The sequence below is a fragment of the Sphingobium sp. LSP13-1-1.1 genome (genome assembly GCF_040676415.1).
In the GTDB taxonomy this organism is placed as follows: Bacteria; Pseudomonadota; Alphaproteobacteria; order Sphingomonadales; family Sphingomonadaceae; genus Sphingobium.
Genome location: NZ_JBEGHU010000013.1, coordinates 1 through 53,623 on the forward strand (window position 1 = coordinate 1; position 53,623 = coordinate 53,623).

The following is a 53,623-nucleotide window of genomic DNA, read 5'->3' on the forward strand; positions in this document are numbered from 1 at the left end:
AGGCCGGCGAGGTCGATTTCAACCATGTCGTCATCGAAACCTCCGGCCTGGCCGAGGCGGGCCCCATCCTCCAGGCTTTCCTGTCCGAACCCACGCTTGAGGGGCTCTTCCGGATGGGCGCGGTCGTTGCGACCGTCGATGCGGTGAACGCAGAGGCGACCCTGGCGGATCATCCCGTTTCCGTGCGGCAGGTCGCGCTGGCGGACAGCATTCTCCTGACCAAGACGGACCTGCTGGAACCTGCGGAGCGGGCGGCGCGCAAGGCGGCGCTGATCGCCCGCCTGGGCCAGATCAACCGCACCGCCCCTGTGCTGGAAAGCGATGACCTGGCGGCCGATCCGGTGGGCGTGATGCGCAAGCTGATGGCCGATCCGAGAGAGGATCCACAAGCCGCGAAGAGCTGGATGGAGGCCGCCCTTGGCGCGGCTCCCACCCATGAAGCGGCGGATGCGGAGCATGGCCATGAAGCGCATGCGCATGACAGTGGCATCGCGTCGTTCAACCTGATCCGGGACGAGCCGCTCCCGCGCGAGGCTCTGAACCTGCTGCTGACGTCCCTGGAAAAGCATCTCGGCGCCAATCTGCTCCGGGTGAAGGGGCTGGTGAATGTCAGGGAGGAACCCGGCCAGCCCGCCGTCATCCAGGGCGCGCAGCATCTGCTGCACAACCTGACCTGGCTGCCCGAATGGCCCGACGAGGATCAGCGCACGCGCATCGTCTTCATCACCCAGGATCTGCCCGCCGGCGAACTGGAAGAAATGGTGACATTGCTCGATCGCGTCGCACACCGAACCGCCCTCGCACGCATGAACGCAGGCGGAGCAGAACCCGCAAGGCCCATCTGAATATGTCTCATGCTGTTTTCCGGCTTCCTTCCAGAAGAGAAGATGATCGAATGCCTTTGAAAGGCAAATTTGCCCTTTCTGCAGTGGACACCATCGCCACGCCGGAGGGGGCTGGCGAGCGGCAAACGGCGACATTGACCCAGTCCGTCTATGCGCAGTTGCGCGCCGACATTCTCAGCGGGCGGATGCGTCCTGGCGAGAAGATCCGTGCCGAAGCCCTGCGCAAGCGATTCAACACGGCCAGCAGCCCCGTTCGGGAAGCTCTCAACCGGCTCCTTTCAGAAGGCTTCGTCGCGCTCGAGGAGCAGAAAGGCTTTCGTGTCGCGCCGGTGAGCGCCGAGGAGCTGAAGGAACTCGTCAAGACGCGCTGCTGGATCGATGGCCTGGCCATTCGTGAATCGATCGATCGGTTCGACCTGGCATGGGAGGAGAATCTCATACTCGCGCTCCATCATCTGTCGCGAACCCATCGCGGGGAGACGGGCCAGGGCGAAAGTTCCGAATGGGAAAGCCGGCACAAGGACTTCCACCTTGCTCTCATCGGCGGGTGCGGCAGCCGGTGGATCAAGCGGATCAGCGGCCAGTTGTTCGACGCCGCGGAACGCTATCGCCTTCTCGCGCTGGAGCAGGTCCTGGAGCGCAATGAGCTGCAGGAACATCGCGATCTGGTCGATGCATGCATCAATCGCGACGCCGATCGCGCGATCACCCTGCTCCAGCATCACTACGCCCAGACCTTCGAAGCGATTACCAACAAGCCCTAAGTCGCGGATCAGACCGAAAGCAAAACAGACGAAAACCTGTCCAAAATGGCGGGACCACCTCACATGCTCTGCTCGCCGATACATTGACGCGGCGGGGTGGATTGTCGTTGCGCAAATCGAACCCGAAGCTCTCCAACGGCACAACAGTGCATGATCGGTCGATCGATACATCCTGTCCTCTCCGGAGAGGCGCGCGCAAGGTCAGCCCCTGGCAATCATCTATGCGCCAGACCGTCAGCCGCAATCGCGCGGTTCAGGATGGCAACGTCGTCGATGTGATCGGGATGGAAGTCGCTGCGGAAAAAGGCCCAGTAGTGGCGCCAATTGCCACGGATCAGCCCGCCCTTGCCAAACAGGAACCTTGCAGCCTGCACCAATGTCCGACCCAGGGGAGGGCGATCGCGCCGATACATGTGCCACAGGCTGCGCGTCTGGAAACGTACCAGGAACTCGAAGCTCATCAAAACCATGGCCTTTCGCAGCATTGCGTGGGTGCCGCCCGCAGCCAGATAGACATCGAAGGCCACACTCTTGTGCTCGATCTCTTCGATCGCATGCCAACGCCACATTTTGGCTATCCCGGCATCGGCGCCGTCAAGCCAGTTTGTCCGGCCCAGAATGCCGCCCGCGATCGTTGCGGTCAGATGCTCATATGCGACAGTCGTCGCCAGCCAGAACAGTGGGTCGAGGTCTTGCAATTCCTCGGAATCGCTCCGGATCGCAGCTTCCAGCCAGTCAAGGCTATAACCCCGCGCGACGCACAATTCTTCGTTGAAGTGCTGATGCTCTCGGCGGTGGACATATTCCTGCGCCATGAAACCCCGCACCGCAGCCTTCAGGGCTGGGCTTGTCGCTGCCTTCTCGTTGGCGCGAACGCTGTCGATGAACGACTTCTCGCCATAGGGAAACAGGATCGACATCGCATTGAAGAAGGCGGTGCGGAACCAGTCCGACCCATTCCAGTCGGAGCTCAGGGCGGAATCAAGCGGGAATCGAATATCGCGAGGCTTAATCATGGGAACACCAGACCGTTGAACAGAATATAATAGCTATCACTACTATTTCTAATTGTCAAGGCGCCGGTCGGAGCGCTTCTCCTACGCCTTCCAATTCACACTCCGGACCCGGCGCTGCATCTGCGGCGCCAGGACATGGCGGGCGGAAGGTCGATCAGGCGTGGCGGATGAAGGAGCTGGGGCCTGGCAATGCCCCGCTGAAGCGGCTTGTCGCGGCCCTCGCGCCGGACAAGGCGATTCTGCAGGGGGCGTCGAAGCTGGCAGATTATTCGCGTACGGCAATCACACCGCCGCATCGACGAACAATATCGCTGCGGCCCGCGCGAAGCGCTTGTCGGGGCGCATATGAGTATCGTCGCCAAAGGTCGTGTTACCCTGACGCGCCTCCTTGCCCGCCGCCCTTCAGCTTCACCTTCACGCCGTTCGCTCGATTTTGGGGATGTTGCGCCTCGGTCGATGATAACGGACACAGTTTCGCTGGAGCAGACACCCGGTGCATTTGAAGGATAGAGGGCCAGGCCCCGTCATGCTGATCGCACCCTGCTGTTGACGAGCGCCGGACTGGTTTACGCCTCTCCCTGCGCCAGCCCCCGGATCGCCGCTGAAAGGAAAAGCCGCAACGCGGCGAGTTGAGCGTCCTGCTGCGGTTCGGAACATTCCATCGCGAACATCAGATTGATTGCAACCGTTTCAAGAATCACGATCGCCAGAGCTTCCGCCACCTGTCCAGACACGCCCGGATCAAGAGCAGTCAGAAAGGGAGCGAGATTGCGGGCATTTTCGATCGTGTCGGCGCGGTCGAGCAGGCGCAGTTCCGGGTTGGAACGAAGCGCATTCCAAATCGCGGGCGCGGCCTTTGCCTCGGCCAGATAGGCCGCCAGATCGGAAACGATATGCCCCGCGAGCGATTGGATGCCGATGTTTGATTTTACCAGCTCCTCTCCTGTGGAAAGGCGATGCTCGACCAGGGCGCCCAGACGCGCCAACTGCCGGGTGGCCAGTTCCCGAACCATTGCCGGCGCCGACGGGAAATAATGATAGACTGATGCAATGGGCAGACCAGCGCGCCTGCCCACCTCTCGCATCGACAGCCCGTCAAGCCCGGCCTCTGCGATCATCTCCTCTGCTGCGTCCAGCAGGGCCTGTTGCCTTTGCCGGCTACGTTCCTGTTTCAATGCCGACCGTGGTGCGACACGGTCGGCCAGATTATCCTGTTCCATCATGCCTTGTCCTGATCCTTCCCTTCGTCTCGTCGCCGTTCTTCCTTCCGGGAAATTCAGGCAAAGGCATCCACGGCATAACGTCCCTCGTCAACCAGAAGGCGATAGGCTTGCTCCGGATCCCTATCGAGCGCCCGGCCAGCAATTTCAACGATCAGCCTCTCAACCTCAGGCACCAGCGTCATGGCGTCTCCACAAACATAGATATGGGCGCCTCTGCCAATCAGCGTGGCAATATCCGCTGCGTCCGAAACCAGACGGCCTTGCACATAACGGTGGCCGTCCTGGGGTGCGCGGGAGAATGCAGGGCGCACGTCAACCACAGAATCGGCTTGCCATGCGGCGAACTCATCACGGTAGAGCCAGTCCTTGTCTGGGTGGCGACAGCCGAAGAAGAGCAGCGCCGGCCCGGTGGTTTCCCCGGCACCACGCCGCAGCGCCCGTTCCTCCACAAAGCCGCGGAACGGCGCGATGCCACTTCCCGCTGCGATCATGATGATCGGTGTGGCCGGGTCATCAGGTAACCGGAAATGGCGCGGCCCCGGGTGCAGAGCGACTGCCAACTGCGCACCATCCTCCAGACGCGCCAGGAAATTGGATGCAACGCCGAGATGACGGCCTTTGCCCGATCGAGCCGGGGCATCGACGATCGATACCGTCAGCGCGCATCGTCCGGCGTCAGCGAGCGGGGACGAGGCGATGGAATAGCGGCGGGGCGCCATGGGCGGCAGGACTGCAAGCAGGGCTGCCAGATCAACGCTGCAGGACGGCAGGCTTTCCAGAAGCGACAATGTTCCCAGCCGGCATTCGGTGACTTCCCGTTCGAAAACGGCCGGGTCCAGCATGGCCTGTGCCCGCGCGCGTTCGGGGGGACATTGGGTTGACTGCGCAAAGAGACGAAGCTGCGGCATCGTCGCGGGCTGTTCCAGTTCCACAAAATCCGATAGCAGTTCCCGCACACTGACCGCTTCGCTGGCGGGCAAAGGCAGGGTCAGCCCCGCATCGTCACGAACGACCACGCGCATGTCCGGGTCCAGTCCGAGCCGGTGCAACGCCCTGTTCACTGTCTCCACGGGGTTGCTTGCCAACACCGACAAGTGATCGCCCGGCTGGTAGCTCAGCCCTGGCGGCAGGGCGATCTCGAAATGTCGCTTGTCGCTGGCGGCCTCCAGCATTCCCCCCCGTGTCAGCGGAACATTGCGCAGGCACTTGCCGGGCCGGAAACCGCCCAGCGAACGCCCCCGCAACGGGGGCAGCATTTCGATTGTCGGCTCCACAGACCGCAGGCATTCCCCGCCACCAAAGGCTTCGGCAAGGGCAGGCCATAATCCTGCCATCCACGCTTCCGCCGCTTCCACGAAATTGCCCGCGGCATCCGCGACTCCGCGTTCGACAAGACGGCTTGCGCCTGCCCTTTCCAACGCGTCATCGACCCGTGAGGGGATCGCCTGATAGGTACGCGCCCATTGCCTGTTGCCACAGCCCAATACCGCGAAGCGCCCACCCGTCAGCATGCCCGGGTCCATCTGATCGAGCCATGCCACGAACTGCCTGGCATTGTCGGGCGGCAATCCTTCATAGGATGCCGTCACGATCACGACAGCGCCATCCTTGGGCAGGTCGGCGACCGCTTCATCCATCGCGGCCAGACGGGGCCGGTAGCCGCGCGCTGCGCCATCGGTCACGATCTGACGGGCGAAGGCCAGGCTCGATCCGGAATTGCCGCCATATAATATCAGCAGCGGTGTATCCGTCCCGTCCATACCGGGATATTGCCGCGCCTGGGCAGCGGTGCTGGTTTCGGAGGGCGTTCGCAGCACGGGCACGATGCCTGAGGGCTGGCGCCGGCGCGCGCGGATGCGCAATCCTTCCGGCTTCATGGTTAGCGTTTCTGCCACCTTGAGCCGGTAATTCGGATCGGCACGGGTTATGTCGAACCGCTGCAACATCATCGACAGGACCAGCAGGGCTTCCTGCATCGCGAAACCGCGGCCGATGCAGGCGCGCTGCCCATTGCCGAAAGGCTTCCAGCTATTGGGCGGCAGGCGTTCTGCCATACCATCCGCAAAGCGTTCCGGCCGGAACAGCGCCGCATCCTCTCCCCATATTGCCGGATCGCGGTGCAGCGCGGGCAGCAATATCAGCAGTTCATCTCCCGGCTTGAGCGGATAGAGACCGGCGAGCATGGTGGGCGCATGCGGTGTGACGGCGAATGCGGGTGCCGTGGGCCACAGGCGCAGCGATTCCATCAATATCTGCTCGATGAACTTCAAATCCGCCAGATCATCGAGATTTGGATCACGATCACCCAGAACGGAATCCACCAGTTGCTGCGCTTTTTCCAGAATATCCGGATTTTCCAGCAGCAAATGGGTTGCGAACGACAGAAGGCCGCTGGTCGTTTCATGCCCTGCGATCAGAAAGGTCACAAGCTGGTGGCGGATATTTTCATCAGCCAAGCGTCCACCGGTCACCGGATCGATACCGGTCAACATCGAATCCAGCAGATCGCCGCGCTGCCCGACCCGACCTTCTTTCCGCCGCGTGGCCATCAGCGCATCCGCCATGTCGTGCATCACAGCAATATCGCGTTCGAACCGGCGGCGTTTGCCGAGCATGGCTCGGGTAACGAATTCCGGGCGGCGATCCCGCGCGGAAGCCTCCAGCAGCGTATCGACCATCGCGTCGATGAATGGATGCATGTCTTCCCGATAGAAGCTGTTGAACCGGACATCGAACGCGCACAAGGCCAGCGTATCGAGCGTCAGCCGCGTCATCGCGTCAGCAACGTCGATTTCCGCATCCTGTCCAAAACGCTCCCAACGATCGAACATCTGGTGCGCGATGTCGAGCATCTTGCCCACCATATCCCTGATCCCCAGCGGACCGAAGGCTGGCATCAGGATGCGATGCGCGAGTGCCCAATTGGGTTCATCGCCATAAGCCGTGAACAGGCCGTCGCCTACTGCGGGACGAAGGCTGACAAGGGCACTGTGCACATGCTTGCCGAAGCGGCTCTCGTCGCACAGTTCATTCACATATTTCTGGGCGCTGACGACGATAGTAGATTGGCCCAGCACGGATAGTCGGAAAATCGGACCATGCTTGGCGCAAAGTTGCGTCAGGCTTTGCAATGGCGTCTGGCCATCCAGTTCGAAAAGATGCCCGACAAAAGGAAAGCTGGGCGGTGAAGGTAGGGGATTTGATGCCATGAAAGCGAACCTTTCCGATCAATGATCGAGTTTATATATCGATCATTGATCGGCTTTTCAAACCTGCAAGGAATTTGTAATTCCCTTGGGATCATATGAACTCGGCCAGCAGGGGCTGAACCGCGTCCCATGAGCCGCCACGGGCGCAACATCGCTGCGCCCGTGACAAGAATTGCAATGCCTGGGTGACTGAATTCAGGGATGCGCAGCCTGACGTGACCGTGCGGTCCGGATGCTGGACGCTATTTCCCGTCGGCTAGTGCCGGAAGCTCGCGCGCCAGAATCCGGTCCCGGACCCGGACCGGCAGCATCAGGGCCAACCGGGTAAGCGCGGCAGTGCGCCAGGGGAACGGATAATGGATATGTCCCTTCCTGATCGCATGTAGAATGTGATCGACAGCCTTCTCTTCGGAGATTTCCATGGGGGAGGGCATGCCATCGCCGACGGTCGCTTCGGTCGCGACAAATCCCGGATAGACGGTTAGAAAGCGGATGCCATATTGGGCGAATTCGATGCGGCAAGTATCGATCAGAAGCTTTGCACCGCCTTTCGCTGCTGAATATGGCCCTTGCAACGGAACGCCGATCAGTCCGGCCAGCGAATTGGTGTGTACGACCAGACCGCCCATTTGCGTGCGCATCTGATCCAGAACGGGAAAGAGGTAGTTGACGACTACATCATAGTTGGACCGCATGTAGGCTTTGACCTCGGCGGCATTCATCCGCCGCATGTCAATCGCGGGGGCGCCCCCAGCATTGAGCACGACCACGTCGATCCGGCCAAAACGGGACACGACGTCACGCACAACCTGGGCGGCGGCCTCTTCATCCTGCGCATCGGCCGGGAAGACGGCGCATGTGCCGCCGCCTGCAGTGATTTCCTGCACTAGCGTTTCGAGTTTTCCAGCGCGGCGCGCGGTGGCGGCCACCAGGGCTTTCTCTGCTGCGATCCGCCTCGCAAAGATTCGACCCATGCCCGACGACGCGCCGACGATCAGGACCACCTTACCGGCGAAAAACTGCCGCAGATCAGTCATGGGTCACTCCTGAAGACAGTATTGCAGCGAACATGCTCCGACCACGGACGTTCAACGTTGGCCGTATCGGGAAAAGGCGTCCAATATTCTGTCCATTTCATCCTGTTCCAGGAGGACAGGGCCGCCAATGGCCAGTGTGCCCCAATATATGGCTGCCTGTTCCTCAATCTCTTCCGCTATCGCGAAGGCGTAAGACAGGTTCGGACCGACGGCGATCAGCCCATGATTGGCCATCAGGCAGGCCCGCCGCCCATCCAGAGCGGTCACCACATTTTTCGCCAGATCGTCGCTGCCGAAAGTGGCATAGGGAGCAACCGGCACGGATGCCTTTCCACCCACCGCCACCATATAGTGTAACGGCGGTATCTCTCGTCCGGCGCAAGCCAGGATGGTCGAGTGGCGGGCGTGACAATGGACAACGGCTTGGGCGTCAGGCCGCCTTTCATAGACGCCCATATGCATGCGCCATTCGCTCGACGGACGCGGTCCTTCGGGTGCAGTCCATCCGTCTTCTCTGACAAATGTGATGGTGTCAGGCGTCAGTTCATCCGGGACGACACCGGAGGGTGTGACCAGCATGCCATCCCGCCAGCGCGCCGACACATTACCCGAAGTGCCGCGATTGAGGCCTCGCGCGTCCATTTTCCGCATCACCGCGACGATAGTCTTGCGCAGTTCCAGTTCTTTGCTCACGCTGCAATCCCCTGCCGCAATGGTGCCGTCCGGGCGAAATCCCATGTCGTATCGAAGCCTTGCAACGCGCCAGTGGTCCCGACCGCCTGCGCCACTTGCGCCGCGGTTGCACTGGCAAAACGGAGGCAATCCTCAAGCGGCAAGTCCCGGCCGCGGGCGGCGTGAAAGCCGGCGCAAAAGGAATCTCCGCAACTGGTCGTATCGACAGGAACGATATTGAACCCGGGCACCGCGATCTTCTGTTCCCTGGTAATCAGCAAGGCGCCTTGCGCCCCCATCTTGAACACGCACCCTCCGGCACCGAGATTCATGAAAAAGGCTGCTGCCTCGTTCGGATCTTCGGTCCCGGCAAGATAGCTGATCTCCGAAAGGCTCGGCATGAACAGATCGACAAAGGGTAGTAATCGGGCAAGATCCTGCATCGACTCTTCGGACGGTACGATCAGATCACATGTGATGAACGCCCCTGCCGTCCGTGCCGCTCGTAGAAAATCTGCTCCGCTGTCCTTTACGCCAGGGAAGCCCACTGCCCCCCAATGAACGCCCTTTGCCTGATTGGCCGCTGCCCATGCGCCGGCCGGGATGTCGGCCATGACGCTGGCGCCTATCATGTGGAAAATGGGTCGCGCGCCATCGGACCGGACCGGCAGGACGGTCGTCGATGTCGGCATTGCATCACTGGTTTCCAGCATGGCCGTGTCGACGCCGCCTTCTTCCAGCATGGAGCGGACAATGCGGCCCTGCGGATCAGATCCCACAGCAGACACGATAGTGGCGGACAATCCCAGTTTTGCCGCGACATAGGCTGTCCCGGCGGCCGTCCCTGCTGGTGCAAGGCAGATACGCTCCACCAACTGTCCGCCGTCCGGTTCGGGCAAGGCGTCAACGGGATAGACCGTCACGTCCAGGGTCGTCAGGCCGACCGCCATCAGGTCACAGCGGTTCGTCATGTCCTCTCTCCCCTCACGCCGCTTCTGCGCCTTCGGTCTCGGCCATCGCCATCAATAGGGGATGTGGCTGAAGCGAGGACAGGCGTGACGCGATGACGGCAAATGCTTCGTCGGCGACGGCAACGGTCATGGCGATATCCGCCTCCGTCATGGCAGCGCACAGGAACATATTATGCCAGGGGTGCATGTAGACACCCCGCTTCAGCATTTCTTCCGTCCAAGCATAGCCGATGCGGCAATCCGGATCATCGGTGAACATGATAAGCGGCATCTGGACCGGACCGGTCTGCCGCAAGGTGAAACCGTGACGAGCTGCAACGGCATCCAGCCCTTCGCGCAACTGCGTGCCCAGCTTTATCCCCTGTTCGAGATAGTCGCTGTCCCGGATGAGCTTCAGCGTCTCCAGCGCAGCCGCCATGGGCACCGCCGAGAACCAGAACGATCCGGTAACGTAGATGGAACCCGCACCCTCACGGCAGCGGTCGGACCCAAGAAGCGCGGAGATTGGAAGACCGTTTGCGAGCGATTTCCCCCAGCAACTGAGGTCCGGCTTGACGTCCACCAGTGCCCAGCTGCAATCGCGGGCCAGCCGGAATCCCGCACGCACTTCATCGATGATCAGCATGGCGCCCGTCGCATCGCAAAGTTCCCTGGCGCGGTGCGCATAAGCCCGGTCCGGCAATTCCTGATCCGCGAACACGTCATGCTTGAACGGTGAGGCAAAGATCGCAGCCAGATCATCGCCAGCAGCCTCCACCGCCGCGTTCAGGCTTTCGACATCGTTGTAGATATAGCTGCGGTGGAACGCGCGATCCTCAGGCAGTGTCCCAGCGGGGACCGGCGTACACCAGGGCGCGGCTCCATGATAGGCACCCTGCGCGACCAGCACGATCCTTTTACCCGTCTGCGCGCGCGCCGACATCATGGCCATGGTGGTTGCGTCAGTGCCGTTCTTGCAGAACATGGCCCAGTCAGCATGGCTGACCATCGACACCATCGTTTCGGCCAGTTCCACCATTAGGGGCGACGGTCCGGTCAGCGTATCGCCCCGTGACATCTGATCGATCGCCACATCATTGATGCACTTGACGCCGTAGCCGAACAGGCTTGGGCCATAGGCACACATGAAATCCAGATAACGGTTTCCATCCTCGTCCCAGATATAGGCCCCCTCGGCACGCTCAAAAAATTGCGGGAAGCTTTCCGGCAGAAGCCGGGTCGACTCATGCCCGTACATTCCGTTGGGAATCACTTTCAACGCGCGCGCTTTCAGCGCCTGATCTGCCTGTCGCTTCATGAGCCAAGTCTCCTGTTCATCGTTGCCGGTAAACAGCGCGACATCCCATCTGTTGTCAAGAAAAATATAATGATGACTATCTTTTGTGCCGCCTAGTGTCGCTTTCCCAGCGGCTGGGGCCAGTTGTTGCAGCGTCAGACGACAAGGCGCATGGCTGTGCGGCGCCACAGGATGACGTCGTGGAAGGTTTCGGGATCAAAGGGAGTAGTCGACAGGCATGGCTGGCCGGGCCGAATATAGTGGCCCGGTTGCGCCGACAATCATGGCGTTCCGGCAGTAATGATCTGCCTTAATTCTCGCCGATAAGGTCGCGATAATAAAGGGCCATCATTCGTGCGACCTCTGTTGCGACATGCCCTTCCAGTGCCGGATTATCGATCATCAACTCATTCGCGGCGGTCGTCAGACTGGTGCTCAAAACGGTCGCAGCCCGTAGTCTCTCTTCGTCCAGGTCGGGACGGACGGGCCGCAGCCGTTGATACAGGGCGTCGGCAACGGCATCGATCGATTCGGCCCGCACTTCGCGCAGGATCGGAACGGCGCGCATCACCCGGAGAATCCACGCGCCGCCCGGTTGATCCTGCGCGATTTTCCTGACACGGCGCAGCAACTCGACATTGCGTTGCACATCCTCTTCCAGGGTGATCGGGCGCTCGGCATTGCCCGCCGCCAGCCATTCGAACACGACTTCATCCTCGGCCGCGAGCAGCCGTCGCCCCATTTCCCGCAATATGGCGTATTTGTTGGGGAAATAGCGATAGAGTGCGGGCGGCGTCAGCCCGGCCCTTTGCGCCACCATGTTGGTCGATAGCCGTTCGATCCCGACTTCTCCCAGCAGTTCGCCGGTTACTTCAAGGATCAGTTCGAATGTCGCCTTCGCGCGATCCTGCGAAGGTTCCATTTTCGTATTCAGGGATATCTGGTCGGCCGCGCTCTTCCCGGCGGGAGATTTTCCTTTCGACGCTCTTGGCGCTTTCGGCTTCTCTCTGGTCATAAACGTCCCCGAATCACCTTTCTAAATCTAACCTGCGTTACCCCTTTGCGACGTCGTCACCCTCGTTCTCGACGGGGGCTCCCCCCGGCCTGGTCGCGCTTTTTCGGCACGTTACTGGCACAGGTAATCGCCGGAGATCAGGGCAGAAAGCGCGCTTAACAGCATCTGGCGAAAAACGATATAAAAAATAGTCTTGTCTATATGGTAATCTTCACTATCTTTTTGGAACCTTGTCACGGCATCAGGAAGCGGATCTCGGTTGATCGAGGCGCCAACGACAAATCAAGACATCAAAAGGGGGAAAGCATGATACGAAATTACCTCTTGGCCAGTTCAGCCCTGTCCCTTCTGCTTCTCGCCGTTCCGGCCGCAGCGCAGACAGGCCCTGCCAGCGATCGCGGCCCTGGTGCCGGAGAACCTGCCGATATCGTCGTGACCGCCAACAAACGCAGCGAACGGTTGCAGGACGTTCCTATCGCCATTTCAGCGCTCGCGGACAAAGACGTCCAGAACCGCCATATAACCAGCGCGCTTGATCTCAACAATATCGTGCCGGGCCTTCGGCTCACCACATCGGATGCGGCCGCCAATCCCAAAATCTTCATCCGAGGCGTGGGGCTTTCCGACTTCAATCCAGGTTCGGCAAGCGGCGTCGGGATTTATGTCGACGGCGTCTATGTCGGTTCTCCCCTCGCGCAGCTCGCCGGCTTCTATGACATTGATCGGATTGAAGTGCTGCGCGGTCCGCAAGGCACTTTATATGGGCGGAATACCACTGGCGGGGCGATCAATGTCATCACGAAACGTCCGACCTGGAAATATGCCGGCGACGCGTCGGTCGACTATGGCGAGTATAGCAGCGTCACATTGAATGCGGGCGTCGGCGGTCCGATAATCGCGGACAAGCTGGCTTTCCGCGTTTCCGGCCAAAGGGTCAGCAGCGATGGCTTTGCTGACAATCGTCAGACGCGCCGTGAGGCCGGAGCCGCGGACCGCTGGGCGGTGCGCGGCCAGTTGCTGTTCACGCCGGCCAGCAATGTGGAAATTCTTGCCCAGGCGAGCTTTTTCCGGAACCGCGGCGACGCGATTCAGGTCAAGCATCGTTCCCTGTTCCCCACTGCACCGCAATTTGCCGGTTCCGACGGGCTATGCGCGCCCGCATATTACAATTCATCCGGCTGTACGGACCTGTTGGGCTATAGCGATACCGATCCGCGTCCCCGATCGCTGGAAGATAATGTGGACGGCAAGGACAAGGTGGATGTCACCACCGCAAACCTATCCGCCACCATCGAAATGGGCGCAGTCGATCTGATTGCCATTACTGCCTATCAGAATGCCTGGCGCGACGACCGGGAAAATACCGACGCCAGCCCGCTGCAGATGATCGAAGGGCATTTCCATACCAAGCAGCGTCAGTTCAGCCAAGAATTGCGCCTGCAATCCCACGGGCAGACGCGCCTCAGGTGGGTGGCGGGCGTTTATTACATGCACGATCATCTAAATGACGACAGTTCGTTCGACACCCTGCGGGATTTACGCCCGATGTTCATTACGGACAACAATCCGACAGGTCTCAGCATCGAAAATTCGGTGGGGGTCTTTGGTTGGCCTAACATCCAGAAGGTCGACAGCTATGCGGTGTTCGGCCAGGCTGATTACGATGTTTCAGATCGTCTGACATTAACGGGCGGTCTACGCTGGTCGGCAGACCGGAAATCCCTGAATTATACCAGCCAGGTTGATAATGGCCTGGCTGTCCTGTTGCATTTCAACGGTCGGAAGACCTTCAGCGACTGGTCTGGCCGCACCGGCATCAATTACCGACTGGGGACTGATGCGCGCATCTACGCCACTTACAATCGCGGTTACAAGTCCGGCGGTTTCTTTGGGGGATTGGCCAGCAGTGTTGCGCAGATCGAACCTTATGACAACGAAATCCTGAACGCTTATGAGGTCGGTCTGAAGACAAATTTGTTCGGTCGTAAGATCCGCGCAAACTTGTCCGCTTTCTATTATGATTACCAGAACCAGCAGGTTTTCTCGCAGGCCTTGCGCAACGGCCTGACCATGCAAATACTCGATAATGCCGCCAGTTCCCGCTCCTATGGCGGCGAAGCGGAACTGGCAGGCGAAATATCCCGCAATCTGAGCTTCTCCTTCTCGGTCGCCTATCTTGACAGCAAGATTCTGAAATATGTGTCGGACGGACAGGATTTCTCCGGTAATGTCCTGCAAAACTCGCCCAAATGGTCGATCGGGGGCTCCATCAGCTATAACATGCCCCTGGCAGATGGCAGCGCGATCGTGTCGAGCATCGACGCCAACTGGCGCAGCCGGGTCTTTTTCGACAACACGCAGCGGAACCGACTGTCCGACGGTCCCGCAACGGTCGTCAACGGTCAGATCGGCTGGCGTTCATCCAACAGCAAGATTGAGATGGGTGTGTTCGCCAAGAACCTCTTCAACAAGACCTATCTGCTCTATATTTCGCCCATCGACAGTTTGGGCGTCGATGAATTGAGCTATGCTCCGCCACGGGTCGCAGGCGCATACGCAAGGATCAATTTCTGATGCACGATGCGAACCGACTGGGACACGGCCATATTCCGGTCTGTCTGGCAGCCGGTTCCATCGGCTTGCTTGTCCTTGGAGTCGAGCCAATTCTGTTGGGCGCCCTGACGGTCGAAGGTCGCCTGTCCGAAGGAGGGGTCGGTCCTTTGGCGATGTGCGAACTGACAATGATCGCGCTGGGGTCGCTCGGCGGGCTCCGGTTGTTGCGGTTCATGCAAACGCAGGCTGTCCTCGCCGGAGGCAGCATATTGTTGGTGCTGGCCAACTTGCTGCTCGTCGGCCGATCTGGGTTGCCGTGGCTGGCCATGGGGCGCGGCATGGCAGGAGTAGGGGAAGGCACTCTGCTGGCGTTGGCCGGATCCGCGATAGCGACAAGCGTAAACCCGGAGCGTCTGTCGGCCTTCTTCCTTGCGGCGCAGACAATCCTGCAACTTGTCGTCGCCCAGTTCATGCCTTCCGTCCTCTGGCGGGGTTCGGCAACCGACGGAGCCTTGCTGATCCTGTCCCTGTCGGGCGTGGCGAGCCTGATGATGGTTCCATGGGCGCCCCGCCGCCTTCGTCCTCCTCCGCCCGATCCGGCGGGGGGTGGCATACCCAGGAACGGCATAGTCCTGTTGGCAACGGCGGGTCTCTATATTGGCGGCATCATCGCCACATGGAGTTATCTCGGCGTCGTTCTTGGGCATTTCGGCTATAGTTCAGGCCAGCGGGGATCGCTTGTCGCATTGTGCCTTGGCAGCCAGGTCATCGGCGCCTTCGCCGCCGCGCGGTGGGGAGAATATCTGGCGGATCGTGCCGTCATCCTGGCTGCTGCCATGATCCAACCGGTGCTGGTGGCGGTACTCGCATTGGCGGGAGCGGTGGCGTGGGTGCCGTGGGTCTTTGTCGCGGGTTATGGATTTTTGTGGCTGTTCGGCCAACCATTCTACACCGGCATGCTGATCTCGGTGGATCGCCGGCGGCGTGCAGTACTCTATCTGCCGGTCAGCCAACTGGCCGGGTCAGCGCTGGTGCCTTTCATGGCCAGCATCATTGTCGATCATTTCGGGGCTATTGGCGCCTTGTGGTTCAGTGTCGGAACATTCCTGTCCGGCGGGGTCCTGATACTGCTCGTTACATGGCAGGCTTCGCCGGAAGGCGTAACAATGCCGGATGACCCGATCGTGCCGGAAAACGGAAGATGAGGGACTGAATGCAGTCCTTGGCGGGGCCGGAACGGTCTTCCCTCCACTTCCATCAACAGAACAGATTTCAAGGAGATACCCATGCGTGTGTATGACAGGCATTTCATCGGCGGTTCGTGGATCGAAAGCGCGGGCCGCGAAACCAGGACGGTCATCAATCCGGCTACGGAGGAAGCGGTCGCATGGCTGACCCTGGGCAATGCGCAGGATGTCGATACCGCGGTGACCGCAGCGCGAGATGCCTTTGAACGCTATGGTGCAAGGCCGGTCGCCGATCGCATCCAGCTTCTGGAACGGATTGTCGGGGAATATCAAGCGCGGGCAGGCGATCTGGCCAAGGCGGTCAGCGAGGAAATGGGCGCGCCGATATCCTTTGCGCAGGCCGCGCAGGTCGCCGCTGGCCTGGGCCAGATCATGGGAACACTGGCGGCGCTTCGCGATTTCCCGTTTGAGGAACAGGTGGACGGCGCCCGCATTCTGCACGAACCGATCGGTGTCGTGGGCTTGATTACGCCATGGAACTGGCCGCTCAACCAGATTTGCGCAAAGATCGCGCCGGCGCTTGCCGCTGGCAACACGATCATCCTCAAGCCGTCCGAAGAAACCCCTGGATGCGCCGTGATCCTGGCCGAGATTCTCGAAAAGGCGGGCGTACCAGCCGGAGTCTTCAATCTGGTCCATGGCGATGGGCCGGGGGTCGGCTCCGCCATGTCCCGCCATGCCGGCGTCGACATGATCAGTTTCACAGGATCGACGCAGGCGGGCATTCTCGTCGCCCAAGCCGCGGCTCCGACCGTCAAGCGCGTCCATCAGGAACTGGGTGGGAAGGCAGCCAATCTGGTGCTTCCCGGCGCCGATCTGGCGTCCATATTGCCGCTGACCGTGCAGGGAGTGCTCGCCAATTCAGGGCAAAGCTGCATCGCGCCCACCCGGATATTGGTTCATGAAGCGGAGTTGGAAGCCGCTACGGCCATCATTGCCGCCATCATGCAGGCTGTGGACGTGGGTTCTCCGGACCAGCCGGGTCTTCACATCGGTCCGGTCGTCAACAAGGCGCAGTTCGAGAAGATCCAGCACCTGATCGATTCCGCCATTGATGAAGGCGCGACACTCGTCGTCGGCGGCCCGGGCCGGCCAGAGGGACTGGACAGGGGCTATTTCGTGCGCCCCACGCTTCTTGCCGGAGTTCATCCCGGCATGCGGATTTTCCGTGAGGAGACATTCGGTCCCGTTGCCACCATCACCAGCTATCGTGACCTGGATGAAGCTGTCCGCCTGGCCAACGATACGGTTTACGGGCTGTCGGCGGTCATTTCGGGAGATCCTGCCAAGGCTGCGGCCGTAGCGCCACGGATTCGGGCGGGGATCGTCACCATCAACATGTGGGCCAGTGGCATGACCACGCCCTTCGGTGGCTACAAACAGTCAGGCAATGGCCGGGAAGGCGGCAAATATGGCTTGGCCGATTTCATGGAAGTGAAGGCCGTCCTGGGCGCCGCCTGAAGGTCGAAACAACAGAATAATTGGGAGCGGATTCATGGATTTCACGCAGACGGATCGCGAGCTGGACTTTCAGCGACGGGTACGCGATTTCATGCAGGACGAGGTCAGGCCGTCGGCCGGTGACTATGCGCGCGAACTGGCGAGCGGAGATCGCTGGTCGGCATTGCCGGTGATCGAGCGGCTGAAAGCGAAAGCCAAGGCGGCCGGGCTCTGGAACCTTTTCATGCCGCCGGCCCATGAGGCGTTGGTTGACGACAGCTTCCTGTTTTCCGGCGAACGCCTCACGAACCTCGAATATGCGCTGTGCGCCGAGGAAATGGGACGCATCGCCTGGGCGTCGGAACTGTTCAACTGCTCCGCGCCCGACACGGGCAACATGGAAGTGCTGCACCGCTATGGAACGCGTGCACAGAAGGACCGTTGGCTGAAGCCGTTGATGGATGGAGAGATTCGCTCTGCCTTCCTGATGACCGAACCGGAGGTTGCCTCGTCTGACGCGACCAATATCCGCACCTCCATCCAGCGGGCGGGTGATCACTATGTCATTAACGGCCGCAAGTGGTGGTCGTCCGGTGCGGGCGACCCGCGATGCAAGGTCGCCATCGTCATGGGCAAGACCAATCCGGATGGCGACAGACATCGCCAGCAGGCCATGATCCTGGTCGATCTCGACACGCCCGGCGTGAAGATAGAGCGAACCCTGTCGGTTTACGGCTATGACCACGCACCCCATGGCCATGCCCAGATCGCGCTCGACAATGTTCGCGTTCCTGCTGCAAACCTGATCCTGGGGGAGGGGCGTGGGTTCGAGATCGCGCAGGGCCGCCTGGGGCCGGGGCGCATTCATCACTGCATGAGGACTATTGGCGCCGCCGAGGAGGCGTTGGAAGCCATGGCCCGTCGGCTGCTCAGTCGGACGGCATTCGGCAAGCGCATCGGTGACCATTCGGTCTGGGAGGAACGGATCGCCCGTGCCCGCACCGAAATAGAAATGACGCGCCTGCTCTGCCTGAAAGCTGCCGACATGATGGACCGCGCCGGGAACAAGGCAGCGCGCGACGAAATCGCGATGATCAAGTTACAGGCGCCGCAAATGGCCTTGCGGATTATCGATGATGCTGTCCAGGCGCATGGTGGCGCCGGGGTTTCGGACGATTTTTCCCTGGCGGCGGACTGGGCACACATCCGCACGTTGCGTCTTGCCGACGGTCCGGATGAAGTTCACGCCCGCGCCATCGCCCGGTCGGAATTTGCTCGCTATCCGGAAGTCAGGGCATGACCGATATCGATGCAGCCAGCCTGTCCCGATGGCTGGTGCAAGCCGCAGCCCGCCATGCACCCGTCCTGCGCATCGAAAAATTCGCAGGCGGCCAGTCCAATCCCACCTACCGGGTTGGCACGGCCGACGGCGATATCGTGTTGCGGCGCAAACCCTTTGGCCCGCTTTTGCCCTCCGCCCATGCGATTGAGCGCGAATATCGCCTGCTCAGCGCGCTCCAACCCACGGGCTTCCCTATCCCGCGCCCCATCGCCCTGTGCCAGGACAGCGCGGTTATCGGCGCGCCCTTCTACCTGATGGAGATGGTGAAAGGGGCCAATCATTTTGACGGCGCCCTGCCCGAAGTGCCGAGGCGGGAACGGCGGCGCGTCTATGAAACGATGATCGATACCCTGGCTGCGTTGCACAAAATCGATTATGCCGCGCTGGGCCTTGAGGATTTTGGCCGCCCCGGCAATTATTTCACCCGGCAGGTGGGTCGCTGGACCACACAATATCGCGCCGCCCAGACCGAGGAAATCGCTGAGGTCGAAAGGCTGATCGACTGGCTGCCCCGCACTGTACCCCTGCAGACCGCGACGTCCATCATCCATGGCGACTATCGAATCGACAATTTGATCTTCGCGCCGGATTATCGCCAGGTCAGGGCCGTAATCGACTGGGAACTGGCGACCATCGGCGATCCGATAGCCGACTTTGCCTATCTGGCCATGAACTGGGCATTGCCCAGGGACGGTCGTGCTGGATTGGCGGGCATCGATCTGGACCGCGAGGGCATACCCACGCTGGATGAGGCCGTTCAGCGCTACTGTACGCTGACAGGGCGTGAGAGCTTGCCTGATCTGCACTGGTACTTCGCCTATAATCTGTTCCGCCTCATCGGCATCCTTCAAGGCGTCAAGAAGAGGCTGGCCGACGGCAATGCCTCCAGCACCCAGGCCGCGACGGCGGTGGAACAAATAGGCACACTGGCCCACGCCGCGTGGGATCAGGCGCAAAGGGCCGGAGCCGGTCGTTAATCACGCGGGAAGAAAGCCGCCGGAGCTCTGGAGAGGAAATCCATGGAACTGTTCAACCTGACCGGGAAGGTCGCGATTATCACCGGATCCACGCGCGGGATCGGCCGAGCGATTGCCGAAGCCTATGCGGCGGCGGGTGCCCGCGTGGTGATCTCCAGCCGCAGGCAGGCCGCCTGTGAGGAAGTCGCCGCCGCGATCAACGCTTGCCATGGTGAAGAACGCGCGATCGCCATTGCCGCCAGCATCTCCGACAAGGCGGCACTGGAGGCGATGGTCACCGAAACGCGAAAACGGCTGGGCGGCATCGACCTGCTGGTCTGCAATGCCGCAACCAATCCCTACTACGGCCCGATGGCCGGGATCAGCGATGAGCAGTTCCGCAAGATCTTCGACAACAATGTCCTCGCCAACCACTGGCTGATTTCCATGATCGCACCTGAAATGGTCGCGCGCCGGGACGGTGCGATCATCCTGATCTCCTCTATTGGCGGGCTGGTCGGATCTGACGTGATCGGCGCCTATAACATCTCCAAGGCGGCTGATTTCCAGCTCGTGCGCAATCTGGCGGTGGAACTCGGACCCCATAATGTCCGGATCAACGCCATCGCGCCCGGTGTGATGCGCACCGATTTCGCCCGCGCGCTGTGGGAGGATCCCAAGGCTGAGGCCGCCCTGCAAAAGGCGACGCCGCTCGGCCGCATCGGTGAGCCGGAGGAGATTGCCGGCGCCGCCCTGTTCCTGGCGGCAAAGGCGGCGACGTACATGACTGGACAAACGATCGTGGTGGACGGCGGCGCTACGGCCAGGGGCGTCCTGTGACCGGGCGCTTCTCCTCCCGCAATGTCGTGGTGACCGGCGCCGGATCGGGGATCGGCCGGGCAGCGGCAATAGCCTTCGCGCGGGAGGGTGCGCATGTGCTGGCCTTTGACATCACCGATGCGGTCGAGGATGTCGCGGCAAGCCATCCGTCCATCACTGCCATGCGCGGCGACGCGGGCAGCGACGCCGATGTGGCGGCGTTGGTCGCGGCGGCGGCGGGTCGTCAGGGAGGACTCGGCATTATCGTGGCCAATGCAGGTGTCAGCGGCGGCATGGCGGGCCTGCTGGACCAGAGCGCTGAAGATTGGGCCGCGTTGCTGAGGGTCAACCTGATCGGTCCGTTCCTGGCGATCAAGCATGGTGCGCGCGCGATGCTGGCCGCTGGCGGGACGGGCGCCATCATTTGCACAGCCTCCGTGGCGGGCCTGCGCGCAGGAGCGGGTGGTCCTGCCTATTCCGCATCCAAGGCAGGTGTCATCAATCTGGTGCAGACTGCAGCGCAACAGCTCACCGGATCGAATATCCGCGTGAATGCGGTCTGCCCCGGCCTGATCGAAACCGGCATGACCCAGCCGCTTTACGACAATGCCCGCACCCGTGGCCGCGAGCATCAGATTGGCCAGCTCAATCCGCTGCGCAGAGGCGGTCAGGCGGAAGAAATCGCGCAGGCCATCGCATTCCTCGCTTCCGACGACGCCAGCTACGTCAACGGCCAGGCTCTGGTCGTCGATGGCGGGCTGTCCTCATCCCATCCCTTCCCTCGCCGCAGGCAACTGGGCGAAACCACATTTTGAAACACAGAGGCATCATGATCGAGACTCAGCTCCACGACGATATTCTGGAAATCGCGATGGCCAACGCGCCGGTAAACGCCCTCGGCACGGCTGTGCGGCGAGGGCTGGCGAACGCCATCAGCAATGCGCAGGCCGACAATGCCGTCAGGGCAATCGTGATCCGGGGTGCGGGCCGCATGTTCTCGGGCGGCGCCGACGTCACCGAATTCGACCAGCCGCTTGCCGATCCATCCCTGCCCGTCGTGATCGACGCCATAGAGGCAAGCGGCAAGCCGGTCATCGCGGCGATCCATGGCATGGCGCTGGGCGGAGGTCTGGAAGTGGCGCTCGGCTGCCATTACCGTATCGCGACGCCGTCAGCGAAACTGGGGCTTCCGGAGGTCAAGCTGGGCCTGCTGCCCGGTGCGGGCGGCACCCAGCGCCTGCCTCGCCTCACGGGTGCCGAGGCCGCGCTCCAGATGATCGTCTCGGGTGATCCGATCCATGCCCCACAGGGCGTCGACATCGGCCTTGTCGACCGTCTGGCCGATGAGGCAACGCTGATGCAGGACGCCATCGCCTATGCCCGTTCGCTGGGCAGCGTGCGGCGGACGAGCGAACTGCCGGTCAGGGCCGACGCATCGTTGTTCGAACATTTTGTGGCCGACCAGGCCCCCAGGATTCAGGGGCTGGATGCCCCCCAGGCCTGTGTCAGTGCGGTGAAGGCAGCAGCGAACATGTCTTTCCGCGAAGGCCTGGCCAAGGAAAGCGCGCTGTTCGCGGCGCTGATGGAAGGCAATCAGTCGAAGGCGCTGCGGCATGTCTTCTTTGCCGAGCGCGCGGCAGCCCGGATCGATGGGCTGCCCACCGACGTCGCCCTGCGCCCCATCCGCAAGGTCGGCGTGATCGGCGCGGGGACGATGGGCGGCGGCATATCCATGAACTTCCTGTCCTCTGGCATCCCCGTGACGATTGTCGAAATGACGCAGGACGCGCTGGATCGCGGCGTGGGCATCATACGCCGCAATTATGAAGCAACCGCCGCCAAGGGACGGCTGACCGGCGAACAGGTTGAAAGTGCCATGGGCCTGCTGACCCCCAGCCTCGATTTCGCGGCTCTGGGCGACTGCGATCTGGTGATCGAAGCGGTCTATGAGAATATGGACGTGAAGAAGGAAATCTTCGCGCGGCTGGATGCCGTCGCGAAGCCGGGCGCAATGCTCGCGTCAAACACCTCCTATCTCAGCATTGATGATATCGCCTCCGCGACGAGGCGGCCCCAGGACGTGCTGGGCCTGCACTTCTTCTCACCCGCAAATGTCATGAAGCTGGTCGAAGTGGTGCGTGGCGCCCGAACGGCGCCCGATGCATTGGCGACCGGCATGGACCTTGCCCGGCGGATCGGCAAGGTGCCGGTGGTCTCACGCGTCTGTTACGGCTTCATTGGTAACCGCATGCTCATTCCGCGCCAGGACAATGCGACGCAGCTGCTGCTGGAAGGCGCGACGCCCGAACAGATCGACCGCGTGCATACCGCCTTCGGCATGCCCATGGGGCCTTTCCAGATGGCTGATCTTGCCGGAGTGGACATTGGCTGGCATCGCGATCCCGATCGCATCGAAACGATCCAGGATGCGCTTTGCGCAGAGGGCCGTTGGGGCCAGAAGACCGGCGCGGGCTATTATGACTATGGCGAAGGCCGCAAGCCGAAGCCGTCGTCCGTCGTTACCCGGATCGTCGATGCCTTCCGCGCAAAGGCAGGCGTCACGCCCCGCACCATTTCCGATGAGGAGATCGAGGTTCGTACCCTCTATTCGATGATCAACGAAGGCGCGAAGATTCTGGAGGAAGGAATCGCCCAGCGGGCCTCTGACATCGATGTGGTCTGGATCTACGGCTATGGCTGGCCGCGTCACAAGGGAGGCCCGATGTTCTGGGCCGGGCAGACCGGACTTGCCGCGATCGTCGCGGGCCTGGAACGGTATGGCGACCGACTCGGTCCGAATTTCGCCATTTCGCCGCTGCTGAAGGCCCGCGCTGCGACCGGTGGCACGTTGTAAGGCCCCAAAGGAGGGACCTTCAGCCGTAAACTATAACAGGAGAGGATCATGCCCCTTCGTTTTCCCGCCGCCGCGCCGGAAGCCTATCATTTCCCGCTCACGATCGGCCATCTGCTCGACAGCGTCATGCTGTCGGCGGCCGATCAGGAAATCATCTATCGCGACAAGCATCGCTACACCTATCGCGGCTTTCATGAGCGCATCGGGCGGCTGGCGTCGTTGCTCTCCGGGCTGGGCGCCGAGGAAGGCTCGACCGTCGCGATGCTCGACTGGGACAGCCATCGCTATCTGGAGGCCTATTTCGCCGTTCCGATGATGGGTGCTGTGCTGATGACCGCCAATGTCCGCCTCCCGTCGGAACAGCTATGCTACACTCTCAATCATAGCGGCGCCGAAATCCTGATCGTGCACCGCGACTTCTTCCCGCTGGTGGAGACCGTCCTGCCCCAACTTCCGGCGGTGAAGGCGGTGGTCGCGATCATGGATGGGGCGGAAGGCCCGCTGCCGACCTGGGCAACCGGGGAATATGAGGCGCTGTCCGCCGCCGCGAGCGCGGATTTCCCATTCCGCGATTTCGATGAAAATGCACTGGCGACGACATTCTACACGACCGGCACGACCGGCAATCCAAAGGGCGTCTGCTTTACCCACCGCCAGCTCGTGCTCCACGCCTTGGTAGCCAGGGCTCCCTTCGGCGTCAGCGCGCTCAGCCCCAGTTTCGGCGCGGAATCGGTCTATATGCCCTTGACCCCCATGTTCCATGTCCATGCATGGGGCATGCCCTATGTGGCGACGATGCTGGGACTGAAACAGGTCTATCCCGGCCCCTACGAGCCAGAAATGATCTGTCGGCTCCGGGCCGAACATGGCGTCACATACTCCCATTGCGTCCCGACGATCCTGAAGATGATATTGGATGCGGCAGACCGGACGGGGGCCGATCTCGAAGGTTGGACCATGACGATCGGCGGCGCGGCCCTAACGCAGGCGCTGTGCGCCGAAGGTCGGCGGCGCGGCATGAACCTGGTGGCGGGCTACGGCATGTCGGAAACCGCGCCCATCATTGCGATCGCACGGCGGCGGCGGGACGACGACGGCCAGGAAGCCGCCATTGTCGAGGCGTTTTGCACCAGCGGTATTGCCGTCCCTCTCGTCTCCGCCCGGATCGTGGACGAGGACATGAACGTCCTGCCCGCCGACGGCACCACGCGCGGAGAGCTGGTGCTGCGCGCGCCATGGCTGACGCCCTGCTATGCAGGCGATGAGCGGGCGTCAGCGACGCTCTGGCGCGGTGGCTGGATGCATACGCAGGACATCGCGACCCTGGACGAACGGGGCAATATAATGATCCGCGACAGGCTGAAGGACGTCATCAAGACCGGCGGGGAATGGATCGATTCCATCATGCTGGAGGAACTGATCTGCACCGTCGAAGGCATCGCCGAGGCCGCCGTCATAGCCCTGCCCGACCTGCAATGGGGCGAACGTCCGATGGCCGTGGTCGTGCCGCAGCCCGGATTCACGCCAACGCTGCACGCGATCAATGCTCCCATTCTAGCCGCGATACAGCGCGGCGAAGTCACCCGCTACGCGAAGATCGGGCATTTCGCGACCCTCGACGCCCTGCCGAAGACCAGCGTGGGCAAGATCGACAAGAAACTGCTCCGCACGCAATTCCCACAAGGACCTGCCCAATGAACCTGGACTTCACCGCGGAGGAGGAATCCTTCCGCGCCACCGTTCGCGAATTCCTGCGCGACAATCTGCCAACGGTTCTCTCCGAAAAGGTAAGAACCGGCAAACGGCTGACCAAGCAGGACATGGAGCAGTGGCATGCGATACTGAACCGCCGCGGCTGGCTGGCGAACCATTGGCCTGTCGAACATGGCGGCACGGGCTGGACCTTTGCCCAGTCCTATATTTTCGACCTGGAATGCGCGCTCGCACACGCGCCGCGCATCATTCCCTTCGGCCTGTCGATGCTGGGGCCCGTCCTCATCAAATTCGGGTCAGAAGAACAAAAGGCCTATTGGCTGCCCCGCATTCTGGACGGCACGGACTGGTGGTGCCAGGGCTATTCGGAACCGGGCGCGGGATCGGATCTCGCCAGCCTGAAGACCAGCGCGGTGCGCGGCAGGGATGCCGGGGGCGACCATTATATCGTCAACGGTCAGAAAACCTGGACCACCCTTGGCCAACATGCCGACAAGATCTTCTGCCTCGTCCGCACGTCGAGCGAGGGCAAGAAGCAGGAGGGCATTTCATTCCTGCTGATCGACATGGCGACACCGGGCGTGGAAGTACGTCCCATCACCCTGCTCGACGGCGAGCAGGAAGTGAACGAAGTCTTCTTCTCCGATGTTCGGGTGCCGATCGAAAATCTGGTGGGCGAGGAGAATAAGGGCTGGACCTATGCCAAATACCTCCTGACCTACGAGCGCACCAACATAGCGGGCGTTGGCGCTTCGATGGCGGCCTTCGATCATTTGCGGCACATCGTCGCAGCGCAGATCAAAAATGGCCGGCCCCTTGCCGAAAACCCCTTCTTCGCTGCCCGGATGGCGAAGCTCGAAATCGATCTTGAGAATATGAAGACCACCAATTTGCGCGTTCTGGCCGCAGCCGGGCACGGGGTGGCGCCGGTTGCGGAAAGTTCGATGCTCAAGATTCGCGGAACCGAAATCCGGCAGGAGATCACAAGCCTCACCCGGCGCGCGCTGGGAAGCTATGCGCATCCTTTCGTATCGGAAGCGCTGGACGAGGACTTTAACGGCACTCCCGTCGGCCCTTCCTACGCAGCGCCTGTCGCGGCCGATTATTTCAACAATCGAAAACTGTCGATCTTTGGCGGCTCGAACGAAGTCCAGCGCGAGATCATTACCAAAGCCATATTGGAGCTTTGACATGGATTTTCATCATGATGAGGACCGGCGGATGCTGGCCGACATGCTCGGCCGCTACCTGCAGCAGAAATATCCCGTTGGCCAGCGCCACGCGATCAGCGCGTCGGAGCGCGGACGGTCCGCCGAACATTGGGCGGCGATGGCCGAACTCGGCATCATCGGCGCGCTCTTTTCCCAGGAAACAGGTGGTTTCGGCGGCAAGGGCTTCGACATCGCCGTGATTTTCGAACAGCTTGGCAGGGGACTGGTCGTAGAACCTTTTCTCGGCACGCTGATGGCCGGCCGCGCGCTTGCCCGATCTGGCACACAGGCGGACCTGCTGGCCGAAGTGATTGCGGGAACAAAGCTTCTCGCCTTTGCCCAGGGCGAGGCACATAGCGGTGATGACCTGACCCGGATCGCAACGCAGGCGCATCAGGCAGGCGATGGATGGCTGCTCAACGGCGGCAAGGCGGTCGTCCCGCAGGTCGAGGAGGCCGACCACATCCTTGTTGGTGCGCGCTTTTCCGGCGCAGCGGGCAACGAAGCGGGCGTGGGCCTGTTTCTCGTCGATAAGGGCGCGCCGGGTCTCAGGGTCCATGGCTATCCGCTGATCGATGGAGGCCGTGGTGGGGATCTGATGCTAACGGACACGCCGGCCAAGCGGGTTTCGGAAAATGGCCATGCCCTGATCGAAGATGCCATTGCCGCCGGCATCGTTGCCCTCAGCTGGGAAGCGGTGGGGGCCATGGACATGCTCAAGGCCGCGACCCTCGACTATCTTCGGACGCGCAGGCAATTCGGCATGCCGATCGGCAAATTTCAGGCGCTCCAGCATCGCATGGCAACCGTCGCCCTGGAAATAGAACAGGCGCGATCCGCTGCCATTAATGCCGCAGCCGCGCTCGAAGGGCCACGTACAACACGGGAACGCGCCGCTTCTGCCGCCAAATACACGATCGGCCGGGTTGGCGCGCTGGCCGCCGAAGAAGCGATCCAGATGCACGGCGGCATCGGGATGACCTGGGAACTGCCGCTGTCCCATTATGCGAAGCGGCTTGTCATGATCGATCACCAATTGGGCGATGAAGATCATCATCTGGAACGATTCATCGCACTGGGCAGCGCCGCATGAAGAGTCCGGACGACTTTCTGCCTTCGCGAGAGATGCTCGGATTCCAGTTGTTCGACTGGCTGGATGCGGGTGCCCTGACGGATCGGGACGTGCTGTCCGCGATCATGGATGCCGCCCGGCAACTCGCCGTTGATGTCTTCATGCCGCATTACCGGCAGGCCGATATCGAGGAACCCCGGCTGGAAGATGGCAGGGTACGCCTGTGCCCTGCGATCCATGTCGCCCTGCGCGCCTATGCCGAGCTCGGCCTGTCGGGCGTGAGCTTCCCCGAAAAATTGGGCGGCCTGGGTTTGCCCTACACCGCCTCGCTCGCCCTGCACAGCATCTTCGCAGCCGCCAATATCTCGACGATCGGCTACGCGATGCTGACAGCAGCCAATGCCCGCCTGATTTCCACGTTCGGCACATCGCTTCAGGTCGAGCGGTTCGCATATCCTCAGATCAAGGGCCGCTGGTTCGGAACCATGTGTCTGTCCGAACCGCAGGCCGGTTCCAGCCTGGGCGACATCAGGACCCGCGCCGTTTGCGAGGGAGAGGATGAACTCGGCTTCCGCTATCGGCTGACCGGCAATAAAATGTGGATTTCAGGCGGCGACCAGGATGTGAGCGAGAATATCGTGCATCTCGTGCTGGCCAAGGTGGCGCGTCCCGACGGCAGTCTGCCGGAGGGATCGAAGGGCATTTCGCTTTTCATTGTGCCTCGGATACTCCCGGACGATACGGTCAACGACGTCAGCGTCGCCGGTCTCAACCACAAGATGGGCAATCGCGGCACTTCGAATTGCCTGCTCAATTTCGGCGAAGCCGATGGTGCCATAGGCTGGCGTGTCGGCGCGGAGGGAGAAGGGCTGGCCCAGATGTTCATGATGATGAACGAGGCCCGAATCTCGGTTGGCATGGGGGCTGCAGCATTGGCCTATCGCGGCTATCGCCACGCCCTGCGCTATGCGCGGGAACGCGTGCAAGGTCGCGTGGCCGGAATGCAGGGCGGCGCTGCCATCCCCATCATCGACCATCCCGATGTACGGCGCATGCTGCTGCAACAAAAAATTTATGCCGAGGGAGCGTTCGCCCTGTGCCTTTATTGCGCGCGGCTGATCGATACCGACGGGGAAGAGGCGGAAAGCCTGCTATCTCTGCTCACGCCGGTGGCCAAAAGCTGGCCGTCCGAATTCGGCCTGATCGCCAATGATCTCGCGATCCAGGTTCATGGCGGCTATGGTTATACGCGCGATTTCGAGGTGGAACAGCTTTGGCGCGACAACCGGCTCAATCCGATCCACGAAGGCACGACCGGCATTCAGGCCATCGACCTGCTCCGCCGCAAGATATTGACGTCCGATGGCCGATCGCTCGCCCTCCTGCGGCATCGGATCGCCGCAACCGCCGATCAGGCGCACAAGGCAGCGGAATGGTCTTCGCTGGGCTCTGCCTTGCTGGCTTATTGGGACAAGGTTGAGGAGGTTGTCGATGGCCTGCGGCTGCGCGTCATGCCCGAAGCGCTGGATGACGCGACCCTGTTCCTGCGTGCCTTCGGGCATGGCATCCTGGGCTGGCTCTGGCTCGATATGGCGCTCAAGGGCGTATCGCTCGCCAACGACACGCTTCGGGCGGGGCTCAGTTACGCCTGCCGCTTCTTCTTTGACACTGAACTGCCGCAGGCCCTCGCCTGGTTGTCAGTTGTCGAAAGACATGGCGATCTTGCCCGCGCCATGCCGGAGGACGCGTTCGCGTGACTACGCTGCCAGAGGCTTTGCGGGCCGAGATCGGCATCGTGCGTCATTCGGATTGGATCGTGGTGGATCAGGCGATGATCGACCGCTTCGCCGACGCCACCTGCGATCATCAGTTCATCCATGTCGATCCCGTCCGCGCGGCCACCACGCCCTTCGGCGGCACCATTGCGCACGGCTTCCTCACCTTGTCGCTGTTGCCCCACCTCCAGAACTCGATATCGCGCCCGGCCGCGCCCGCCGCCAGCATCGAGGTGAACTATGGGTTGGACCAGGTGCGCTTCATCCATCCCGTACGTTCGGGCAGCCGTATCAGAGCCGCCTCGACACTTGTTTCAGTCGTGGAAAAGACGCCCGGATCTTTTCAGCAGACGCTGAAGATGACCGTCGAGATCGAAGGGGCGGACAAGCCTGCTCTGGTCGCGCTTTGGCACATCCGCTTCATGATCTGACGCCCTCTTCTGACAGGAGTTTCCTATGCGCGACGCCGTTATCGTTTCCACCGCCCGCACCCCGATCGGCCGGGCCTATAGAGGCGCATTCAACGCCACCCCTTCCCCCACGCTGGCCGCGCACGCTATCCGCGGGGCGGTCGAGCGATCGGGTGTCGATCCAGCCGAAATCGACGATGTGATCCTTGGCGCGGCACTTCCACAGGGCGTGCAGCAAACGATCGGCCGTACCGCCGCGCTACGCGCCGGTCTCCCGGTCACGGTGGCGGGCATGACGATGGACCGGCAATGCTCGTCCGGTCTCATGGCGATCGCCACCGCTGCCAAACAGGTGATCGTCGACCGTATGGATGTGGTCGTCGCCGGCGGTGTCGAGTCCGTCTCGATGGTTCAGACACCCGAACTGCGCGTCAGCCCGGATTTCGAATTGCTCAAGATGGTGCCGGACATCTACATGCCGATGCTGCAGACCGCCGAAGTGGTCGCCGGGCGCTACGGCATCTCGCGGGAACGGCAAGACGTCTATGCCCTGCGTTCCCAGCAACTTACTGCCCAGGCGCAGGCCACCGGCGCCTTCGACGAGGAAATCATCCCCGTCACCGCGACAATGTCCGTCACCGACAAGGCGACCGGCGAAACCTCCGCGAAAGAGGTGACGCTGACCAAAGACGAGAGCAACCGGCCAGATAGTTCGGCCGACGGGCTGGCGGCGCTGAAGCCTGTGGTCGCAGGTGGCGTGATCACCGCCGGCAACGCGTCACAACTCTCCGACGGTGCTTCGGCTTGCGTCGTGATGGATGGCGCCCTGGCGGCAAAGCGAGGTCTTGCGCCTCTGGGCCGCTATGTCGGCATGGCGGTGGCGGGTACCGAGCCCGACGAAATGGGCATCGGCCCTGTCTTCGCCGTACCTCGCCTGCTCGAACGCTTCGGGCTTGCGGTAGACGATATCGGCCTGTGGGAGCTCAACGAAGCCTTCGCGGTGCAGGTGCTCTATTGCCAGGACCGCCTCGGCATCCCTGACGAACGGCTCAACGTCAACGGCGGCGCGATATCGATCGGCCATCCTTATGGCATGTCGGGCGCGCGCATGGTTGGCCATGCGCTGATCGAGGGCAAGAAGCGCGGCGCGCGCCATGTCGTCGTGACGATGTGCATCGGCGGAGGCATGGGCGCGGCCGGCCTGTTCGAGGTGCTGTGATGAAGGCGCTGCTTTCCCTCCGGGCGGGCGGCCCCGAGACGCTGCAGCTTAGCGAACTGCCCACGCCCGAGCCCGGTGCGGGCGAACTGCGCGTGGCCACGATCGGCTCGGATGCGATGACTGCATAGGTCACATCGGGCTGGGGCTCGACGCGGGAGAAGCCAAGGTCGATCTCGCCACGCTGCAGCGCCTTGGCAACGGCGGGCGAAAAGTCGCTCGAGACGCGGAAATCGATCTCCTTTAGCTGGTCGCGCAGGATTTGCGTGACATGAGGGAGGCACTCCACTTCTTGTCCGGTCAGGAAACCGACCGAGAAGCTGGCCTTGGCCGGGCGGGCGGCGACGGCCTCGGCAGCCTGAGACAGTGCCAAACAACGCCATTCGTCGAGTCGGGCACGTGTCGCCTGCGTTATCAAACAGCTATCCTCGCCATCGCCCCCAAGGCACCGCTTTTCATTCTGCCCCACGCTCGGATCGCGCCAGTCGCCGGCCGGTGGCCAAAGTCTGAATGACGAAAAGGAGAATGAGGATAAATCCGACTGTCCCAACAAACAGGTCGAAGCCTGACAGACGTCCGAAATATCCTGGACCAGAACCCAGAGCCATCATCATCAACGTCAGCGCGATGAGGATCAATCGCAATTCGGTCGGGCCCGCTGCGAGATAAGACAGCTTGAACTCTCCCAACACGCGCGCGGAAAGGTAGGCGTGGATCGAGAGTAGCAGATATCCAGCAAGCGCCACCATCGCGACGTCCATGGTGACGAACGGACTAAGGCCAATACCGGTAAGGATGAACAGTGTCGCAAGCCCATCGCAGCTATGATCGATGAAATAGCCATAGGACGGACGTTCGATGCGGCGAAAGCGAGCGATGCTCCCATCCATCGAATCCCCAAACCATTGGACGACATAACCGGCGATGGCGAGCAACAGCCAGGATGAATGTAGATTGCTCCCCACGTAGCCTAGAAAAATCATGCATGCGCCGAACATGCCCAAGGCCGTCAGGCGATCAGGCGTGACGTACGGCGGCATTTGAGCGCACAGCCAGTTCAGTAATTTCCGCTCTTTCGCGGCAAGCCAATTTTCTTGAATACGGAAAAGGGCGGCTGAATTCTGTAAAGGAATTGTCATAGTCCCTTATGAAGCCGTCAGTCTCGATAGGCAATGTGGGAATGGTATTGCCTCCAATTGCTTCCAAGGCATTTCTGACGACCAGAAGCGGTCGGCAGATTGGCTTGCCGGCGGGCCTGTTACTCGACACTATAATCCGTAGTTCAGGCAGAAATCAGGAGCTCCTTTTTGGCCATCCGCCCATTGCATATTCTGCCCGTCGTCATCGCATTTAGCAGCTGTTCACCAAGTCGGCCAAGTGCAATGAACGTCCAATCTGAACTCGAAATCTGCTACAGAGATTATATCTATAAGGGCGAGGATAGATGGAGCGCCATTATCCGTTGTCCGACGATAAAAAATTACGCGTGGAATGGTGATGACAAAACATGGATAGCGCGATTTCAGTTATCCGAATCAACGGAGAAGTCTGGAGGTAATTCAGAAATCTTCGAAGTTGGCATGAAATACGGGAGTCGCGGCTGATATATTCCTCGCGAAGCTGGTCTCCAATTTCTCCAGTGTGATGTTGCCATGGCTGTCACGACGGATACGCAAGCGATCACCAATGCCCATTGATGAGGATGACAGGCAGCTTTTTCGATGACATTCGCGGAAACCTGCCAGTCCGCTACCCACCCCCGCCAGCCGTAAGCGGTCTAGATTCGTGCAAGGGTCGTTCCATTGGCGACCGTCCGGTTCGCAACGGGTATGCTGCCCGGCGGGACGCGACCAAAGCTGCGGTTTCCGGGGAGATCGTGACGGTATTCGCGCCGGGCGAGGCCAAACTGCCGCGGCGCCCCGCCGGTTCCGCGCAGGATCGCGAGGCCCAGCTCGTTGCCTTGCTCCAGTTATTGACAGGGGAGGGTGCCGCTCTCGACGCGCTAGCCTTCCGCAAGGGCCTCGAGGCGCGAGCCCCCGCCAGCATCAAGGCGCTCGCGGTCGATTGCGACTGCTATGCGCGCTTCTCGGCGAAACAGGGCGGGATCGGTCTACCCGCCAGCGAAGCGCGGCTCGTGGCCTATGTCGACTATTGCGAGGCGCGGCGGCTCAAACCCGCGACCGTGTCGCGGCGCCTGTCCTCGCTGGCGGTGGCGCACCAGCTGCTCGGGGTTGCCAGCCCCGTGGGCGGGGCGGTGGTGCGCGACGCGCTGCGCGGGCATCGGCGGCGGGTCGGGGTGCGGCAGCGCCAGGCCGGCCCGTTGCGCTTCGGCGAGGGCATCGGCCGCGAGGCGGTCAAGGGATTCACGCTGTCGGTCCTGCTCGAAGCCTGCGGCGGTGATGTCGTGGGGCTGCGCGATGCGGCGCTGCTGTCGCTGGGCTATGATGCGGGTCTGCGCGTCTCGGAGCTGGCGGCCGTGGAACTCGACCGGATCGAGCTCCAGGAGGCTCTGGCCGAGGCGATCGACGCGCTCAGCACCCATTCGCTGCGGGTCGGCCTGACCCAGGATCTGTTCGCCAGCGGTGAGGATGCGGGACCGATTGCGCAGGCGCTGCGCTGGACCTCCACTGCGACCGCGCTCCGCTATGGTCGCAAGCTTGCGCCCTCCGCCAACGCCGCGGCGCGCATGCTGAAAGGCGTCAGAAAATGATGCAGTTGCAGCAAAGTCAGTCCGTCAATCAAAATGGCTATGGGGCACCGGGCGCGGTCTCTTTGTCCGTTCACCGGGTCGGGATCTCCAACAACCTGTTCGCGGCCGGCGAGGACATCGCCAGCGTCATGGATGCACTGCACTGGAAGCCGCCGAGAATGGCGCTTCGCTATAATCGCAACCTGGCCGGCGACAATGGCGCGGCGGGACATCTGCTCTTCAAGATGAAATGGGTTGCGAGCCACCTCGCCTGAGCTTTCGTTCGCTTCGAACGGAAATCTTCGATCTTTAGAAGAGGCGCCATGGATTAAACTGCCCGCGCCGACCGTTTCCCGCCGGAAGCATCAAGCGTGGGGAACAAGTCGTGCGTCATGTCATATCGGCCGCAATCGCAACTCTGGCGATCGTCTCGACCGCAGAGGCGGCGGACCAAATCGGAGAGCAATCCACCATAACCCGGCGGACACCCATGGGCGCGGGCGCCGAGCTTTCGACGGGAATCGAATATCAGGACGGGACCTTTGGTACAGCGCAAAAGGTTGAAACCACGTCCATTCCCACGAGTTTGCGCATCGCAACAGGCCGGTTCCAATTCACCGTGACGCTGCCTTATCTAATCATTGACGCCCCGGGGAATGTCGTGGGCGGCGGCGGGGGACTGTTTGGGCTTCCTATCATCGTTGATCCAAGCCAGCCGGCGACCCGCGTGCGCCGCGAGGGGCTGGGGGATTTGCGACTGGGCGCATCCTATCTCGTGCCGCTTTCCGGCATCGGACTGACGGTGATGGGGCAGGTGAAAGTGCCGACGGCGTTGCAGCGCAAGAAGTTGGGAACGGGCAAGCCAGATTATATGATGGGAGCCGAGTTGGCGAAAAGCTTCGGCCGCATCACACCCTTTGCTGATCTCTCCTATACCATTGCCGGCGACCCGCAGGGTTTTGACCTGCGTAATGCTATCTCGGCTCGGGCCGGCGTCGCCGGGCAGATTGCTGCTGGTTTGCGGGGACATATTTCCTACGATTATGCTCAGAACCTCAGCCGGCTCGCGCCCGATCAGGAGCAAATCTCGACCGGAATCAACGCGGGTCTGACGAACCGGCTATCACTCGGATTATACGGCAGCGCCGGACTATCGCAGGGCGCACCGGATCTGGGCGCTGGGCTTCAACTGGGCGTGAGGTTATTCTGAAGACATCTGCTTCTTCATCACTCGAGTGCGCGGGTCGCTGCCGTGCCGTTTAATGCCGGGCGGATATTTGCGGAGAAGTCAGCTTGAGCCCCCTCGAATGCGCGGCGCGCGCCATATATGAAGGCAATCATGGCGCCTGCCTATTGGACGAGGCGTTAGCAGTCGTTCGGTGACGGCGTAATGGCCTCAGTGCATTATAGGGACACAGATATACGGTAGCATCTGCCGGTATATTGGCAACTCTCCCAACGGTAGTTCATAGCACCCCTGAATTGACTGGCATGCGAAGCTTAAGGCGGGTTCGGGGCTCGGCACAAGCGTCCCTGCTCGGTTATGGTTCGCAAAGCCCCCGAAATGGCGCAAAATGTCCCGCGCGAAACCGAATCCAAGTAGGCGCGGACCTCCGCGAAGAAATATGCTGACGAGAACAAGATATTGACTTTCAAGGAAATTGTGCACCCGACAGGGTTCGAAGTCGCCTTTGCCTTCGCGGACAGCGCTCTAGGTGAGCAAACGATGTCTCCTTTCCTAGCGCTCGCGATTCAGACCAGACATTCCGCTGACGGCCATCCCGGGCACCCATGATCGAAAAGCGGACCTGCCGCACCTGGCAATCAAAATTTGGGCGCTGAACGGCTGACATGGGTCGTCTGCGGTGCGGCAGGTTTCTCGGCGTTGGGAGCGGCAGCTTTGCCGAGGTCGCCTGCCGCCAACCCTCATTCTGGGATCGACCAAAGAGCATTCCATCTATGAAGCCGGCGCTCAGAAGATCGATTGCATCATGTCCCAACTCCTTCAAATTCTTCGCCTCTCCGCTCCACGATGAGGCGGGATAACAGCCTTCGCGCAAGTTCGGCGATCACCCAGCTTTCCCCGCAAATTGACAACGCAATGGCGCAAAGCGATTGCGTCGCTGCAGCTCTTAAGGAGGCTATAAAAAGGCCTGCTTGATAAAGGGGTTACGCCGATGCGGGGTGGAGGGCGGCGCGAAGCGATTGCGCAATCGGTATCAAAAGTAGGACGATTGGCGAGCGACAGTATCGCGGCGCTGGTCGTGAGTGGATTGATGGTGCTGCCTGATAGTGCGGAAGCGCAACCGGCGCTGCGCTTTTGGGATGGCAGCGATCCGGCAGAGCGTGAGAATGGCGTCATCGACGGGGGTTCGGGCGTCTGGAGCGCCACCGACCCGAGCTGGACCGACAGCAGCGGCGCGGTGAATGGTCCGATGCGGCCTGTGCCCGCCTTTACCGTTTTTCAGGGGCAGGCCGGCACGGTAACGATCGACGACAGGAGCGGCGCACCGGCTGTCACTGGCATGCATTTTCTGACGGACGGCTATCGCCTCGTCGGCGAGCAACTGAAACTCGATGGCGGCGCCTACACCTCGGTTCGTTCAACGGCGGGGGCGACCACGCGGATCGACGCCGAACTGAGCGGCAACGGAGGCGTGTTCTTCAATGATTTCGGCACGGTCATCCTGACCGGCGCAAACAGCTATCAAGGCAATACGCGCGTCGATGGCGGCACGCTGGTCGGCAACACGGATTCGATCCGCGGCAATCTGGAAAATGGCGGCACCGTCATCTTCGATCAGAATATGGACGGAATCTTTGCTGGGGGCGTGAGCGGCCTGTTCAGCTTCTGGGGCTTCATGATCAAACGGGGTGAGGGCACGCTTACCCTTGGAAGCAGAAATAATCTGGATTGGCGCTTGGAAGAAGGCGCTCTCGTGGCTCGCGCGGCCGGCTTTGGCGGCAATGTCGAGATAGGTGCGGCGGGACAGCTGACCTTCGACGCGGGCGAGGGGGCGGAGACGGAAACCGTCTATCCCTACGCTCTTTCGGGTAATGGCCGTTTCGACATCAAGGGAGCTGACATGCTCGTCCTGACCGGCCAGTCCACATTCTCCGGCCGGACGGAGGTTGCCGACAGCGCGCTGCGGGTCGATGGCGCACTGGGCGGTACGCTCCATGTCGGCGCGAATGGCATGTTGAGCGGCGATGGGCAGGTCGGCGCCGTGGAGATTTCTACTGGCGGGCGCCTGACGGGCAGGGCCGGCGCGACGCTTCATATGGGAAGTCTTGTACTTGGCGCCGGTTCGATCACGCAGGCCACTTTCGGGACGACGCAAGATCCGGCGTTGTTCGATGTGGCGGGCGATGTGACGCTGGACGGCACGCTGCATGTTTCCAACGGGGCGCCATTGGGTGAAGGGCTTTATCGGCTCATCAGCTATGGCGGCAAGCTCACCGATGGAGGGCTGGAGATCGGTGTACTGCCGCCCGGTCAAGCTGCCCACGGTCTTTCGATCCAGACCGCGACGATGGGACAGGTGAATCTTCTTTCCGGCACGGCGGCGCGGCCCTTGCAATTCTGGGACGGCGGCGACCCGACCCGCTATGGAAACGGCCGGGTGGACGGCGGCCCCGGCGTCTGGCGCAACGGAGCGCTCAGTTGGACTGGGCAGGACGGAATCGTCAACGAAGCTGGAAAGGCCAATGGCTTTGCGATCTTCACCGGCGATAGCGGGCAGGTCCTGATCGACAATAGCGCCGGGGCGGTAAAAACCGGCGGATTGCAGTTCGCGACCGGCGGCTATGTCCTGTCGGGAGGCACCCTGACATTGGCGGGAGGGAATCGCACGGTCATCCGCGTTGGCGCGGGCAGCGTGTGGGATTCCAGCCTGAGCGCCGAAATCGCCGCGCCCCTGTCCGGAACCACGACCGTGGTCAAGCGCGATGCGGGCACGCTCATCCTGTCCGGCGCCAACAGCTACACGGGCGATACCGAAGTCGAGGCGGGCACGCTGATCGGCAACATCCGCGCGCTTCGCGGCAATGTCCGCAATGCGGCGACGCTGGTGTTCGATCAGCGGGATAATGGCAGTTTCTCCGGCGCGATCGGGGCGCTCGATGGAAACGCCGGGACGATGGTGAAAAGGGGTAGCGGCGTGCTGACGCTCACTGGCCCCAGCACGCTCGACTGGCGATTGGAAGAGGGACGGCTGGCGGCCGCCGCGAGCCGCTTTACCGGCAATGCCGACTTGCGGCCGGGCGCGGAACTCCAGTTCGCGGAGACCAGCGCCAGCCGCTATTCCGGCCGGATCGGCGGCAGCGGGCGGTTGATCAAGGCGGGCGACGGCGCGTTGACCCTCAGCGGCGATTCCTCCGGCTTCACCGGCAGCACCCAGCTTCAGTTCGGACGCCTGATCGTCGACGGAAAGCTGGGCGGTCAGATAGCGGTGGAAGCGAACACACTGCTGGCCGGCCGTGGGACATTGGGGTCCGTCCGGGTCGCTCCAGGCGGCAAGATCGCGCCCGGCCCAGGGATCGCAACTCTTCACGTCGAGGGAAATCTGACCTTCGCGCCGGGAAGCCGCTATGAGGTGGAGGTCGATCCCTACGGCACGTCGGCGGATGCGATCATTGTGAGCGGCGTTGCGACGCTGGGCGGCACAGTTGCCCATATCGGCGCCAGCGGCATTTACCGGCCCAGTTCTACCTATGTCATTCTTCTCGCAGAGGGCGGAGTGCAGGGCCGGTTCGACGCGGTCACGTCCACCTATGCCTTCCTGACGCCTCGGCTCCGCTACGGCCATGACAGTGTGAGGCTGAGGCTGGATCGCAATGATGTCCGGTTCAGCGATGTCGCCACATCCTTGAACCAGCAGGCGACCGGCGCGGCGCTGGAGAGGATGGCGGCGGGCAACAAAGTACAGGATGCCGTGTTGATGAGCGACGCCGAGACGGCGCGCAAAGCCTTCGATCAACTGTCCGGTGAATTTCATGCCTCCCTGCGTGCAGCGTTGATCGAGAACAGCAGCCTGTCACGCGATGCGGCGCTAGACCGATTGCGCGGGACGGTTTCGGACCGTCCGGGGCTCACCTATTGGGGACAGGCGCTGGACGCCTGGAGCCATTGGCGCAGCGACGGCAATGCCGCGCGATTCGACCAAAGTTCGTCGGGCGGTCTGATGGGCATTGAGGCTCAGGCACCCGGCAGCAGCTTTCGCCTTGGCATGATCGGCGGTCACAACCGCGATCGCATGAGGGGAGAGGGGCAGGCGGATGTGGACAGTTATCACGCCGGACTCTACGGCGGCGGGACGCTGGGCCGGGTGGCGCTGCGCGGCGGGTTGGCCTTCGCCTGGCAGAATGTGGCGGTCCAGCGTTCCGTGCGCTTTTCCGGTTTTGCAGATGGTGTCGTCACGCAGTATCGCGCGACGACCGCGCAGATGTTTGGGGAGACCGCTTATCGCATCGAGACTGCGGCAGGATCAATCGAGCCCTTCGTCAGCATCGCACATGTGCGGCTGGATGTCGGTCGCGGGCAGGAAAGCGGCGCGGCGGCGGCGTTGCAACTGGAAGCGGATTCCCTGCGCACCAGCTACGCGACCGCGGGCACGCGCGGCGACCTCGATTTGGCTGTAGGAAGCGCTCGGCTCGCGGTGCGCGCATCGGCGGGCTGGCAGCATGTTTTCGGAGATCAACTACCTGTGGTTCAGGCTGCCCTTGACGGCCAGCGTTTTGCGGTCAGCGGCCTGCCGATTGCACGCGACAGTCTGGTCAGCGAATTGCGGTTGCATGGTGCGATCCGCGACCAGTTGCAGATCAACCTCGGTTATCAGGGCGCGATTGCCCGTAGTGGGCAAAATCATCAGCTTCAGGCCGGCCTGAACTGGCAATTTTGATCTTGCAGGAGAATAGAAGGCAGCTTTCCCGAATCGCTTGCCGCTGACGGTCGTTCGGAAATCGGCCAATTCTAGGCTCTAAAAAATGTGAAAGCGGACCGACCGGACCTCGGAGCAGAAAATTCGCTCTTGAGCGTCCTATAAGGGTCGTCATCTTAAGTCGTTCACCACCGACCATTCTAAGTCGAACCGTGCCAGATATTTTCGCAAGCGATCCGCATCATTCGAGCTGCTGCGGCGCGCGCGCGAGGCGCTGAAGAGGGTTCGCCCTGCTTCCGAAAGCGAACGGCTAGCGCGACATACCCGGATTGTCTCGGCGAGTTGGACGCGATCGAACAGGTCGAGTTCGACAATCTGCTCGTCGCTCAATATCTCGGGCAGAATGTCTACGGCGTTATCAGCCTGACCTGACCATAGCCGCCGCAGCCGCTCGATTTCTTTGTCGACGCAGTTCACATCAATTCGTCCTTTCGGGCTGAGCGTCGCCATTCGCGTCACGCTAGCGGCAAGGTCACGGAAATTGCCCGGCCAGCTTGCCTCTCCGGACGTCGCGAAGGCCAGATAGCGCTGGCGTGCTTCCTTGTTGAAACTGGCCTGATCGCCTTCGCGCTCGGCGAACCGATCCAATTCATAGTCGAGATTGGGCTCGATATCCTCGCGCCGCTCAGAGAGGCCGGGCAGGCGAAAAGTCCACAGGTTGAGACGTGCGTACAGATCGTCGCGGAAGGCACCCGATGCCACTGCTTCGCCCAGATCACGGTTGGTGCCGGCGATCAGCTGGAAGTCCGACGCGACCTCCTTGTCCGCACCGACGGGGAGGAAGCGCTTGTCCTCGATGGCGCGCAGGATCATCGCCTGCTCGTCGAGGCCCAGTTCGCCGATCTCGTCGAGGAACAACATGCCCTTGTCGGCAGAGCGAAGCAGGCCCGGCCGGTCGGCGACTGCGCCGGTGAAGGCACCCTTGCGGTGGCCAAACAGTGCCGACATCGCGCTATCGCCCTTCAGCGTCGCGCAGTTCACTTCCACGAACGAGCCGGCGATCTGGTGCTTGGCCTTCTTCAGCTCATAGATCCGCCGCGCAAGCTGGCTCTTGCCCGCGCCCGTCGGCCCCATGAGCAGTACGGGCGCGCGGGACCGCAGCGCGACCTGCTCGATCTCGTCGATCATGCAGTTGAAGGCGGCGTTGCGCGTATCGATGCCGGATTTGAGGAATGAGGTACTCTCCGCGCTCGCAACGGCAAAACGGGTGGCGATGCTGTCATAGCGCGACAGGTCGAGGTCGATGATGCTCCAGCGGCCGGGCGCTCCGCCATCCTCGGCGCGCTTGGCCGGTTGGGTCTGGAGCAGGCGCCCCGGCAAATAGCGGGCCTCGGTCAGCAGGAAGAGGCAGATCTGTGCGACATGGGTGCCAGTGGTGATGTGGAGGAGATAGTCCTGCTCGTCCGGGTCGAACGGCTCCGCGCGTGCGAAGTCGAGCAGCTTTCCATAGACTTCCTCAAAATCCCACGGATCGCGGAAGTCGAGCACGCGCATGTCAACCTGGGTCTCCGGTGAGACCGAGGCGACATCCTCCGCAACATATTCGGCAAGGCGCCGGTGAGCGGTGCCGTGGAGCAGCACCAACCGATCGACCCGCAAATCTTCGTGCATCGTGAGCGCGACCGTCGGTCGCCACTTGTTCCAGCGTGAAGGCCCGAATTTGCTTGCATCGAGCGTCGAGCCCAGGAATCCGATGACGGTGAGAGGTTTCATTCTTATACTATAGGATAAAAATATATCCTTTGCGATATGAAATTTGATCGCCGTCAAGCGAGGCGTATCGCCAGGCCGGAAAATAAATTACTATATATCAATGGTATGTCATTTTCCTTCGTCTCAATCTGCGGATTGGCACACCTCCTGCAATCTGGATTTGTGTCGGCAGAGGCGGATTACTCGGTCGGCAGGCGGAACTGGGGCGGTCGGAATGGGCTGGCCGCCCCAAGGATCGGAAATTCACAGGGCGTAGCTCAGTCTGCGCAGAGCGCCTGCCTTGGGAGCAGGAGGCCGCAGGTTCAAATCCTGCCGCCCTGACCAGATGAGGAGTTGGACGATGGCCAACAAGGGACTTTTTGCGAGCGCCGTGGCGAAGCTGTTGCCGCGCACCGACGCGCTGAACCGGGAGGGCGCGCCGGCCTACGCCTATGGGCCGAAGGCGAAGCTCGCCCAGTTGGCAACGACCGGTACACTGGCCGACAATTTCTACGGTGCGGCGGAGACGCAGCTTGCCGATGTGCTGGATGCGGCCCGCGCGGTCGATCCGACTTTCGTGGCGCAGGCCGCGATCTATGCCCGCACGTCCAGTGCGATGAAGGACATGCCGGCCTTGCTGGCGGCCTATCTGACGGTTGCGGATCCTGACCTCGCGGTCCGGGTCTTTGGCAAGGTCGTGAACAACGGCCGCATGTTGCGCAGCTTCGTGCAGATCATGCGCTCGGGGCAGGTCGGGCGGACGTCGCTCGGCACGCGGCCGAAGCGGCTGGTCCAGCGGTGGCTGGAGCAGGCGTCGATCCGCGACCTGATGCAGGCTGCGACCGGCAGTGCGCCGAGCCTGGCGGACATCGTCAAGATGGTCCACCCGCGCCCCGCGGATGCGGAGCGCAAGGCTTTCTATGGCTGGCTGATCGGCCGTCCCTATGACGTTGCCGCTCTACCCGCCGAGATCGCCGCGTTCGAAGCCTGGAAGCAGGATCGCACGCTGCCGCTGCCGCAGGTGCCGTTCGAGTGGCTGACCGCTTATCCGCTGAGCGCGGAACAGTGGACGGCGCTTGCCGGCCGCATGGGCTGGCAGGCGCTGCGGATGAATCTCAACACGCTGGCGCGCAATGGTGCGTTCGGTGTGGAGGGGCTCACCGATCAGGTAGTGGCCCGGCTCACCGACCGCGACGCGCTCCGCGCCGTGCGGCCCATGCCCTATCAGCTGATGATGGCGCTGGGCCAGGTCGGTGACGGCGTGCCGCTCAAGGTGCAGGCGGCGCTGGAGGAGGCGCTGGAGCTGTCGCTCCGAGGCGTGCCAACGGTGCCGGGTCGCGTGGTCGTCTGCCCCGACGTGTCGGGGTCGATGCAATCGCCGGTGACGGGCTACCGCAAGGGTGCGTCGTCCAAGGTGCGCTGCATCGATGTCGCCGCCCTGGTCGCGGCGGCGATGCTGCGCTCCAACCGTGAAGCGCGGGTCATCCCGTTCGAGCAGGCGGTCGTGCCAGTGACGCTGAAGGCCTCCGACCGGGTCGCGGCGAATGCCGCGAAGCTGGCGGCGGTCGGTGGTGGCGGAACGAACGTCTCGGCGCCGCTCGCTCTCCTCAACAAGGAGAAGGCGGCGGTCGATCTGGTCGTCATCGTCTCGGACAATGAGTCCTGGGTCGATGCGACGCGGAACGGCTCGACGGCGACGATGCAGGAGTGGACGAAACTGGTGAAGCGTAATCCGCAGGCCAAGCTCGTCTGCATCGACATCTCGCCCTACGGCACCACGCAGGCAACCGGGCGACCGGAAATCCTGAATGTCGGGGGCTTCTCCGACGCGGTGTTCGACACGATTGCGCGCTTTGTCTCCGGCGAAACGCGCGACTGGGTGAGCATCGTCGAACAAGTCGAGGTCTGAACGAACAGGGTCGTGGCGAATGCTGGCAGGACTACATGTCTCCAAACCACGAGGCCCGACGAGTAAAGCACCCGGAAGGCAGTTGTGCCGAAGGGAGATGCGGGTTCGAACCCCGCCGCCGATACGTAGCTTAAGGGCCGCGTCTTGCCGAACCTCGTCGTCACGACCCGCTTTGAATTATCACGGCGAATGCCGAGAAGGACTACATTGGTAATGTGGTTGTCGCGGGTTCAAGTCCCGCCGGACCGCCCAATCGGTCCGTAGTGTAACGGTAGCACAGGGACCGTCCGCAAGGACGGAGAGAAGTCTGTCAAAACCTCGTCGCCATGGCACCGAAATTTGAGCTGGCGAATGCCGGCGGGACTACACGGGTAAGGCCGAAAGGCCGAGCGGTTCGAATCTGCTCCGGAGCAATCCGGCCAGGATGCTCCGGGATGTCTCGCCAAAACTCGTCGCCGGCACCATGAATAGATAAGGGAGGTCGAAATGACCGAGAGCAGGACTTACGATATTCAGCATGTCGAAGGCGGTAAGCCGGTCAAGCTGTGGACGCGCGGCGTGCCGGTCGACGAGAAGGCGCATGAGCAGCTCCGCAAAGCGGCGCGAATGCCCTTCCTGTTCAAGCATGTGGCGGTCATGCCGGACGTACATGTCGGCATCGGCGCGACCGTTGGTTCGGTGATCCCGACCAAGGGCGCGGTGATCCCGGCGGCCGTGGGTGTGGACATTGGCTGCGGCATGATGGCGGCGCGCACGTCGCTGATGGCGAGCGACCTGCCGGACAATCTGGAGGGCATCCGTTCGGCCATCGAGCAGGCGGTGCCGCACGGCCGTTCGGTCGGTCGCGGCCAGCGCGATCATGGCTCGTGGGGCGCACCGCCGGTTGAGATCGTGGACGCCTGGGCGACGCTCGTGGAACGGTTCGACCGGATCACGGCGAAATATCCGCGGTTCAAGAACACGAACCAGCTTACCCACCTGGGCACGCTGGGGACCGGCAACCACTTCATCGAGCTGTGCCTCGATACCGAGCAGCGCGTGTGGATCATGCTCCATTCGGGTTCGCGCGGCGTGGGGAATGCGATCGGCACGTTCTTCATCGAACTGGCCAGGCAGGACATGCGTAAGTGGTTCATCAACCTGCCCGACGAGGATCTGGCCTACTTCCCGGAAGGGACCGACCATTTCGACGACTATGTCGAGGCGGTCGAGTGGGCGCAGGACTTCGCGGCGCTGAACCGCAGGATGATGATGACCAATGTGATCCGGGCGCTTCGCGGCCAGATCGCCAAGCCTTTCGACGCCGAGCTCGAAGCGGTGAACTGCCATCACAACTATGTGACGCGGGAGAACCATTTCGGCCAGAATGTGCTCGTGACCCGCAAGGGTGCGGTGCGCGCGGCGAGGGGCACGATGGGCATCATCCCGGGCTCGATGGGCGCGAAATCGTTTATCGTGCGTGGTCTCGGCAATGCGGAATCGTTCGAGAGCTGCAGCCATGGCGCGGGACGCGTGATGTCCCGGACCCAGGCCAAAAAGTTGGTCTCGCTCGACGAGCATATCGCCGATACCGCGGGCGTCGAGTGCCGCAAGGATGAGAGCGTCATCGACGAAACGCCCAAGGCCTACAAGCCGATCGAAGCCGTGATGGCCGCCCAGGCCGATCTGGTGGAGATCGTCCATACGTTGAAACAGGTGGTGTGCGTCAAAGGCTGAACCTTTGGCGCGCACTGCTTCCAAATGAGAATCATCATGCAGACCGTCACCAATCAGAGCATTGCCCTGGCCGTTCGGCGCGAGATCGAGACGCGGCTGACCGCCATTGAAGAGGCGCATGATGTGCGGATCTTGCTGGCGGTCGAGTCCGGTTCACGCGCATGGGGCTTCCCCTCGCCCGACAGCGATTATGACGTGCGCTTCATCTATGTGCGGCCGCGCGCATGGTATCTTTCGCTGAAACCGGGACGTGATGTGATCGAGACGCCGATCGAGGACGACATCGATCTGAACGGATGGGACATACGCAAGGCGCTGGGTCTCCTTCTCAAGTCGAACGCGGTGGTCAGCGAATGGATTGAAAGCCCGATCCGCTATCGACCCGTTCATTCGGCCGTGGCCCCGCTGGCCGCGTTGGCGGACCAACTGTTGGATGCGCCGGGTCTTGCCCATCATTATGCCAACCTTGGCCGCAATGCGGCTGAACGCTGGCTGGAGGATCACGGAGACGTGCCGGTGAAGCGGTATTTCTATGCCCTTCGTCCAGCACTCGCGATCCGTTGCATGAGGCTCAATGGGAATGTGCGTCCGCCGATGAATCTTCAGGCTCTTGTCGAATTGAGCGCACTGCCTGACTGCATGCGGGATGAAGTGGCGAAGCTGGTCGAGGCCAAACGGCAGAGCAATGAACTGAGCAATGCAACCCGTGTGCCTGCTCTGGACGACTTGATCCGCGAAGAACTAGCGCGTGCGGGCGAGTTGCCAGAGAGGGGGCTGGATATCGACGGCGTCACAGCAGCCGATCACCTCTTTCTCGAACTGGTAGACACATGATCACGATTGACGGATCGGAAGGCGAAGGGGGCGGGCAGGTCGTGCGCAATGCGTGCGCGCTTTCGCTCGTTATCGGCAAGGCCGTCCGCATCGAGAATGTCCGCGCCAAACGGTCGAAACCGGGGCTCATGCGCCAGCATGTGACTGCGGTGGAAGCCGCGTGCGTCATCGGCAATGCCGAATGCGAGGGGCTTCATGTCGGTTCGTCCGCGCTCAGCTTCACGCCCGGCCGCGTCGTGCCGGGCGAATATCATTTTGCTGTCGGCACGGCAGGATCGACGGGACTTGTCTTGCAGACGGTGCTGATGCCGTTGCTGCTCGCCGATGCGCCGTCGCGGCTGGTGCTGGAGGGCGGCACGCACAACATGCTGGCGCCGCCGTTCGACTTCATCGCGAAATGCTTCCTGCCGATCATCAATCGCATGGGGCCGAAGGTGGAGGCTCGGCTTGTCCGTCACGGCTTCTACCCGCGCGGTGGCGGCCGGATCGAGGTCGACATCAGCCCGGCGCCGCTGCGGCCGATCGACTGCCTAGAGCGCGGAGCCCTGATGGGCGTCAGCGGCCAGGCGTTGTTTGCTGGCCTACCGTTCGAGATTGCAGAGCGCGAAATCAATGTCGTGCGCCGCGACCTCGGCTGGTCGGAGCGGGAAGCATGTGCTCGCGAGCTTCCGGACGATCAGGGCCCCGGCAATATCCTGTTGCTTGAAGCGCAGTTCGAGCATGGGACCGAGATCGTTAGCGGATTCGGCCAGTTGGGCGTGCCGGCCGAACGCGTGGCAAAGAAGGCGGTCGGGCGAATGCTTGGCTTCCTGGAATCCAGTGCATTTGCCGGCCCCTATCTGGCGGATCAGTTACTCCTTCCCTTTGCCCTTGCGGGCGGGGGCAGCTTTACCACGGTCAAGCCGAGCCAGCACAGCCTGACGGCCATTGACGTGATCGGGCGCTTTCTGGATCGGCGACTTGGGTTCGCCCAGCAACATGGTGGGACGCATCTGCTGGCCGTCCGATAACGTGCAGCCAAGTTCCGTGTCAGGCGGAGCATGGCTGGCCGCGCATATTGTCGCGTTGCCAAGTCATGATGAATCGACTATTGAGCCCGCAGCCGATCCCGGCCGGTCCTGAGTGTAGAAAGGAGAATGACATGCGAGCAGCACCTGCAAGCCAGCCAGAAATTCTTCTTATCCAGAATGTTCAGGATGATATTGCATGGGCAATTTCCCTGCAGGTGACTTCGCTCACCTGACGCATATTGCTGACCCGCGCCGCGCGGGCCAGATCAACTTCAATCATTTCGACATCAGCGTTTCCGCTTCCTTGCCCAACGGGAAGGAGGTCGATCATGCGCGCTGACATGTTCAAGACCATCGTGGAGCGACCGCGCTGGGGGGCGAGTCACGCACGTTCCGCAAAGCTGAAAGGAAAAGCCTCCCGGGGCATCAAGCAGATAGGCTTAAAGCGCCATGCCAAGATCGGGACACCTTACACCAAGAGCCTCAACGAGAATCTTGCGCCGCTTGTTCGTTTCCTGCGCAGCAGGCGTGGCAAGCCTTGGGATATGGTCTTCAGCGAGATTTGCGCGGGCCTCGATACCGGTAGCACGGTGAAGATGCATGTCCGCCAGCATCTGGAGGATTATGTCCTCACCCGCATCTCCATTGGTCGTCATGGCGAATGGATGTTCGAGGGAGAGGTGCTCGAACGGGAAGGGCGCTGGTTCCGGCGCCGCGCGTTCTTCGTGGACCCTGAAGATGGGCTTTTGAAGGACTATGTCCAGCTTCGGCATAGGCTACCGCCCGCCAATCGCGCGTGCCAAACCAATGCTCCATTGAAGGGAGGTGCATGATGCAACAGTCCTGCATTACCCTCATTGCGAATGATCCTGCTCGCCTCGATCCTCTCGCCGTTGATCAACTCCATGCCACGGCGAAGCTGGACGGCATCCGGCGCGTGGTTGGCCTGCCTGACCTCCATGCCGGCAACGGTATTGCGGTCGGCGCAGCCTTCTGGTCGGAAACCCATATCTATCCGCATCTGGTCGGCAGCGACATTGGATGCGGCATGGCCTTATGGGAAACCGACCTAGCCCTGCGCAAGTTCAAGCTGGGAGTGGCGGAACGGAAGCTGCATGATCTCGACACGCCTTGGGAGGGGGATAGCGAAGGAGCGCTCATTGCGGCCGATTTGCCAGCGACCATGGCCGATCCATCGCTGGGTACCATCGGCGGCGGCAACCATTTCGTCGAGTTGCAACGGATCGAGGATGTCGCTGACTCCGCGCGCTTTGACGAACTAGGGCTTGGTCGCGACCGGTTGTGGATGATGGTTCACAGCGGATCTCGTGGGCTGGGGCATGCGATCCTGACCACGCATGCGGCCAGGAATGGGAGTGCCGGATTGAAAGCCAATCAGCCGGACGGTCTCGCCTATCTCGTCCGGCATGATCAGGCCCTAAACTGGGCCATGCTCAACCGGCGGATCATCGCCGGGCGTTTCGCGGAAAAGCTGGGGTTCGAGGGGCGTTGCGTCCTCGATATCTGCCACAACAGCGTCACGCCCCATCAGGGCGGATGGCTGCATCGCAAGGGTGCCGCACCGGCCGATCGGGACCTCGTCGCGATCCCCGGTTCGCGCGGGGATTTCAGTTATTTGGTCGAGCCGTTGGCTGATCGCGCCGATGTTGCGCTCCATTCCCTTGCCCATGGTGCGGGGCGCAAATGGAGCCGCAAGGATGCCCATGCCCGCCTGTCCCGTCGCTATCGACCGGCTGAACTGGAGCGGACGGACCTTGGCAGTCGGGTGATCTGCGAAGATCGGCGACTGATCTTCGAGGAGGCACCTCAGGCGTACAAGGATATAGGCGGCGTGATTGGCGATCTGCACGATGCGGGCCTGATCCGAGTGATCGCGCTTCTGCGTCCCTTGCTCAGTTATAAAACGAGGCGCCCATGAGCGACATCATCCTTCATCTGACCTCCGGCAGTGGGCCGGAGGAGTGCCGCTGGGTCGTCTCCCAGTTGGCCATGGCTTTCGCGCGGGAAGCAAAGGAGGCTGGCGTTGCCTGCGAACTGGTCGAAAGCCATGATGGCCTGCCGTCTTCGCTCCTGCTTCGAATATCGGGCGAAGGCGCAGGCGCCTTCGCATCCAGGCGTGTAGGCACGATCTTGTGGAAGGGGGAAAGCCGATTCCGCACTCATCACAAGCGTCGCAACTGGTTCGTCGGCGTGAGCGTCGCGCCAGAAGCCGATGCGATTGCCGATTTGCGAGAGGAGGATATCGACTATCAAGCGATGCGGGCCAGTGGCCCGGGCGGCCAGCATGTGAACAAGACCGACAGCGCTGTGCGTGCAACGCATCGCCCCACGGGCCTCGTCGCCACCGCCCAGGAACAACGATCCCAGCACGCCAATCGGAAACTGGCGAAACTGAAGCTGGCGATGTTGATCGAGGATCAGCGGGCCCATTCGCAAGCCAAAGGGCGACAGGCAGAATGGGCTGTTCACAAACAACTGGAGCGCGGCAATCCTGTGCGCGTCTATTCTGGTCCGCAATTTATTTCAAAACGCACGTCATAGACGATTGGGGAGGCTGGTGTCGCAGAAGCGGCATCAGTCTTCTTCTGATTCGCAAATCAGATTTCGAGGGAAAGCGTTGAGTCTATATCGGCCGCGGAGGATTGGCCTATTTTGAATCGTTATGCCTGCCATCATGGCCCTAGGAGACGTGTCATGGGATTATCAGAATTTGATCCCGCCGCCCGGGAGCGAATATCTTGGAACGCCGGACGCAAGGTCGGCGCGAAGCGGGCGTTGAAGCCCCGTCAGATTTGGGCGATCCGCTTCTTTCTCGACCAGCATGGGCGCATTCGGGATCGAGCCCTCTTCGATCTAGCTATCGATAGCAAATTGCGCGGCTGCGATCTGGCGAAAATCAGGATCAGCGATATCGTTTGCGATCGGAAAATTCGAACGCGTGCTACAGTCGTTCAGCAAAAGACCGGAAGACCAGTCCAGTTTGAACTGATGGACGATGCTCGCGCAAGCCTGCTGAAATGGCTCGAACTGCGGTGTGGATCCCTGGAGGACTTTGCATTCCCCAGCCGCACTGATCACGTAACCCTCATCAGCACAAGGCAATATGCCCGCCTGGTCGATGAATGGGTCACGGGAATTGGCTTGCCCAGCGAGGACTATGGTACCCACTCTCTACGGCGGACCAAGGCATCGATCATCTACAAGGCGACTGGATATCTCCGCGCGGTCCAGATTCTGCTTGGGCACACGAAGATCGAAAGCACGTCCGATACCTCGGAGTTGATGTGGAGGATGCTTTAACTCTCGCAGAGGGCACAGAAATCTAAGCTCGCCTAGCTCCTTGTCGCTGCGAGGAGCCAGTCGGTCACGGGGATCGTCGTCGTGTTGATGAGCTGAAGCATCCGCTGATGGTCGCTCACGCCCGGCGTCTGCGCGGTGTGCCGGGGACCCAGCACAGCCTGCTGCGCGGCGATGGCAGGCAAGGTCGGGAAGAGGAATGCCGCCAGCCCGTCGGGATTGACGCGCGAGATGACGGTTCCCGTGCCATGCTCGCGGTTCTCGCTGAAGTTCAAGATGAAGAGGTTCTCGATCCCGCCGCCGGGCTTGAAGAGAAGTGAGACGCGGCCCGCAGTGGCGTTGATATTGTCATAGTCGCGGCCGGTCGCGGTTTCCCGGGTGAAGCCGTCGCGGGTGCGGTGTCAGATGCCGGCACGGAGCAGTAGCTTGTCGTCCATCAGCGGGACGTTGGCGACCGCCTCCTGCTGGAAATTGCTGTAATTTCCATATCCCACGCGAGCATAGCCGCCCGGTTCGTTGGTCGGGCGGGCAGGCGAAAAGAGGATGGCGCCGCCCACCGAGTTGCGGCCGAACAGGGTGCCCTGCGGACCGTTCAGTACCTGGACGCTGCCCATGTCGAACAGCGCACCGTTGCCGTTGCCGGGCACCGGCACCTCCGCGAAATAGGCCACAACGGAGGGATCGGTGCCGTAGGTCGTGCCTTGACCGCGCAGCGTGTAGTTGTTGGAACTGCGCGCAGTGTTGGTGCTGACGTTGAGCGACGGCGCAAGATACTGGACATCCTGCACGCTCGTCAGGTTCTGCCGCCGGATCACGTCCGAGCTGACGACGCTGACCGAGACCGGAACCTTGTCGATCCGCTCTTCCTTGCGGCGCGCGGTGACGACAATATCGTCCACCGGCATGGCGGCGCTCTTTCCGTCCGTCTGCGGCGCCGCAGCGGCGCCGCCGGCGCCCAGGCCCGTGGTCGCGAGCAAGACGGCGATCCCGCCGAAGCCATATGAAATTCCCTTTTGAAGCGGCTTGACCACATGTCCCTCCCATCAAGATCTGTTCCGGCGCTTAGATGGCCTTTCCAGCGGTCGCGGCGCATACCCCGAACAAACTAGACGGGCATCGACGCGATGACATGCAAAATGGTCCTGCCGAACACGCAAGTTCCGTCATAGTTGATTTTGACGATGTACGCCTTTCTCTCCGTCCATATCCAAGGGGAACACCGGGCAAATGCCCGAATAAGGAGAGCTCCATGGCGTCCCGGTTCGATGTGCAGGATATCATTGTCGATGAACAGGAGATCGTGGCGCGCGCGCGCGCGCTGATCCCGCTGTTGCGCGAACGTGCGGTGGAGGGCGAGGCGAACCGTGTTGTCAATTCCGATACCGTTCGCAGAATGAAGGAGGCGGGCCTGTTCCGCGTCCTCCAGCCCAAGCGCTGGGGCGGATACGAGTTGGGCCAGCGCGCCCTGGCCGAAGTGCAGATCGCTCTGGCGGAGGGCGATATGTCCGTCGCCTGGATTTATGGGATCCTGAGCGTCCACAGCCTTCATATCGGGTTGATGGAGGATCGCGCCGCGCAGGACGTATGGGGACAGGACACGTCCGTGCTCGTCGCTTCGCCCTACATGCCCGGCGGCAAGGCGACACCGGTCGAAGGCGGCTACGAGTTCTCTGGCCGCTGGTCCTATTCGAGCGGCTGCGACCATTGCGACTGGACGTTCCTCGGCGGCTTCGTCAACGGCGATCCGAGCGACTATCGCTCCTTCCTGCTGCCGCGCAAGGACGCCAAGATCGACGATAGCTGGCGCACCACCGGGCTCAGGGCCACGGGTAGCCAGGACATCGTCGTCGACAGGGCGTTCGTGCCCGAATACCGCACCCACCGGTTCATCGACGGTTTCACGGGCAACAATCCCGGCAAGGCGGTGAACCATCATCCCCTGTTCGCGATGCCGCACCAGCTCATCTTCATGCGCGCGATCACCAGCGGCCAGATCGGCGCGCTGCAGCACATGGTCGATCTGTTCACCGCCTATGCCAAGGACAAGGTGTTCATGGGCAGCGAGACGGCCAAGGACCCCGACGCGCAGTTCGCGGTGGCATCGGCGGTGGCCGGTATCGACGAGATGAAGAAGTCGATGTTCGCCAATTTCGAGATCATGCTCGACTATGCCGAGCGCAACGAGATGCCGCCGATCGAGATGCGCCATATGATGCGTTTCCAGAGCGCCAGCGTCGCCGACCGCAGCGTCAAGCTTGCCGAGGCCATGCTGACCCTTTCCGGCGGCGGCGGCGTCTACGACAAGTCGAACATGGGCCGCATCTATCGCAACATGCTGACCGGCCGCCAGCACGCCGCCGCGCAGCATCGCAACTACGGGCGGATCTTCGGCGACCTGCTCCTCGGCGGGGAGCCATACGACATCTTCGTGTGAGGCTGCTCGACCAGCGCCATTCAGCCGGGCGAGGAACGCAACCTTGGTTTGCCGCCGCACCCCCCAGCGGCAAAGGCGGGCGACCGGCGTCCCAGCGGGATCACGCTGTTCGACAGGACATGCACCACATCCGCCTGCCGGTTGATGCCCATCTTCTGGAAGATCGAGCGCAGATGCGCGCGCACGGTATGCTTGCTGATGTCGAGCATCGTGCTGATCTGATCGATCCTCCGGCCATTGGCGAGGTCGATGGTGATCTTCGCCTCGGTCGGCGTCAGAGAGAACAAGGTCTGCAGCAGGGAGACATCCTCGTATCGCAGCCAGATATCGTCCCTGACGAACAGCAGCGCACACGTCTCGCTCTTGTCGGTGAGCAGGGAGTGTGTCGGCATCGCCACGATCAAGAGGTCCAGCTTGCGGTCCGTTTCCGGCGCCGAGACGGACAATATCCGGGAGCTGGGCTCGCCATCGGCCCTGATGAGCGAGCGGATCGACTCCTGCAGCTTGCGATCGGCATATTGGTCATGAAGATGCAGGTTCCGGTCACGCGCGAAAAAGAAATCGCCGGCCGCGACGTGGCGTTGGGCCGACTCGTTAAGCGCGTGGAACTCGCCCAACGGCGTTATCATGAATATCGCCGTCGACAGTCTGTCCAGCGCCTGCGACTTGAACTGACTCAACGCATGATAGGTCGCCAGCTTTCGCCGCAGTCCCAGCGCGCGGCCGAAATGCCCGCCCGCCATGCGGAAGAAGGCGATGTCCTGCGTGTCGAACTCCGGTGCGGTCGAGCCGCGGTCGCAGTTGAGGTAATATTCCATCCCGCCGAACTTATCGATGCACATGGTCAGCATGCTGCGGGTGCCGAACCGGCTCAGCATGTCGGCGAGAGCTGGATCGAGATTTTGGTTCGACCAGTCGACGACGCAATGCTCGCCGGGCTTGAGCGGCACTGGGCCCAGCTCGCCATTGGCCCAGTTCTCCCATTCGGCGATCGTGTGCTGGTTGACGAGGGGGCCCGCGGCGAAGAGATGCTCGCGGTGCCGGCTGGCCGTCTGCACCATGCGGAGGCACACGCTGTTTGCCTGCATGCGAACCCGGAGAAGCTCCTGCGCCTTGGTCCATGGCGTGTCGGCGTAAATGTCGTCGTAGAGCGTCGTCAGCAGGCCATCCATCTTTGCGAGCATGTCTCTGGCCTCGGCCATGTTTCCTCCTGGCTGGCATGCCCGCTGTACCACGGGTCGCCTTCTTTCTCCGCGTGAACGATACGGCTTCGCCGGGTGGCGATCAATAATTTCTGGCTTGCGCCCCAGCCAAACCGATCGGCAATTATATACTTTACTTAGCAGCGTGATTGAGCCATACCATTTGTATGGCAACGAACATCACAGACCCGATCTTTCACGATGAAGCCAAGGCGCTGGCTCATATTGAGGCTTCGCGCTGGAG

At 61.8% G+C, this 53,623-nt stretch carries 43 protein-coding genes, 1 tRNA gene and 2 pseudogenes; 32 read left to right on the forward strand and 14 right to left on the reverse strand.

Going from position 1 to position 53,623, the window contains the following annotated elements; all coding sequences use genetic code 11:
* Together MRBLSP13_RS10435 and MRBLSP13_RS10440 are read left to right on the forward strand one after the other, a co-directional pair.
* Nucleotides 1–845 (forward strand): CobW family GTP-binding protein (locus MRBLSP13_RS10435; protein ID WP_363754372.1); only part of this gene is annotated, 845 nt, incomplete at its 5' end.
* A gap of 83 nt (nucleotides 846–928) precedes the next feature.
* On the forward strand, nucleotides 929–1,609 hold the full coding sequence (locus MRBLSP13_RS10440) for a GntR family transcriptional regulator (RefSeq protein ID WP_363754374.1): 681 nt from the start codon (nucleotides 929–931) through the stop codon (nucleotides 1,607–1,609).
* Between the two features lie 215 nt (nucleotides 1,610–1,824).
* Here the strand turns inward: MRBLSP13_RS10440 and MRBLSP13_RS10445 are convergent, their stop codons facing one another.
* The 8 genes from MRBLSP13_RS10445 to MRBLSP13_RS10480 all read right to left on the reverse strand — a co-directional run bounded on the left by MRBLSP13_RS10445 (nucleotide 1,825) and on the right by MRBLSP13_RS10480 (nucleotide 11,935).
* Nucleotides 1,825–2,625: a metal-dependent hydrolase gene (locus MRBLSP13_RS10445; RefSeq protein WP_363754377.1), complete on the reverse strand. Its 801-nt coding sequence runs from the start codon at nucleotides 2,623–2,625 to the stop codon at nucleotides 1,825–1,827.
* 566 nt (nucleotides 2,626–3,191) lie between these two features.
* Nucleotides 3,192–3,848 (reverse strand): helix-turn-helix domain-containing protein, encoded by a 657-nt coding sequence (locus MRBLSP13_RS10450; protein WP_363735796.1) that lies wholly within the window; start codon nucleotides 3,846–3,848, stop codon nucleotides 3,192–3,194.
* 53 nt (nucleotides 3,849–3,901) lie between these two features.
* The gene (locus MRBLSP13_RS10455) at nucleotides 3,902–7,057 is read right to left on the reverse strand and encodes a bifunctional cytochrome P450/NADPH--P450 reductase (RefSeq protein ID WP_363735795.1); all 3,156 of its coding nucleotides are present in this window, start codon (nucleotides 7,055–7,057) and stop codon (nucleotides 3,902–3,904) included.
* A gap of 242 nt (nucleotides 7,058–7,299) precedes the next feature.
* Complete coding sequence (locus MRBLSP13_RS10460) at nucleotides 7,300–8,094, reverse strand: SDR family NAD(P)-dependent oxidoreductase (RefSeq protein ID WP_363735794.1); 795 nt, start codon at nucleotides 8,092–8,094, stop codon at nucleotides 7,300–7,302.
* 51 nt (nucleotides 8,095–8,145) lie between these two features.
* Entirely contained in the window at nucleotides 8,146–8,787 is a 642-nt protein-coding gene (locus tag MRBLSP13_RS10465) for a class II aldolase/adducin family protein (RefSeq protein WP_363735793.1), read from the reverse strand.
* Nucleotides 8,784–9,737 (reverse strand): carbohydrate kinase family protein, encoded by a 954-nt coding sequence (locus MRBLSP13_RS10470; protein ID WP_363735792.1) that lies wholly within the window; start codon nucleotides 9,735–9,737, stop codon nucleotides 8,784–8,786. The genes MRBLSP13_RS10465 and MRBLSP13_RS10470 overlap by 4 nt, the downstream gene beginning before the upstream one ends.
* Nucleotides 9,738–9,750: 13 nt before the next feature.
* The gene (locus MRBLSP13_RS10475; protein ID WP_363754379.1) at nucleotides 9,751–11,202 is read right to left on the reverse strand and encodes an aminotransferase class III-fold pyridoxal phosphate-dependent enzyme; all 1,452 of its coding nucleotides are present in this window, start codon (nucleotides 11,200–11,202) and stop codon (nucleotides 9,751–9,753) included.
* A 121-nt stretch (nucleotides 11,203–11,323) separates the two neighbouring features.
* The gene (locus MRBLSP13_RS10480; protein WP_363735790.1) at nucleotides 11,324–11,935 is read right to left on the reverse strand and encodes a TetR/AcrR family transcriptional regulator; all 612 of its coding nucleotides are present in this window, start codon (nucleotides 11,933–11,935) and stop codon (nucleotides 11,324–11,326) included.
* Between the two features lie 399 nt (nucleotides 11,936–12,334).
* Between MRBLSP13_RS10480 and MRBLSP13_RS10485 the strand changes: the two are divergent.
* The 16 genes and pseudogenes from MRBLSP13_RS10485 to MRBLSP13_RS10560 all read left to right on the forward strand — a co-directional run.
* Nucleotides 12,335–12,754, forward strand: a pseudogene (locus MRBLSP13_RS10485) (TonB-dependent receptor plug domain-containing protein); the annotation flags it as partial.
* A gap of 276 nt (nucleotides 12,755–13,030) precedes the next feature.
* Nucleotides 13,031–14,602, forward strand: a complete 1,572-nt coding sequence (locus MRBLSP13_RS10490) for a TonB-dependent receptor (RefSeq protein ID WP_363754414.1) — start codon at nucleotides 13,031–13,033, stop codon at nucleotides 14,600–14,602.
* A gap of 95 nt (nucleotides 14,603–14,697) precedes the next feature.
* Complete coding sequence (locus tag MRBLSP13_RS10495) at nucleotides 14,698–15,786, forward strand: hypothetical protein (RefSeq protein ID WP_363754381.1); 1,089 nt, start codon at nucleotides 14,698–14,700, stop codon at nucleotides 15,784–15,786.
* Between the two features lie 81 nt (nucleotides 15,787–15,867).
* Entirely contained in the window at nucleotides 15,868–17,289 is a 1,422-nt protein-coding gene (locus MRBLSP13_RS10500) for an aldehyde dehydrogenase family protein (protein WP_363735787.1), read from the forward strand.
* A 34-nt stretch (nucleotides 17,290–17,323) separates the two neighbouring features.
* Entirely contained in the window at nucleotides 17,324–18,568 is a 1,245-nt protein-coding gene (locus MRBLSP13_RS10505; RefSeq protein ID WP_363735786.1) for an acyl-CoA dehydrogenase family protein, read from the forward strand.
* Nucleotides 18,565–19,587: a phosphotransferase family protein gene (locus MRBLSP13_RS10510; RefSeq protein ID WP_363735785.1), complete on the forward strand. Its 1,023-nt coding sequence runs from the start codon at nucleotides 18,565–18,567 to the stop codon at nucleotides 19,585–19,587. The genes MRBLSP13_RS10505 and MRBLSP13_RS10510 overlap by 4 nt, the downstream gene beginning before the upstream one ends.
* Nucleotides 19,588–19,629: 42 nt before the next feature.
* The gene (locus MRBLSP13_RS10515) at nucleotides 19,630–20,406 is read left to right on the forward strand and encodes an SDR family oxidoreductase (protein WP_363735784.1); all 777 of its coding nucleotides are present in this window, start codon (nucleotides 19,630–19,632) and stop codon (nucleotides 20,404–20,406) included.
* Nucleotides 20,403–21,200 carry an SDR family NAD(P)-dependent oxidoreductase gene (locus tag MRBLSP13_RS10520; RefSeq protein ID WP_363754383.1) on the forward strand — a complete coding sequence of 266 codons (798 nt, stop codon included), beginning with the start codon at nucleotides 20,403–20,405 and terminating at the stop codon, nucleotides 21,198–21,200. The genes MRBLSP13_RS10515 and MRBLSP13_RS10520 overlap by 4 nt, the downstream gene beginning before the upstream one ends.
* Before the next feature lie 14 nt (nucleotides 21,201–21,214).
* Nucleotides 21,215–23,239: a 3-hydroxyacyl-CoA dehydrogenase NAD-binding domain-containing protein gene (locus tag MRBLSP13_RS10525; protein WP_363754386.1), complete on the forward strand. Its 2,025-nt coding sequence runs from the start codon at nucleotides 21,215–21,217 to the stop codon at nucleotides 23,237–23,239.
* Between the two features lie 48 nt (nucleotides 23,240–23,287).
* Nucleotides 23,288–24,937, forward strand: coding sequence for a long-chain-fatty-acid--CoA ligase (locus MRBLSP13_RS10530; protein WP_363754389.1), 1,650 nt, complete (start codon nucleotides 23,288–23,290; stop codon nucleotides 24,935–24,937).
* Nucleotides 24,934–26,142 (forward strand): acyl-CoA dehydrogenase family protein, encoded by a 1,209-nt coding sequence (locus tag MRBLSP13_RS10535; protein WP_363754392.1) that lies wholly within the window; start codon nucleotides 24,934–24,936, stop codon nucleotides 26,140–26,142. The genes MRBLSP13_RS10530 and MRBLSP13_RS10535 overlap by 4 nt, the downstream gene beginning before the upstream one ends.
* Before the next feature lies 1 nt (nucleotide 26,143).
* Nucleotides 26,144–27,256 carry an acyl-CoA dehydrogenase family protein gene (locus MRBLSP13_RS10540; protein ID WP_363754395.1) on the forward strand — a complete coding sequence of 371 codons (1,113 nt, stop codon included), beginning with the start codon at nucleotides 26,144–26,146 and terminating at the stop codon, nucleotides 27,254–27,256.
* On the forward strand, nucleotides 27,253–28,992 hold the full coding sequence (locus tag MRBLSP13_RS10545) for an acyl-CoA dehydrogenase (protein ID WP_363754398.1): 1,740 nt from the start codon (nucleotides 27,253–27,255) through the stop codon (nucleotides 28,990–28,992). The genes MRBLSP13_RS10540 and MRBLSP13_RS10545 overlap by 4 nt, the downstream gene beginning before the upstream one ends.
* Nucleotides 28,989–29,441, forward strand: a complete 453-nt coding sequence (locus MRBLSP13_RS10550; RefSeq protein ID WP_363754400.1) for a MaoC family dehydratase — start codon at nucleotides 28,989–28,991, stop codon at nucleotides 29,439–29,441. Before MRBLSP13_RS10545 ends, MRBLSP13_RS10550 begins: the two co-directional genes overlap by 4 nt.
* Nucleotides 29,442–29,466: 25 nt before the next feature.
* Entirely contained in the window at nucleotides 29,467–30,639 is a 1,173-nt protein-coding gene (locus tag MRBLSP13_RS10555; protein WP_363735776.1) for an acetyl-CoA C-acyltransferase, read from the forward strand.
* Nucleotides 30,639–30,767, forward strand: coding sequence for a hypothetical protein (locus MRBLSP13_RS10560; RefSeq protein WP_363754402.1), 129 nt, complete (start codon nucleotides 30,639–30,641; stop codon nucleotides 30,765–30,767). The genes MRBLSP13_RS10555 and MRBLSP13_RS10560 overlap by 1 nt, the downstream gene beginning before the upstream one ends.
* 324 nt (nucleotides 30,768–31,091) lie before the next feature.
* On the opposite strand, the gene MRBLSP13_RS10565 is transcribed toward MRBLSP13_RS10560, so the two are convergent.
* The gene (locus MRBLSP13_RS10565; protein WP_363735774.1) at nucleotides 31,092–31,775 is read right to left on the reverse strand and encodes a CDP-alcohol phosphatidyltransferase family protein; all 684 of its coding nucleotides are present in this window, start codon (nucleotides 31,773–31,775) and stop codon (nucleotides 31,092–31,094) included.
* Nucleotides 31,776–32,512: 737 nt separating this feature from the next.
* On the opposite strand from MRBLSP13_RS10565, the gene MRBLSP13_RS10570 reads away from it, so the two are divergent.
* The 4 genes from MRBLSP13_RS10570 (at nucleotide 32,513) to MRBLSP13_RS10585 (ending at nucleotide 39,225) form a co-directional block, all read left to right on the forward strand.
* The gene (locus MRBLSP13_RS10570) at nucleotides 32,513–33,346 is read left to right on the forward strand and encodes a hypothetical protein (RefSeq protein WP_363735773.1); all 834 of its coding nucleotides are present in this window, start codon (nucleotides 32,513–32,515) and stop codon (nucleotides 33,344–33,346) included.
* Nucleotides 33,343–33,600 (forward strand): hypothetical protein, encoded by a 258-nt coding sequence (locus MRBLSP13_RS10575; protein ID WP_363735772.1) that lies wholly within the window; start codon nucleotides 33,343–33,345, stop codon nucleotides 33,598–33,600. The genes MRBLSP13_RS10570 and MRBLSP13_RS10575 overlap by 4 nt, the downstream gene beginning before the upstream one ends.
* A 215-nt stretch (nucleotides 33,601–33,815) precedes the next feature.
* Nucleotides 33,816–34,535, forward strand: coding sequence for a transporter (locus tag MRBLSP13_RS10580; RefSeq protein WP_363754404.1), 720 nt, complete (start codon nucleotides 33,816–33,818; stop codon nucleotides 34,533–34,535).
* Nucleotides 34,536–35,559: 1,024 nt separating this feature from the next.
* A complete protein-coding gene (locus MRBLSP13_RS10585) occupies nucleotides 35,560–39,225 on the forward strand; it encodes an autotransporter domain-containing protein (RefSeq protein WP_363735770.1) in 3,666 nt (1,221 codons plus the stop codon).
* 150 nt (nucleotides 39,226–39,375) lie between these two features.
* Here the strand turns inward: MRBLSP13_RS10585 and rtcR are convergent, their stop codons facing one another.
* Nucleotides 39,376–40,977, reverse strand: a complete 1,602-nt coding sequence (gene rtcR / locus MRBLSP13_RS10590; protein WP_363735769.1) for an RNA repair transcriptional activator RtcR — start codon at nucleotides 40,975–40,977, stop codon at nucleotides 39,376–39,378.
* A gap of 246 nt (nucleotides 40,978–41,223) precedes the next feature.
* Here rtcR and MRBLSP13_RS10595 point away from each other — a divergent pair.
* The 5 genes from MRBLSP13_RS10595 (at nucleotide 41,224) to rtcA (ending at nucleotide 46,425) form a co-directional block, all read left to right on the forward strand.
* Nucleotides 41,224–41,301: transfer RNA gene (locus tag MRBLSP13_RS10595), tRNA-Pro, on the forward strand.
* 16 nt (nucleotides 41,302–41,317) lie between these two features.
* Nucleotides 41,318–42,865 carry an RNA-binding protein gene (locus tag MRBLSP13_RS10600; RefSeq protein ID WP_363754406.1) on the forward strand — a complete coding sequence of 516 codons (1,548 nt, stop codon included), beginning with the start codon at nucleotides 41,318–41,320 and terminating at the stop codon, nucleotides 42,863–42,865.
* A 558-nt stretch (nucleotides 42,866–43,423) separates the two neighbouring features.
* Nucleotides 43,424–44,581 (forward strand): RtcB family protein, encoded by a 1,158-nt coding sequence (locus MRBLSP13_RS10605; RefSeq protein WP_363754408.1) that lies wholly within the window; start codon nucleotides 43,424–43,426, stop codon nucleotides 44,579–44,581.
* Nucleotides 44,582–44,605: 24 nt separating this feature from the next.
* Complete coding sequence (locus MRBLSP13_RS10610) at nucleotides 44,606–45,415, forward strand: nucleotidyltransferase domain-containing protein (protein WP_363754410.1); 810 nt, start codon at nucleotides 44,606–44,608, stop codon at nucleotides 45,413–45,415.
* Complete coding sequence (gene rtcA / locus MRBLSP13_RS10615) at nucleotides 45,412–46,425, forward strand: RNA 3'-terminal phosphate cyclase (RefSeq protein ID WP_363735765.1); 1,014 nt, start codon at nucleotides 45,412–45,414, stop codon at nucleotides 46,423–46,425. The genes MRBLSP13_RS10610 and rtcA overlap by 4 nt, the downstream gene beginning before the upstream one ends.
* A 181-nt stretch (nucleotides 46,426–46,606) precedes the next feature.
* Here rtcA and MRBLSP13_RS10620 read toward each other — a convergent pair whose 3' ends face one another.
* The gene (locus tag MRBLSP13_RS10620; protein ID WP_363754412.1) at nucleotides 46,607–46,756 is read right to left on the reverse strand and encodes a hypothetical protein; all 150 of its coding nucleotides are present in this window, start codon (nucleotides 46,754–46,756) and stop codon (nucleotides 46,607–46,609) included.
* On the opposite strand from MRBLSP13_RS10620, the gene MRBLSP13_RS10625 reads away from it, so the two are divergent.
* The 4 genes and pseudogenes from MRBLSP13_RS10625 (at nucleotide 46,755) to MRBLSP13_RS10640 (ending at nucleotide 49,772) form a co-directional block, all read left to right on the forward strand.
* A complete protein-coding gene (locus tag MRBLSP13_RS10625; RefSeq protein WP_363735763.1) occupies nucleotides 46,755–47,258 on the forward strand; it encodes a hypothetical protein in 504 nt (167 codons plus the stop codon). The genes MRBLSP13_RS10620 and MRBLSP13_RS10625 overlap by 2 nt on opposite strands.
* Nucleotides 47,255–48,364 carry an RNA ligase RtcB family protein gene (locus MRBLSP13_RS10630; RefSeq protein ID WP_363735762.1) on the forward strand — a complete coding sequence of 370 codons (1,110 nt, stop codon included), beginning with the start codon at nucleotides 47,255–47,257 and terminating at the stop codon, nucleotides 48,362–48,364. Before MRBLSP13_RS10625 ends, MRBLSP13_RS10630 begins: the two co-directional genes overlap by 4 nt.
* Nucleotides 48,361–48,987 carry a peptide chain release factor H gene (gene prfH / locus MRBLSP13_RS10635; RefSeq protein WP_363735761.1) on the forward strand — a complete coding sequence of 209 codons (627 nt, stop codon included), beginning with the start codon at nucleotides 48,361–48,363 and terminating at the stop codon, nucleotides 48,985–48,987. Before MRBLSP13_RS10630 ends, prfH begins: the two co-directional genes overlap by 4 nt.
* A gap of 153 nt (nucleotides 48,988–49,140) precedes the next feature.
* A pseudogene (locus tag MRBLSP13_RS10640) lies at nucleotides 49,141–49,772 on the forward strand (tyrosine-type recombinase/integrase).
* A 6-nt stretch (nucleotides 49,773–49,778) separates the two neighbouring features.
* Here MRBLSP13_RS10640 and MRBLSP13_RS10645 read toward each other — a convergent pair.
* Nucleotides 49,779–50,018: a hypothetical protein gene (locus tag MRBLSP13_RS10645; protein WP_363735760.1), complete on the reverse strand. Its 240-nt coding sequence runs from the start codon at nucleotides 50,016–50,018 to the stop codon at nucleotides 49,779–49,781.
* Between the two features lie 126 nt (nucleotides 50,019–50,144).
* Nucleotides 50,145–50,774: a TonB-dependent receptor plug domain-containing protein gene (locus MRBLSP13_RS10650; RefSeq protein WP_363735759.1), complete on the reverse strand. Its 630-nt coding sequence runs from the start codon at nucleotides 50,772–50,774 to the stop codon at nucleotides 50,145–50,147.
* 218 nt (nucleotides 50,775–50,992) lie between these two features.
* Here MRBLSP13_RS10650 and MRBLSP13_RS10655 point away from each other — a divergent pair, with 218 nt between their 5' ends.
* On the forward strand, nucleotides 50,993–52,177 hold the full coding sequence (locus MRBLSP13_RS10655) for an acyl-CoA dehydrogenase family protein (protein ID WP_363735758.1): 1,185 nt from the start codon (nucleotides 50,993–50,995) through the stop codon (nucleotides 52,175–52,177).
* Between the two features lie 20 nt (nucleotides 52,178–52,197).
* Here MRBLSP13_RS10655 and MRBLSP13_RS10660 read toward each other — a convergent pair whose 3' ends face one another.
* A complete protein-coding gene (locus tag MRBLSP13_RS10660; RefSeq protein WP_363735757.1) occupies nucleotides 52,198–53,379 on the reverse strand; it encodes a helix-turn-helix transcriptional regulator in 1,182 nt (393 codons plus the stop codon).
* Between the last annotated feature and the right edge of the window lie 244 nt (nucleotides 53,380–53,623).

What these genes read in the sequence shown, in the direction of transcription:
- MRBLSP13_RS10445 (WP_363754377.1), bottom strand. Translation starts at nt 2,625, where the DNA reads ATGATTAAGCCTCGCGATATTCGATTCCCGCTTGATTCCGCCCTGAGC.
- MRBLSP13_RS10450 (WP_363735796.1), bottom strand. Translation starts at nt 3,848, where the DNA reads ATGATGGAACAGGATAATCTGGCCGACCGTGTCGCACCACGGTCGGCA.
- MRBLSP13_RS10455 (WP_363735795.1), bottom strand. Translation starts at nt 7,057, where the DNA reads ATGGCATCAAATCCCCTACCTTCACCGCCCAGCTTTCCTTTTGTCGGG.
- MRBLSP13_RS10460 (WP_363735794.1), bottom strand. Translation starts at nt 8,094, where the DNA reads ATGACTGATCTGCGGCAGTTTTTCGCCGGTAAGGTGGTCCTGATCGTC.
- MRBLSP13_RS10470 (WP_363735792.1), bottom strand. Translation starts at nt 9,737, where the DNA reads ATGACGAACCGCTGTGACCTGATGGCGGTCGGCCTGACGACCCTGGAC.
- MRBLSP13_RS10480 (WP_363735790.1), bottom strand. Translation starts at nt 11,935, where the DNA reads ATGGAACCTTCGCAGGATCGCGCGAAGGCGACATTCGAACTGATCCTT.
- MRBLSP13_RS10500 (WP_363735787.1), top strand. Translation starts at nt 15,868, where the DNA reads ATGCGTGTGTATGACAGGCATTTCATCGGCGGTTCGTGGATCGAAAGC.
- MRBLSP13_RS10505 (WP_363735786.1), top strand. Translation starts at nt 17,324, where the DNA reads ATGGATTTCACGCAGACGGATCGCGAGCTGGACTTTCAGCGACGGGTA.
- MRBLSP13_RS10510 (WP_363735785.1), top strand. Translation starts at nt 18,565, where the DNA reads ATGACCGATATCGATGCAGCCAGCCTGTCCCGATGGCTGGTGCAAGCC.
- MRBLSP13_RS10515 (WP_363735784.1), top strand. Translation starts at nt 19,630, where the DNA reads ATGGAACTGTTCAACCTGACCGGGAAGGTCGCGATTATCACCGGATCC.
- MRBLSP13_RS10525 (WP_363754386.1), top strand. Translation starts at nt 21,215, where the DNA reads ATGATCGAGACTCAGCTCCACGACGATATTCTGGAAATCGCGATGGCC.
- MRBLSP13_RS10530 (WP_363754389.1), top strand. Translation starts at nt 23,288, where the DNA reads ATGCCCCTTCGTTTTCCCGCCGCCGCGCCGGAAGCCTATCATTTCCCG.
- MRBLSP13_RS10535 (WP_363754392.1), top strand. Translation starts at nt 24,934, where the DNA reads ATGAACCTGGACTTCACCGCGGAGGAGGAATCCTTCCGCGCCACCGTT.
- MRBLSP13_RS10540 (WP_363754395.1), top strand. Translation starts at nt 26,144, where the DNA reads ATGGATTTTCATCATGATGAGGACCGGCGGATGCTGGCCGACATGCTC.
- MRBLSP13_RS10545 (WP_363754398.1), top strand. Translation starts at nt 27,253, where the DNA reads ATGAAGAGTCCGGACGACTTTCTGCCTTCGCGAGAGATGCTCGGATTC.
- MRBLSP13_RS10555 (WP_363735776.1), top strand. Translation starts at nt 29,467, where the DNA reads ATGCGCGACGCCGTTATCGTTTCCACCGCCCGCACCCCGATCGGCCGG.
- MRBLSP13_RS10560 (WP_363754402.1), top strand. Translation starts at nt 30,639, where the DNA reads ATGAAGGCGCTGCTTTCCCTCCGGGCGGGCGGCCCCGAGACGCTGCAG.
- MRBLSP13_RS10565 (WP_363735774.1), bottom strand. Translation starts at nt 31,775, where the DNA reads ATGACAATTCCTTTACAGAATTCAGCCGCCCTTTTCCGTATTCAAGAA.
- MRBLSP13_RS10575 (WP_363735772.1), top strand. Translation starts at nt 33,343, where the DNA reads ATGATGCAGTTGCAGCAAAGTCAGTCCGTCAATCAAAATGGCTATGGG.
- MRBLSP13_RS10580 (WP_363754404.1), top strand. Translation starts at nt 33,816, where the DNA reads ATGGGCGCGGGCGCCGAGCTTTCGACGGGAATCGAATATCAGGACGGG.
- rtcR (WP_363735769.1), bottom strand. Translation starts at nt 40,977, where the DNA reads ATGAAACCTCTCACCGTCATCGGATTCCTGGGCTCGACGCTCGATGCA.
- MRBLSP13_RS10600 (WP_363754406.1), top strand. Translation starts at nt 41,318, where the DNA reads ATGGCCAACAAGGGACTTTTTGCGAGCGCCGTGGCGAAGCTGTTGCCG.
- MRBLSP13_RS10610 (WP_363754410.1), top strand. Translation starts at nt 44,606, where the DNA reads ATGAGAATCATCATGCAGACCGTCACCAATCAGAGCATTGCCCTGGCC.
- rtcA (WP_363735765.1), top strand. Translation starts at nt 45,412, where the DNA reads ATGATCACGATTGACGGATCGGAAGGCGAAGGGGGCGGGCAGGTCGTG.
- MRBLSP13_RS10625 (WP_363735763.1), top strand. Translation starts at nt 46,755, where the DNA reads ATGCGCGCTGACATGTTCAAGACCATCGTGGAGCGACCGCGCTGGGGG.
- MRBLSP13_RS10620 (WP_363754412.1), bottom strand. Translation starts at nt 46,756, where the DNA reads ATGATCGACCTCCTTCCCGTTGGGCAAGGAAGCGGAAACGCTGATGTC.
- MRBLSP13_RS10630 (WP_363735762.1), top strand. Translation starts at nt 47,255, where the DNA reads ATGATGCAACAGTCCTGCATTACCCTCATTGCGAATGATCCTGCTCGC.
- prfH (WP_363735761.1), top strand. Translation starts at nt 48,361, where the DNA reads ATGAGCGACATCATCCTTCATCTGACCTCCGGCAGTGGGCCGGAGGAG.
- MRBLSP13_RS10655 (WP_363735758.1), top strand. Translation starts at nt 50,993, where the DNA reads ATGGCGTCCCGGTTCGATGTGCAGGATATCATTGTCGATGAACAGGAG.
- MRBLSP13_RS10660 (WP_363735757.1), bottom strand. Translation starts at nt 53,379, where the DNA reads ATGGCCGAGGCCAGAGACATGCTCGCAAAGATGGATGGCCTGCTGACG.